Origin of the sequence: Melghiribacillus thermohalophilus (assembly GCF_004342905.1) — a bacterium.
GTDB lineage: Bacteria > Bacillota > Bacilli > Bacillales > Alkalibacillaceae > Melghiribacillus > Melghiribacillus thermohalophilus.
This window is the reverse complement of record NZ_SMAN01000005.1, coordinates 1-57,671: the sequence shown is the minus strand read 5'-3', so window position 1 is coordinate 57,671 and position 57,671 is coordinate 1. Positions and strand designations below refer to the sequence as shown.

General features: G+C 42.5%; 54 protein-coding genes, 2 tRNA genes and 1 pseudogene (1 of these 57 running past the window's edge). 38 read left to right on the top strand and 19 right to left on the bottom strand.

What is annotated here, in order from left to right:
- The 16 genes from EDD68_RS05900 to EDD68_RS05825 all read left to right on the top strand — a co-directional run.
- Positions 1 to 841 carry the end of a DHH family phosphoesterase gene (locus EDD68_RS05900; protein ID WP_132371330.1) on the top strand. 1,136 nt of this gene lie to the left of the window's left edge, so 841 of the gene's 1,977 nt are visible here — the last part of the coding sequence; its start codon lies beyond the left edge, outside the window; its stop codon occupies positions 839 to 841.
- Complete coding sequence (gene rplI, locus EDD68_RS05895) at positions 838 to 1,284, top strand: 50S ribosomal protein L9 (protein ID WP_132371329.1); 447 nt, start codon at positions 838 to 840, stop codon at positions 1,282 to 1,284. Before EDD68_RS05900 ends, rplI begins: the two co-directional genes overlap by 4 nt.
- 29 nt (positions 1,285 to 1,313) lie before the next feature.
- Entirely contained in the window at positions 1,314 to 2,675 is a 1,362-nt protein-coding gene (gene dnaB, locus EDD68_RS05890; RefSeq protein WP_132371328.1) for a replicative DNA helicase, read from the top strand.
- Between the two features lie 307 nt (positions 2,676 to 2,982).
- Complete coding sequence (locus EDD68_RS05885; RefSeq protein ID WP_132371327.1) at positions 2,983 to 4,269, top strand: adenylosuccinate synthase; 1,287 nt, start codon at positions 2,983 to 2,985, stop codon at positions 4,267 to 4,269.
- Positions 4,270 to 4,446: 177 nt separating this feature from the next.
- Positions 4,447 to 4,523, top strand: a tRNA-Asp gene (locus EDD68_RS05880).
- 559 nt (positions 4,524 to 5,082) lie between these two features.
- Positions 5,083 to 5,155, top strand: a tRNA-Phe gene (locus tag EDD68_RS05875).
- Positions 5,156 to 5,561: 406 nt separating this feature from the next.
- Positions 5,562 to 6,992 (top strand): M23 family metallopeptidase, encoded by a 1,431-nt coding sequence (locus tag EDD68_RS05870; RefSeq protein WP_132371326.1) that lies wholly within the window; start codon positions 5,562 to 5,564, stop codon positions 6,990 to 6,992.
- 188 nt (positions 6,993 to 7,180) lie between these two features.
- A complete protein-coding gene (gene yycF, locus EDD68_RS05865) occupies positions 7,181 to 7,891 on the top strand; it encodes a response regulator YycF (protein WP_132371325.1) in 711 nt (236 codons plus the stop codon).
- A 3-nt stretch (positions 7,892 to 7,894) separates the two neighbouring features.
- Entirely contained in the window at positions 7,895 to 9,727 is a 1,833-nt protein-coding gene (gene walK / locus EDD68_RS05860; protein WP_132371324.1) for a cell wall metabolism sensor histidine kinase WalK, read from the top strand.
- On the top strand, positions 9,724 to 11,043 hold the full coding sequence (locus tag EDD68_RS05855; protein WP_132371323.1) for a YycH family regulatory protein: 1,320 nt from the start codon (positions 9,724 to 9,726) through the stop codon (positions 11,041 to 11,043). The genes walK and EDD68_RS05855 overlap by 4 nt, the downstream gene beginning before the upstream one ends.
- Entirely contained in the window at positions 11,024 to 11,872 is an 849-nt protein-coding gene (locus EDD68_RS05850) for a two-component system regulatory protein YycI (protein ID WP_165902076.1), read from the top strand. Before EDD68_RS05855 ends, EDD68_RS05850 begins: the two co-directional genes overlap by 20 nt.
- Entirely contained in the window at positions 11,869 to 12,666 is a 798-nt protein-coding gene (locus EDD68_RS05845) for an MBL fold metallo-hydrolase (RefSeq protein WP_132371321.1), read from the top strand. The genes EDD68_RS05850 and EDD68_RS05845 overlap by 4 nt, the downstream gene beginning before the upstream one ends.
- 103 nt (positions 12,667 to 12,769) lie before the next feature.
- Positions 12,770 to 14,002, top strand: coding sequence for a S1C family serine protease (locus tag EDD68_RS05840; protein ID WP_132371320.1), 1,233 nt, complete (start codon positions 12,770 to 12,772; stop codon positions 14,000 to 14,002).
- A gap of 448 nt (positions 14,003 to 14,450) precedes the next feature.
- Positions 14,451 to 14,630: a CxxH/CxxC protein gene (locus EDD68_RS05835; RefSeq protein WP_341540267.1), complete on the top strand. Its 180-nt coding sequence runs from the start codon at positions 14,451 to 14,453 to the stop codon at positions 14,628 to 14,630.
- A 172-nt stretch (positions 14,631 to 14,802) separates the two neighbouring features.
- Positions 14,803 to 15,282, top strand: coding sequence for a 23S rRNA (pseudouridine(1915)-N(3))-methyltransferase RlmH (gene rlmH, locus EDD68_RS05830; protein WP_132371318.1), 480 nt, complete (start codon positions 14,803 to 14,805; stop codon positions 15,280 to 15,282).
- A 534-nt stretch (positions 15,283 to 15,816) separates the two neighbouring features.
- A complete protein-coding gene (locus EDD68_RS05825) occupies positions 15,817 to 16,992 on the top strand; it encodes a D-alanyl-D-alanine carboxypeptidase family protein (protein ID WP_132371317.1) in 1,176 nt (391 codons plus the stop codon).
- Between the two features lie 741 nt (positions 16,993 to 17,733).
- On the opposite strand, the gene EDD68_RS05820 is transcribed toward EDD68_RS05825, so the two are convergent.
- Positions 17,734 to 18,207: a hypothetical protein gene (locus tag EDD68_RS05820; protein ID WP_132371316.1), complete on the bottom strand. Its 474-nt coding sequence runs from the start codon at positions 18,205 to 18,207 to the stop codon at positions 17,734 to 17,736.
- A 460-nt stretch (positions 18,208 to 18,667) separates the two neighbouring features.
- On the opposite strand from EDD68_RS05820, the gene EDD68_RS05815 reads away from it, so the two are divergent.
- Positions 18,668 to 20,173, top strand: a complete 1,506-nt coding sequence (locus EDD68_RS05815; protein WP_132371315.1) for a malate:quinone oxidoreductase — start codon at positions 18,668 to 18,670, stop codon at positions 20,171 to 20,173.
- Positions 20,174 to 20,426: 253 nt separating this feature from the next.
- Positions 20,427 to 20,555, top strand: a complete 129-nt coding sequence (locus tag EDD68_RS15575; protein WP_279388237.1) for a hypothetical protein — start codon at positions 20,427 to 20,429, stop codon at positions 20,553 to 20,555.
- Positions 20,556 to 20,667: 112 nt separating this feature from the next.
- Here the strand turns inward: EDD68_RS15575 and EDD68_RS05805 are convergent, their stop codons facing one another.
- Positions 20,668 to 21,882: a dicarboxylate/amino acid:cation symporter gene (locus EDD68_RS05805; RefSeq protein WP_132371313.1), complete on the bottom strand. Its 1,215-nt coding sequence runs from the start codon at positions 21,880 to 21,882 to the stop codon at positions 20,668 to 20,670.
- A 196-nt stretch (positions 21,883 to 22,078) separates the two neighbouring features.
- Here EDD68_RS05805 and EDD68_RS05800 point away from each other — a divergent pair, with 196 nt between their 5' ends.
- Positions 22,079 to 22,768: an SIMPL domain-containing protein gene (locus tag EDD68_RS05800; RefSeq protein WP_132371312.1), complete on the top strand. Its 690-nt coding sequence runs from the start codon at positions 22,079 to 22,081 to the stop codon at positions 22,766 to 22,768.
- Positions 22,769 to 23,222: 454 nt separating this feature from the next.
- Here EDD68_RS05800 and speE read toward each other — a convergent pair whose 3' ends face one another.
- Entirely contained in the window at positions 23,223 to 24,074 is an 852-nt protein-coding gene (speE, locus tag EDD68_RS05795) for a polyamine aminopropyltransferase (protein WP_132371311.1), read from the bottom strand.
- A gap of 67 nt (positions 24,075 to 24,141) precedes the next feature.
- The gene (locus EDD68_RS05790; RefSeq protein ID WP_132371310.1) at positions 24,142 to 25,200 is read right to left on the bottom strand and encodes an HD-GYP domain-containing protein; all 1,059 of its coding nucleotides are present in this window, start codon (positions 25,198 to 25,200) and stop codon (positions 24,142 to 24,144) included.
- A gap of 264 nt (positions 25,201 to 25,464) precedes the next feature.
- Here EDD68_RS05790 and EDD68_RS05785 point away from each other — a divergent pair, with 264 nt between their 5' ends.
- Positions 25,465 to 25,854 carry a VOC family protein gene (locus EDD68_RS05785; protein WP_243646763.1) on the top strand — a complete coding sequence of 130 codons (390 nt, stop codon included), beginning with the start codon at positions 25,465 to 25,467 and terminating at the stop codon, positions 25,852 to 25,854.
- Between the two features lie 161 nt (positions 25,855 to 26,015).
- Here EDD68_RS05785 and EDD68_RS05780 read toward each other — a convergent pair whose 3' ends face one another.
- Both EDD68_RS05780 and EDD68_RS05775 read right to left on the bottom strand, forming a co-directional pair.
- Complete coding sequence (locus EDD68_RS05780) at positions 26,016 to 26,255, bottom strand: DUF2553 family protein (protein ID WP_132371309.1); 240 nt, start codon at positions 26,253 to 26,255, stop codon at positions 26,016 to 26,018.
- A 4-nt stretch (positions 26,256 to 26,259) separates the two neighbouring features.
- On the bottom strand, positions 26,260 to 27,015 hold the full coding sequence (locus tag EDD68_RS05775) for a DUF421 domain-containing protein (RefSeq protein WP_132371308.1): 756 nt from the start codon (positions 27,013 to 27,015) through the stop codon (positions 26,260 to 26,262).
- 407 nt (positions 27,016 to 27,422) lie between these two features.
- Here EDD68_RS05775 and EDD68_RS05770 point away from each other — a divergent pair, with 407 nt between their 5' ends.
- Positions 27,423 to 30,650, top strand: coding sequence for a DEAD/DEAH box helicase (locus EDD68_RS05770; protein ID WP_132371307.1), 3,228 nt, complete (start codon positions 27,423 to 27,425; stop codon positions 30,648 to 30,650).
- A gap of 239 nt (positions 30,651 to 30,889) precedes the next feature.
- On the opposite strand, the gene EDD68_RS05765 is transcribed toward EDD68_RS05770, so the two are convergent.
- Positions 30,890 to 32,071 carry an MDR family MFS transporter gene (locus EDD68_RS05765; protein ID WP_132371306.1) on the bottom strand — a complete coding sequence of 394 codons (1,182 nt, stop codon included), beginning with the start codon at positions 32,069 to 32,071 and terminating at the stop codon, positions 30,890 to 30,892.
- Between the two features lie 160 nt (positions 32,072 to 32,231).
- Between EDD68_RS05765 and EDD68_RS05760 the strand changes: the two genes are divergently transcribed.
- Both EDD68_RS05760 and EDD68_RS05755 read left to right on the top strand, forming a co-directional pair.
- A complete protein-coding gene (locus tag EDD68_RS05760) occupies positions 32,232 to 32,660 on the top strand; it encodes a hypothetical protein (RefSeq protein ID WP_132371305.1) in 429 nt (142 codons plus the stop codon).
- 34 nt (positions 32,661 to 32,694) lie between these two features.
- Complete coding sequence (locus tag EDD68_RS05755; protein WP_165902075.1) at positions 32,695 to 33,489, top strand: arylamine N-acetyltransferase family protein; 795 nt, start codon at positions 32,695 to 32,697, stop codon at positions 33,487 to 33,489.
- Between the two features lies 1 nt (position 33,490).
- Here the strand turns inward: EDD68_RS05755 and EDD68_RS05750 are convergent, their stop codons facing one another.
- Positions 33,491 to 34,036, bottom strand: a complete 546-nt coding sequence (locus EDD68_RS05750; RefSeq protein ID WP_132371303.1) for a hypothetical protein — start codon at positions 34,034 to 34,036, stop codon at positions 33,491 to 33,493.
- An 84-nt stretch (positions 34,037 to 34,120) separates the two neighbouring features.
- A complete protein-coding gene (gene nagZ / locus EDD68_RS05745; RefSeq protein WP_132371302.1) occupies positions 34,121 to 35,683 on the bottom strand; it encodes a beta-N-acetylhexosaminidase in 1,563 nt (520 codons plus the stop codon).
- Positions 35,684 to 36,252: 569 nt separating this feature from the next.
- Between nagZ and EDD68_RS05740 the strand changes: the two genes are divergently transcribed.
- Both EDD68_RS05740 and EDD68_RS15180 read left to right on the top strand, forming a co-directional pair.
- The gene (locus EDD68_RS05740) at positions 36,253 to 37,605 is read left to right on the top strand and encodes an MATE family efflux transporter (protein ID WP_132371301.1); all 1,353 of its coding nucleotides are present in this window, start codon (positions 36,253 to 36,255) and stop codon (positions 37,603 to 37,605) included.
- Between the two features lie 285 nt (positions 37,606 to 37,890).
- Positions 37,891 to 38,049 (top strand): hypothetical protein, encoded by a 159-nt coding sequence (locus EDD68_RS15180; protein ID WP_165902074.1) that lies wholly within the window; start codon positions 37,891 to 37,893, stop codon positions 38,047 to 38,049.
- Between the two features lie 237 nt (positions 38,050 to 38,286).
- Here EDD68_RS15180 and EDD68_RS05735 read toward each other — a convergent pair whose 3' ends face one another.
- A complete protein-coding gene (locus EDD68_RS05735; protein WP_132371300.1) occupies positions 38,287 to 38,481 on the bottom strand; it encodes a small acid-soluble spore protein H in 195 nt (64 codons plus the stop codon).
- A 142-nt stretch (positions 38,482 to 38,623) separates the two neighbouring features.
- Here EDD68_RS05735 and EDD68_RS05730 point away from each other — a divergent pair, with 142 nt between their 5' ends.
- Complete coding sequence (locus tag EDD68_RS05730) at positions 38,624 to 39,019, top strand: carboxymuconolactone decarboxylase family protein (RefSeq protein WP_132371385.1); 396 nt, start codon at positions 38,624 to 38,626, stop codon at positions 39,017 to 39,019.
- Between the two features lie 643 nt (positions 39,020 to 39,662).
- Positions 39,663 to 41,249: a sensor domain-containing diguanylate cyclase gene (locus tag EDD68_RS05725; protein WP_165902073.1), complete on the top strand. Its 1,587-nt coding sequence runs from the start codon at positions 39,663 to 39,665 to the stop codon at positions 41,247 to 41,249.
- 82 nt (positions 41,250 to 41,331) lie between these two features.
- Here EDD68_RS05725 and EDD68_RS05720 read toward each other — a convergent pair whose 3' ends face one another.
- The 3 genes and pseudogenes from EDD68_RS05720 to EDD68_RS05710 form a co-directional block, all read right to left on the bottom strand.
- Positions 41,332 to 41,892: a flavodoxin family protein gene (locus EDD68_RS05720; protein WP_132371298.1), complete on the bottom strand. Its 561-nt coding sequence runs from the start codon at positions 41,890 to 41,892 to the stop codon at positions 41,332 to 41,334.
- An 86-nt stretch (positions 41,893 to 41,978) separates the two neighbouring features.
- Positions 41,979 to 42,316 (bottom strand): annotated as a pseudogene (locus EDD68_RS05715) (DUF3147 family protein).
- A complete protein-coding gene (locus EDD68_RS05710) occupies positions 42,301 to 42,723 on the bottom strand; it encodes a MarR family winged helix-turn-helix transcriptional regulator (protein WP_132371297.1) in 423 nt (140 codons plus the stop codon). Before EDD68_RS05710 ends, EDD68_RS05715 begins: the two are co-directional and overlap by 16 nt.
- A gap of 146 nt (positions 42,724 to 42,869) precedes the next feature.
- On the opposite strand from EDD68_RS05710, the gene EDD68_RS05705 reads away from it, so the two are divergent.
- Positions 42,870 to 43,217 (top strand): YrdB family protein, encoded by a 348-nt coding sequence (locus EDD68_RS05705; RefSeq protein ID WP_132371296.1) that lies wholly within the window; start codon positions 42,870 to 42,872, stop codon positions 43,215 to 43,217.
- Between the two features lie 104 nt (positions 43,218 to 43,321).
- On the opposite strand, the gene EDD68_RS05700 is transcribed toward EDD68_RS05705, so the two are convergent.
- On the bottom strand, positions 43,322 to 43,798 hold the full coding sequence (locus EDD68_RS05700; protein ID WP_132371295.1) for a YndM family protein: 477 nt from the start codon (positions 43,796 to 43,798) through the stop codon (positions 43,322 to 43,324).
- A gap of 322 nt (positions 43,799 to 44,120) precedes the next feature.
- Here EDD68_RS05700 and ltaE point away from each other — a divergent pair, with 322 nt between their 5' ends.
- On the top strand, positions 44,121 to 45,146 hold the full coding sequence (ltaE, locus tag EDD68_RS05695) for a low-specificity L-threonine aldolase (protein ID WP_132371294.1): 1,026 nt from the start codon (positions 44,121 to 44,123) through the stop codon (positions 45,144 to 45,146).
- A gap of 94 nt (positions 45,147 to 45,240) precedes the next feature.
- Here the strand turns inward: ltaE and EDD68_RS05690 are convergent, their stop codons facing one another.
- From EDD68_RS05690 to EDD68_RS05680, 3 genes are all read right to left on the bottom strand, one after another.
- Positions 45,241 to 45,465: a hypothetical protein gene (locus tag EDD68_RS05690; protein WP_132371293.1), complete on the bottom strand. Its 225-nt coding sequence runs from the start codon at positions 45,463 to 45,465 to the stop codon at positions 45,241 to 45,243.
- Positions 45,462 to 46,760, bottom strand: a complete 1,299-nt coding sequence (locus EDD68_RS05685; RefSeq protein ID WP_132371292.1) for a helix-turn-helix domain-containing protein — start codon at positions 46,758 to 46,760, stop codon at positions 45,462 to 45,464. The genes EDD68_RS05690 and EDD68_RS05685 overlap by 4 nt, the downstream gene beginning before the upstream one ends.
- A gap of 282 nt (positions 46,761 to 47,042) precedes the next feature.
- Complete coding sequence (locus EDD68_RS05680; RefSeq protein ID WP_132371291.1) at positions 47,043 to 48,236, bottom strand: MFS transporter; 1,194 nt, start codon at positions 48,234 to 48,236, stop codon at positions 47,043 to 47,045.
- 379 nt (positions 48,237 to 48,615) lie between these two features.
- Between EDD68_RS05680 and EDD68_RS15510 the strand changes: the two genes are divergently transcribed.
- The 9 genes from EDD68_RS15510 (at position 48,616) to cydS (ending at position 55,900) form a co-directional block, all read left to right on the top strand.
- Positions 48,616 to 48,747, top strand: coding sequence for an FAD/NAD(P)-binding protein (locus EDD68_RS15510; protein WP_341540266.1), 132 nt, complete (start codon positions 48,616 to 48,618; stop codon positions 48,745 to 48,747).
- Positions 48,713 to 49,102: a helical membrane plugin domain-containing protein gene (locus EDD68_RS15650; protein WP_132371290.1), complete on the top strand. Its 390-nt coding sequence runs from the start codon at positions 48,713 to 48,715 to the stop codon at positions 49,100 to 49,102. Before EDD68_RS15510 ends, EDD68_RS15650 begins: the two co-directional genes overlap by 35 nt.
- Positions 49,103 to 49,196: 94 nt before the next feature.
- Positions 49,197 to 50,606, top strand: a complete 1,410-nt coding sequence (locus EDD68_RS05670) for an MBL fold metallo-hydrolase (protein ID WP_132371289.1) — start codon at positions 49,197 to 49,199, stop codon at positions 50,604 to 50,606.
- Between the two features lie 116 nt (positions 50,607 to 50,722).
- Positions 50,723 to 51,763, top strand: coding sequence for a sensor histidine kinase (locus tag EDD68_RS05665; protein WP_243646762.1), 1,041 nt, complete (start codon positions 50,723 to 50,725; stop codon positions 51,761 to 51,763).
- Positions 51,756 to 52,391 carry a response regulator gene (locus tag EDD68_RS05660; protein WP_165902071.1) on the top strand — a complete coding sequence of 212 codons (636 nt, stop codon included), beginning with the start codon at positions 51,756 to 51,758 and terminating at the stop codon, positions 52,389 to 52,391. The genes EDD68_RS05665 and EDD68_RS05660 overlap by 8 nt, the downstream gene beginning before the upstream one ends.
- Positions 52,392 to 52,679: 288 nt before the next feature.
- Positions 52,680 to 53,105, top strand: a complete 426-nt coding sequence (locus EDD68_RS05655) for a hypothetical protein (RefSeq protein WP_132371288.1) — start codon at positions 52,680 to 52,682, stop codon at positions 53,103 to 53,105.
- Positions 53,106 to 53,436: 331 nt separating this feature from the next.
- Positions 53,437 to 54,789 carry a cytochrome ubiquinol oxidase subunit I gene (locus EDD68_RS05650; RefSeq protein ID WP_132371287.1) on the top strand — a complete coding sequence of 451 codons (1,353 nt, stop codon included), beginning with the start codon at positions 53,437 to 53,439 and terminating at the stop codon, positions 54,787 to 54,789.
- Positions 54,779 to 55,792 (top strand): cytochrome d ubiquinol oxidase subunit II, encoded by a 1,014-nt coding sequence (locus EDD68_RS05645; protein ID WP_132371286.1) that lies wholly within the window; start codon positions 54,779 to 54,781, stop codon positions 55,790 to 55,792. The genes EDD68_RS05650 and EDD68_RS05645 overlap by 11 nt, the downstream gene beginning before the upstream one ends.
- A gap of 12 nt (positions 55,793 to 55,804) precedes the next feature.
- Positions 55,805 to 55,900, top strand: a complete 96-nt coding sequence (gene cydS, locus EDD68_RS15705) for a cytochrome bd oxidase small subunit CydS family protein (RefSeq protein WP_424399153.1) — start codon at positions 55,805 to 55,807, stop codon at positions 55,898 to 55,900.
- Between the two features lie 42 nt (positions 55,901 to 55,942).
- Here cydS and EDD68_RS05640 read toward each other — a convergent pair whose 3' ends face one another.
- A complete protein-coding gene (locus tag EDD68_RS05640; protein ID WP_132371285.1) occupies positions 55,943 to 56,476 on the bottom strand; it encodes a hypothetical protein in 534 nt (177 codons plus the stop codon).
- A gap of 198 nt (positions 56,477 to 56,674) precedes the next feature.
- The gene (locus EDD68_RS05635) at positions 56,675 to 57,490 is read right to left on the bottom strand and encodes a gamma-glutamylcyclotransferase family protein (protein ID WP_132371284.1); all 816 of its coding nucleotides are present in this window, start codon (positions 57,488 to 57,490) and stop codon (positions 56,675 to 56,677) included.
- Between the last annotated feature and the right edge of the window lie 181 nt (positions 57,491 to 57,671).

The window sequence follows — 57,671 nt, the reverse complement described above, 5'->3', positions numbered from 1 at the left end:
GAATGCAGGCGTAGAAAAGCTGATCAATGAGGTCAGGAAAGATGAACATCTCATACAGTGGTTTATTTCTCCTGATGAGGCAATGGAAATTGTCACAAAACATACGCTGCTGGCGGTGGTCGATACCCATAAGCCGCAAATGGTGATGGAAGAGCGTCTTCTGTCAAAGACAGAACATGTAGTGGTCATTGACCATCACCGGCGAGCAGAGGAATTCATTCATGATCCAACTCTTGTATATATGGAACCCTATGCGTCATCTACAGCTGAACTGGTAACGGAATTATTGGAGTATCAGCCGTCGTCTATAAAGCTCAATATGCTGGAATCTTCGGCTTTACTCGCAGGCATTATTGTAGATACCAAGTCATTCACGCTAAGAACAGGATCCCGCACGTTTGATGCTGCATCTTATTTGCGTTCGAAAGGTGCTGATACAGTTCTTGTTCAAAAGCTGATGCAGGAAGATCTCGAAACATATATAAAGAAAAATAAACTCATAGAGAGAACCAGTATTTATCGGGATTGTATTGCGATTTCAAAAGCAGGCGAAGGAGAAATATACGGCTCTGTAACCATTGCCCGGGCTGCGGATACCCTTTTGTCCATGAATCGAATTAAAGCTTCGTTTGTGATCGCTGAACGGGATGACGGAAGAATTGGTGTAAGTGCCCGTTCCCTGGGGGATGTCAATGTGCAAGTCATTATGGAAAAAATGAACGGCGGCGGTCATCTGACCAATGCCGCAACTCAGCTTGAAGATACAACGATTGAGCAGGTGGAAGAACAGTTAAAAGAGATTATAGATGAATATTTTGAAGGGGGAGATGATGAAAAATGAAAGTAATCTTTACCAGAGATGTAAAAGGAAAAGGGAAAAAAGGCGAAGTGAAAGAAGTATCGGAAGGCTATGCACGCAATTATCTGCTGAAAAACAATCTGGCTGTTGAGGCAACCAAAGGGAACTTAAAAGCCCTTGAAGCCCAGAAGAAAAAACAAAAAGAACAGGAAATGGAAGAATTAAATGAGGCAAAAAAATTAAAGGAAAAAATCGGGAGCTTAACAGTGGAGATTTCAGCAAAAGCAGGTGATGGTGGCCGTCTTTTTGGTTCTGTCACCAGCAAACAAATCGCAGATGAATTGAAGAAGAAACATAACATCAACATTGATAAGCGAAAAATCGAACTCGACCAGCCGATCCGTGCTCTAGGATATACCAATGTACCGGTTAAGCTTCACCCGGAGGTTACAGGCACCATCAAAGTACACATAAAGGAACAATAATCCTCTCATAGAAGAAGGAGGAAACCTGATTGAATGAATTAGTATTAAATGACCGGACGCCTCCTCATAATATCGAGGCTGAACAGGCAGTTCTAGGTGCCATTTTTTTAGAGCCGGAAGCTATTGTTACGGCATCTGAAACTCTTTTGCCCGAGGACTTCTACCGCACGAGTCACCAGCGCATTTATGAAGCCATGCTCAATCTATCAAATAAAGGCGAACCGATTGATCTTGTAACCGTAACGACGGCCTTGTCTGATGCAAAGATGCTAGATGAAGTGGGCGGGGTATCCTATTTAAGCGACCTGGCCAATTCCGTACCTACCGCTGCCAATATTGAGTATTATGCGAAAATCGTAGAAGAAAAGTCTACGTTACGGCGATTGATTTCCGCAGCAACGAATATTGTGAAAGCAGCCTATGATGAAGAAGATATTGAACAGGTTCTGGACGATGCGGAGCGTTCGGTTTTAGAAGTTTCCAACCGTAAAAATACAGGGAATTTCAAGAATATTAAAGACGTCCTTATTGACGTTTATGACAATATAGAAAAACTGCACCATCATGATAATGAAATCACCGGGGTACCTACTGGTTTTAAAGATTTAGACCAGATCACATCCGGTTTTCAGAAAAATGACCTGATCATTATTGCTGCCCGCCCATCTGTTGGGAAAACGGCTTTTGCTTTGAACATTGCCCAGAACGTTGCCATCCATGCTCAAGAAAATGTAGCGATTTTCAGCCTCGAGATGGGAGCGGAACAGCTTGTGATGCGTATGCTGTGCGCTGAAGGAAATATTGATGCACAAAGACTGCGTACGGGACGGCTTGAATCAGAAGACTGGGGCAAGCTCACGATGGCCATGGGGAGTCTTTCCAATGCAGGAATATTTATCGATGACACCCCCGGCATAAAAGTGAGTGAAATACGTTCGAAGTGCCGGCGTCTGAAACAGGAACACGGCCTTGGATTAATCTTAATTGACTATTTACAGCTGATTCAGGGAAGTGGACGTAGTCGCGAAAACCGGCAGCAGGAAGTTTCTGAAATATCTCGTTCCCTTAAGGCTCTTGCCAGAGAATTAAATGTGCCATTAATTGCGTTGTCCCAGCTTTCCCGCGGAGTAGAGCAGCGTCAGGATAAGCGGCCGATTATGTCAGATATCCGTGAATCCGGAAGTATCGAGCAGGATGCCGATATTGTAGGATTCCTTTACCGTGATGATTATTACAATAAAGAATCTGAAAAGGAAAACATCATCGAAATTATTATTGCCAAGCAGCGGAATGGCCCTGTTGGGACAGTGGAGCTGGCATTTGTGAAAGAATATAATAAATTTGTAAACCTGGATAGGCGGTACAGTGAAGAAGAAATCCCGCCGGCTTAACGCAATCAACCAACCAGGCCTGCTGAACAGGTCTGGTTGGTTTTTACGTGAAAAACGAAGATTTGTGCAGGTGCCAATATGTGAAGAAAAAATAGAGGATATACAAAACTTGAATAGTGCATGAGTGGTTATAAATTCATGAAAAACCGTTTTAAAATACCAATTATTTGCCCAACACAGCTGTTTTTCGAACATTTATTCAAATTTGTTATTAAACGTTCGGGTATTTTATTGACTTTTAACGGTTTACATTGATAAAATATTCATGTTGTATGTCGTTAAGCAAATGTTTCGGAGGTGTCCCGTTATGACAACGGCCGTAGTTGTAGGAACCCAATGGGGAGATGAAGGAAAAGGAAAAATTACCGATTTCCTCTCTCAGCAGGCTGATGTTGTTGCAAGATATCAAGGAGGCAACAACGCCGGTCATACCATTCAATTTGATGGAGAAACGTATAAATTGCATTTAATTCCTTCAGGGATTTTTGATCATAAAAAAGTATGTATTTTAGGAAACGGTATGGTCATTCATCCTAAGGCATTACTGGAAGAACTTCAGTATTTGCACGAACGGAATATTTCGACCGATCACCTCAGGATCAGCAACCGGGCTCATGTGATTCTGCCGTACCATATCAAGTTGGATGAACTGCAGGAAGAAAAAAAAGGTGACAACAAAATCGGGACAACGAAAAAAGGTATTGGTCCCGCATATACGGACAAAGCAGCTCGTATGGGGATCCGAATGGCTGATCTTCTGGATAAGGAAACTTTCCGGAAAAAGCTTGAAGAAAATCTGGCAGAGAAAAATGCATGGTTTGAAAAGGTGTATCATTCCGAAACATTAGATGTAGATGTCATTTTTGAGGAGTATTTTGAATATGGTCAAAAGCTTGCTCCGTATGTCTGTGACACATCTGTTTTATTAAATGATGCCATTGACGAAGGAAAACATATTCTTTTTGAAGGTGCCCAGGGTGTCATGCTCGATGTTGATCAGGGAACGTACCCATTTGTGACGTCCTCCAACCCGACGGCAGGTGGAGTTACAGTCGGTACAGGGGTCGGCCCTACAAAGATTCACCGGATTGTGGGTGTTTCGAAAGCGTACACTACACGTGTTGGGGATGGCCCATTTCCAACTGAATTGAACGATGAAATTGGGGATCAAATCAGAGAAGTTGGCAGAGAGTACGGAACCACGACCGGGCGTCCCCGCCGGGTAGGCTGGTTTGATGCGGTGGTTCTCCGTCATTCTAAACGGGTTAGCGGCATAACAGACCTGTCACTAAATTCCCTTGATGTTTTAACCGGACTGGAAACCTTAAAAATATGTGTGGCGTATGAATACGATGGAAAAGTAATGGAAGAGTATCCGGCCAATTTAAATGTGTTGGCTCATTGCAAGCCCATATATGAAGAAATGCCTGGCTGGAATGAAGATATTACAGGAGTACAGTCTATCGATGAACTCCCGGAAGAAGCACGCCACTATTTGAAACGTGTTTCGGAACTGACGGGTATCCCGATTTCCATTTTTTCCGTGGGTCCTGACCGCAAGCAAACAATTGTACTCAATAATATTTATGAATGATAATTGAAACGGCCGATCTTCTGAAAAAAGGAGGTTCGGCCGTTCATTCTGTTATTGGTACCCGTTTATCTCACAGGATTTTTTGTCGATATATATAAAAAATATATTGCAATCCTTTTCATGGCGTGGTACTATAGGTCTCGTCCGAATCATTCATACAACTTGATAAATAACCGTGGTCCGGTAGTTCAGTTGGTTAGAATGCCTGCCTGTCACGCAGGAGGTCGCGGGTTCGAGTCCCGTCCGGACCGCCATTTTTTGTGTTTTGAAATAAGAACAGGCAAATAGGTGCCAGAAGCGGCAAACTTAGCGTGAATTATATTTTATAAAGTGAAAATATGGCTCGGTAGCTAACCGTAAACATCCGTGAGGATCATCATCGTAGGTTCTGCGAGAAGCGGAATACTTCTTTGAAAAGCTTACCCGCTTTGAGCACAGTCGGTAGAGCACGTCCGAGTAAGCTTCCAGGGAAAGGCATCAGCGCACCACGCGAGCTGCTGCTTGACATGACTTACTGAGCGTGGGGTGAAGGACTGAAAATCGTGCGAGTTGCAATTCAATAATTTTTTTTATTATGGCTCGGTAGCTAACCGTAAACATCCGTGAGGATCATCATCGTAGGTTCTGCGAGAAGCGGAATACTTCTTTGAAAAGCTTACCCGCTTTGAGCACAGTCGGTAGAGCACGTCCGAGTAAGCTTCCAGGGAAAGGCATCAGCGCACCACGCGAGCTGCTGCTTGACATGACTTACTGAGCGTGGGGTGAAGGACTGAAAATCGTGCGAGTTGCAAATTCAATAATTTTTTTTATTATGGCTCGGTAGCTCAGTCGGTAGAGCAAAGGACTGAAAATCCTTGTGTCGGCGGTTCGATTCCGTCCCGAGCCATCTATTCAGCAGGGCTGGAATCCAGTTCCTGCCTTGTTTTTAATGGAGTCCCTTCTGATTGGACAAGTATCTTACACGGTGAAATATGTCGTGAATACAATAATGATAGAAAATGACGCAGTTTGTAATCATTTTGTTACAAAGCACATGGTAGATATTGTTAAAAGAGAGATATTAGTGTTATTTTACACTAATAAAATAGTTTTTCATCCAGGACCTGCATAAAAATGGAATTTATTATACAAGTATGTTACATATCCCCTGATTCTGTTTCTTTCACACTTGCAGTTATGGTAGATTAATAGAGTGAAGAAATATCGCTTATAACATATCGGAATCTATAAATGAAATGGTTTAGTTGCCGGGAGGTCTGGTCGTGGGTATCAAAAATAAGGATAGGTCATTCATGGAAAAGTCAACTGAGAGCTCGAAGTCCAATTTTTTGAAAAAGACAGTGATTACTTCCTGTCTGGTCGTTGGTGTTACCGTCGGTTCTGCCTATGCGGACACCCTGGAGGACCAATTTCCCCGCATATACCATGTATATGTTGATGGGGAATTTGTCGGAACGGTAGATGATCAAAAAAAGGTGAAAGATTTCATTTCTCAGCAAATAAATGAAGCAGAAGAATCACACTTTACCGATCTTGAACTAACAATAGCAGAAGAAGTTTCATTTGTCCCTGAAATGGTATTTCGTCCATCATACAATAATCAGGAAGTCATTCAAAAACTAGAAAGCGAACTTTCATTTCAGGCAAACGCTGTAAAACTGGAAGTGGATGGAGAACTGGTCGGATATCTCAAAAACGAAAGTGCTGTGGAAAAAGCGCTCAGAAAAATAAAAGAAAAATACGTTCCAGAAAATGTTTTAGAAATCATTGAAGATCCAGCATACAATCTAAAAGAAAATCAGGTTGAATCAGATTCATCTAAAATACTAGACGTGTCTATTGACCAAAAGGTTTCAGTATCAAAGGAAAAAGTAGATCCAAATGAATTGCTGACCGTAGAACAAGCCGTAAAGATGCTAGAAAGAGGAACACTTACAGATAAAGTACATACGATCCAGAAAGGTGAAGTACTCGGGCAAATCGCAAATAAATACAACCTCAGCATAGACGAAATTTTGGAATTAAATCCAGAATTAGATGAAGATAGCATTCTCCATATCGGGGACAAAGTAAATGTTACCGCACATGAACCTTATATTGACGTAGTAGTCGTGGAAGAAAAAATAGTGGAAGAAACCATTGACTATGAAGTAGTTTATGAAGAATCTGATAAGCTCTACAAAGGAGAAACCCGGATTAAGCAGCAGGGTCAAGAAGGAGCCAAAAAGGTTCACTACAAAATCACTGAGAAAAACGGAGAAATTGTAAAAAAAGAAGTGCTTGACGAAAAAGTGATTTCTGAACCCGTTAAAAAGATTATTGTAAAAGGTACAAAAGTTGCCCCTTCCCGCGGTGACGGACAGTTCAGATGGCCGACTGCAGGAGGCACTGTGACCAGTCATTTAGGCTGGCGCTGGGGATCATATCACAAAGGAATTGATATTGCCGGTGTCAGCAATCGTTCTATCTATGCTGCTGATAATGGTGTTGTTACCTTTGCAGGCTGGGACGGAGGATATGGAAAGAAAATTGTTATTAACCATAACAATGGTTTTAAAACCATATATGCCCATCTATCTTCCATAAATGTTAGAGTTGGTCAGACAGTAACAAAGGGTTCCGTTATTGGTACGATGGGATCAACCGGCAACTCAACGGGCGTGCATCTGCACTTCGAAATTTACAAAAACGGCCAGCTACAAAACCCTCTTAACTATTATTAATATATTCGTCTTTTCATAAAATATGTTACGGATGTTAACCCTTGCTATCAAACATAGCAAGGGTTTTTTTAAAGAGATGAAAGGTATGATCAATTTATGCAGATATGTCCCCCTATGAACGGGATAAGACAATTTAAAAAAAATACGATAAAATAAGGACAGGTTTAACCCTGAAAGGATGAATCATGATGAGTGTGAAAATTTTAGTGGTGGACGATGAAAAGCCAATTGCAGATATACTAGAATTTAATTTGAAAAAAGAAGGATATCAAGTCGTGTGTGCATACGACGGAACCACAGCCCTTCAGCTGACAGAACAGGAAAACCCTGATTTAATCCTGCTTGATATCATGCTTCCGGAAAAAGACGGACTGGAAGTATGCCGGGAAATTCGAAAAAAATATAATATGCCGATCATTATGCTTACGGCAAAAGATTCAGAGATTGATAAAGTACTGGGTCTGGAGCTCGGGGCTGACGATTATGTGACGAAACCGTTCAGCAATCGGGAGTTAATTGCAAGGGTTAAAGCAAACCTCCGGCGTCACCAGCAACAGGATATGGATACCAATGGCAGAGAAGTTCAGGATATAAGAGTAGGGAGACTGGTCATTCATCCAGATGCCTACACAGTAACAAGGGATGGAACAGAAATAGAACTAACCCAGCGGGAATTTGAGCTTTTATATTATTTGGCCCGCCATATCGGACAGGTGATGACGAGGGAGCATCTGCTGGAGACCGTCTGGGGATATGATTATTATGGTGATGTGCGTACAGTTGATGTAACGATTCGCCGTTTGCGGGAAAAAATTGAGGAAAACCCTAGCAATCCCCTCTGGATCGTCACGCGACGTGGTGTTGGCTATTATTTGCGAAATCCGGATGTGGAGCAATGATGTATGAAAAAAAAGATGAAATTTTTCCAGTCGATCCAGTTTAAATTTATCCTGATTTATATCCTGCTGCTTTTGATTGCCATTCAAGTCATAGGCGCATATTTTGCCCGGCAAATGGAAAATCAATTGCTGGAAAATTTTTATGAGAAAATGAATGGTCATATTCAACTGATGGCTTATAATCTGGAACAATCATTTGCAGAAGGGCAAAAGGAAGAAGATACCTTGCAGCAGGAAGTGTACGACATTTTAACGGATTTCGACTCCAATGAAATATCCGAAATTCAAGTGATCAACAATAATAGAAAAGTTCTGGCTACGACCAACCAATTTGATCAGAGTATAGTCGGCAAGAGGACAACGAACTCTAATGTCAAATTTACACTGCTCGTGGGGGCAAAAGACAGGGAAATACTTCTGAATCCACAGACCGGCTATCGGACACTTGTGATGACCTATCCCATATATACCAATCAGCCTAATGAAATAGCAGGAGCGATTTATTTAGAAGCTAATCTAGAAGGGGTTTATGAACAGCTGGAAGACATTAATCGAATATTTGTAAACGGTACTGTTCTGGCTATATCTATTTCAGCATTAATCGGAATTATTGTGGCCAGAACGATTACGAAACCAATAGCCGAGATGCGCCGGCAGGCTCAAGTCATGGCTAAAGGGGATTTTTCGAAAAGAGTGAACGTTTACAGTACCGATGAAATCGGACAGCTGGCCATCACGTTTAATCATTTAAATAGCCGTCTAAAACAGGCTCATGCAAACACAGAAGGGGAACGAAAAAAATTGAGCTCTGTTTTGTCGAATATGTCCGACGGAGTTGTAGCTACTGATTCGGCCGGCCATATTATTTTGATGAATGCTCCCGCTGAAGCGCTCATCGGGAAATCCTTCCAGGAAGTTCAGGGAAGATCACTGCTGGAAGTTCTTAACCTGGAAAGTGAACTTTCCAATATCCAGAGCATTCAAGAGACTGGTTCCATCATTGTTGATTTCAGCAAGGGTGACCACCATTTAATCTTAAAGGCAAATTTCTCGGTTATTCAGGGTGAAAACGAGGACATCAAAGGATTCATTACCGTCTTAAGTGACGTAACAGAACAGGAAAAAATAGAACGGGAGCGAAAGGAATTTGTTGCAAATGTATCCCATGAACTGCGTACTCCGCTAACGACAATCCGCAGTTACCTCGAAGCGTTGACGGAAGGGGAAACCTGGAAAGATGAAACGATCGCCCCGAAATTTTTAAATGTAACCCAAAATGAAACGGAACGCATGATCCGTCTGGTCAATGACCTTTTACAGCTGTCTAAAATGGATAATAAAGATTACCAGCTGAATCGGGAAAAAGTAGAGTTTGTTCAGTTTGCTCATCACATTGTCGACCGTTTTGAGATGAATAAAAAAGAAGGCATACAGTTTAAAAGGGTTTTCCCTAACAAAAAAATCTATGCTTGGATGGATAAAGATAAAATGACACAAGTCATGGACAACATTATTTCAAACGCCCTGAAATATTCTCCTGAGGGCGGTACAATTACGTTTCGGATAATCCAGCAACGAAATATGTTGCGTTTTCATGTTTCTGATGAAGGAATGGGAATACCGAAAGATCAGGTGGATAAAATTTTTGAACGCTTTTACCGGGTGGATAAAGCAAGATCCAGACAAATGGGCGGAACTGGACTGGGTCTGGCTATTGCCCGGGAAATGATTGAAGCACACAGAGGAAAAATCTGGGCCGAGAGTGAAGAAGGGAAAGGGACGACAATCACGTTTTCCCTTCCGCTCTCAGAGCCGCTCAGGGGTGATGCTTCGTGAATGTGGAGCGGATGAAGACAATCGTTCTGACTTTTTTAGTTGCCTTAAGTTTAGTGTTAACCGTTGCTCTCTGGAACTATCAGCCGAAATATTATGATGAAATAGAAAATACGGATTATTTGTACGAAACAAAACTGAATGGACAGACAAAAAAAATAGAAGAACTGATTACGCCATACCGGGTTTTGTTTCGCGAAAGTGACGGGCTATATGGCCTGAAAGATCACAGTGATTTAAGCATCATCTTTTCAGAAATACAAAAGTGGCAAATTGATGAGGTTGATTACTATACGATATCCGGGCGCGAAGTAAAAAAGCCGAATGTAGAAATTGCCTTTCCAACCGAGCTTCCTTTAACCGTTCTCCAGACTATGTTTACGCTTGAGGAAAAGGAAACGTTTCCTGACTGGGAATTTGACAGAATCATTTTCCGGTTAGTCAATCAGCAGCAGGCGCTTGAGGTCATTTTTGCTTCGTCCCACCATGATCAAACGTTAAATGCAAAGATCCAGAACAGTGAAGCTTACGCCTATCTGGAGAGGTATTTTATAAATAAAGATTTATTGATGGAAATGATTTCATTTACCGTTAATGGTCAGGATCCTTTTTACTTGCCCGCGGCAGAAATAGAACTGCCTAAACGAACGTTTACGGTCAATAAACTTCAGACAAAACCAATGATCAATATTCTTTTTTCTGATCCTAGTCTTGTGGAGACATCCATCACGAGTTTTGGGGAGCGAAATTATACAGACGGAAACAAACAGCTAAGTGTCTATAATGACTATATGTATTTTGTTAACCCCCTCACATCTGATGATCACGACGTGGACAAACAAAATATGATTAGAAGAAGCATCAATTTTGTCAATGATCATCAGGGATGGACCAATGAATTTCGCCTCACATCGATGGATGAAGTGGAAAATACCATTGAATATCAAATGACAGTCGATTACTATCCTGTGTTTCATCCATCTGACTTTAGTGTGATCGAGATTGAATGGAAGAACCAGCAGATTCACGCCTATAATCGGCCTTTAATGAAACTGGCAACCCTTTTTCACAGTGACGGTCAAAAGGAGACCCTGAGTTCGGGTTATGCTGTTATGGACTATCTGGAAAATCATCAAGATCAATATGATCCGTTTTTAATAGAAGATATTCAAATTGGCTATACCATGAAAGCAAGAGAAGGCATAAGCCATATCATGTCATTAGAACCAGAATGGTATATTAAATATAATGGGAGATGGCAGCTGCTCTTCTCTCATGAGGAACAGGGGGAGGAGACTGATGCAGTGGGGACAAATTAAAACGGTATTTATTATCTCATTCCTCGTTCTGGATATTTTTTTGCTGCAGCAGTTTCTTGACAAACGAAATACAGATATGGCCTTTATTTCGGAACCGACGCTAGAAGAATCTCTACAGGCAGAGGAAATTGATTACAGCCAGATCCCAAAAGAAAGTACAGAGGTTTCATATATTACAGCCAGACGCCATCAATTTACAAAAGAAGAATTAGAAAGCCTGGGAAATCAGTCCATTGTGATTGCGAATGGGGAAACCATTTTTTCAGAATTGGACGAACCACTCCCTATTAAAGAGGGCGAGGGAATGAAAGAATCCCTGGAAAGAATGAAGGCAAATATGGCTTATGGCGATCAATATGTTTTCTGGTCCTGGAATAAAAACGAGGACCGCAATGTCATGATACTTTTTCAGCAATATGATGACAAACCTGTATATTATAATGGCGGAGGGCTGATTCTCCTTTTATTGAACGAAGATAATGAGGTACTCTATTACGTTCAGACGATGCTGGATGACATTCAGACGGAAAATAAAGAGCAGGAAGTTCAACCCCTGAAGGCAATCGAATCCCTGTATCACAATAATATGCTTAATTCAGGTGATCAAATAACCAAAATGGAGCTTGGATATTTTACCCTTATACCGCTGGATAACGGTATACAAGTGTTTTCCCCCACCTGGAAAGTCAATATCAATGATCAGAAAAGCTTTTATGTGAATGCCATAGAAGGACAAATCATCGAAACGGATGAGACTACATTTATTGATGAGATGTTAGAAAAATACTTGATCAAAATCGATTCAACAAGCTGGAGTGAAGAGGAATGACATTACATTTTAGTGTGCTGGCATCGGGGAGTACGGGAAATGCATTTTATATCGGAACAGAAAAACAAAAATTGCTGGTCGATGCCGGTTTAAGCGGAAAACAGATGGAACGCCTTCTGAATGAAATTGATGTAAACCCCTGTGATCTGAATGGGATCCTGGTAACTCATGAACATAGTGATCATATTAAAGGTCTGGGGATTCTTGCTCGCCGCTACGAGCTGCCGATTTATGCGAATGAAAATACATGGAAGGCAATGGAAGACCAGATAGGAGAAGTGTCAGTTGATCAAAAGTTTATTTTTGAACGGGGCAAAACGAAAACGTTTGGTGATATAGACATTGAGTCTTTCGGTGTTTCCCATGATGCGGCAGAGCCGATGTTTTTTGTTTTTCATCACAACCGAAGAAAAGTCGCCCTGGTGACAGACCTCGGCTATGTATCGGAACGGATTAAAAAAACCGTAGAAAACGCAGATGCCTATATCTTTGAAGCAAACCATGATGTAGAAATGCTCAGAATGGGAAAATATCCATGGAATGTTAAGCGCAGAATATTAAGTGATAAAGGACATGTATCCAACGATGATTGTGGATTGGCCCTTACCGAAATCATCGGCAATCAAACGAAACGAATTTACCTGGCTCATTTAAGTCAGGATAATAATATGAAAGATCTGGCGAGAATGTCTGTCTCCCAGATCTTAAAACAACACGGATTTCAGGTGGAGCAGGATTTAGAACTTCATGATACAGATCCTAAGACACCTACGCCAATCTATAATGTAAGTTAAGTTCTATAAAAAATGGGCATAAATGATAGTAAAAATAAATCCAATCTCTTTCCCTGTTCGTATTTAAGGGTAGGGAAAGAAACGAAAGGCAGGGTTGAAATTCATGGGATATTATGATGATCATGTCCAAAAATCAGAGGATCGAGATCGAAAAAGATGGGTCATGCCTGCTGTAGTTGGCATTATTCTTGGTGCAGTGCTTGTACTGTTAGCTCTGCCGGCTCTGGTAGAGTCTAACCTATTACCATATGATCTTACGAAAAAGGATCCGGAAAGTCATTTCACGCAGAGTGATGAAAACGATGAACCAGGAGAAGCAGAGGTTATCAATGTAGATATTTCTACCCAGGTTACAGAGGTTGTCCAGGAAATTCAGGATACCGTTGTCGGGGTGAATAATATCAGAAGCCAGGACTTCTGGATTCAGCAGCCGACTCAGGCAGGTACGGGTTCCGGAGTAGTTTATAAGAAAGAGGATGGAAATGCATATATTGTGACTAATCATCATGTCATCGCCGGTGCTGACAGGGTTGAAGTCGTTCTGGCAGACGAAACAAAGGTGGATGCTGAAATCATTGGCAGCGATGATTATACAGATTTAGCCGTATTGCGAATTGATGGAGAAAATGTGGACCATGTCATTGAAATGGGAAGTTCGGAAAATATAAAAGTCGGTGAACCTGTACTGGCAATCGGAAATCCGTTAGGTTTGCAGTTTGCCGGATCAGTCACCCAGGGAATCATCAGCGGAGTTGAACGAATTGTGCCTCAAGATATTGATCAGGACGGTCAGGCAGAATGGCATATGGAAGTCCTGCAAACCGATGCAGCCATTAACCCTGGTAATTCAGGGGGCGCTCTTGTGAATATGAAGGGACAGCTGATTGGCATTAATTCGATGAAAATTGCCCAGTCAGCAGTGGAAGGGATCGGTTTTTCCATTCCGATTGATATGGTGAAAGAGATCATCAAAGATCTAGAAGAAGATGGAACGGTCACCCGTCCATACATGGGTGTTTCGCTTGGATCATTAAGCCAGGTTCCAAAGTATCACTGGGCGTATTCCTTGAAATTGCCCGAATCTGTAGAAGGAGGAGTCATTTTAGATGAAGTTGCTCCGGCGTCTCCGGCCTCTGCTGCTGGAATGAAGCGATTTGACGTCATTGTTCAAATGGATGATCAGGAAATCCTGGATATCGCTGATCTGCTGAACTATCTCTATAAAGAAAAAGACCCCGGAGAAGAAGTGAGCATCACGTATTATCGTGAAGGAGAGCGCTATCAGACACAGATGACACTGTCAGCTCAGCAATACTCACCTCAGAATCGAGAATGACATGTACCACTCCCTCTGCTGCTCTTAATGGCATCAGAGGGAGTTTTGCGTAAGGATCATGGATCTGCCGGGTGTAAGTTCTGAAAATCAGCATGTGAATTCTGATTTTTCGGGCACATACCTTGATATTTCCGGAGCAAGGCCTGATATTTTATGAATGAGTCCTGAATCCCAGGCCATGAATCCTGATTTCTCGAGTATGAAATCCAAACTCCCTTAACCATAATAGACAGCTTTTTTCTTTGCTGCATCTGAAAGAATAGAATAGATAGATGTAAAGGGTGCTGGTTGTGGATAAACTCGTGGATAAACAGGCAGGATGTGAGAGGATACGTAAAAAGAAAATGAACATAGCAGCATTCACGTGAGACCGGTGAAAAAACGAAGAAAACGCGCGCATACTTGAGAAAGCACGAGGAAAAAGAATGATCAATAAGGAGGGATTGCCTTGAGGATCTATACGTGCGAAAAACATGTGGAATTGGCGATGGAAAAGATTATGGATGAGTATGAAGTCGCTCCAGTGTTAGAAGAATTCACAGCTCAGCATCCATTATCCACAACCTGTGAATATTGCGAGGATAAACCGGCATATCTTGTGGCGAACACCTATTCCTCTACTAAATAAAGTACAAACATATGTGCATATGTGGATAACCCTGGGGATAACCCCTTGAAAAGTGGATAAAATCTGTGAATAATCAGGAATTCCACAGGAAATGTGGACAAAATTGTGGATAATGGGAATAACCTGAGGAAAAAGTGGCAGTTTTTTACCTGAATCAGGAAGGAGATAGGTTATGAAAATCTCGATTGTGGCTGTAGGCAAGCTGAAGGAAAAGTATTTAAAGCAGGGGATACAGGAATATGTAAAACGTCTGACCCCCTATGCTAACGTAGAAATGGTTGAAGTACCTGATGAAAAAGCCCCGGAACATTTCAGTGAAGCAGAAATGGAGGAAGTGAAACAAAAAGAAGGGGAACGCATCCTTGCCAAACTTTCCCCGGATACATACGTCATCACCCTTGAAATTGAAGGCAAATCCATTTCATCGGAACAGCTCGCCAACAAACTGGATGAGCTGAGCACGTATGGCCGGAGCAAAATCGCCTTCATCATAGGCGGCTCCCTGGGCTTAAGCAAAGCTGTGACTCAGCGGAGCGACTTTTCCTTATCCTTTTCGAAAATGACCTTTCCCCATCAGCTTATGCGGCTGATTTTACTGGAGCAGGTGTACCGGGCTATGAAGATTAATCGGGGAGAACCGTATCATAAATAGGTAAAATATTGCGGATATATCTGACAAGCTTACGTTTAAGTCAACCTCGCAGGTAGAAGCTGAAGATTTGGAGCAAATCGATGATCTGTTCTATTATGGCCAACAGAAAGAAGTGCTTCCAGATACGTTTGTGGATATAAAGGTCTCAGGGTGTTTCATCTGGACATCGACAAAGGAGCCGCAAGAGTTCCTTAACTAACACAACAAAGCGGTCAGGATGAAAAGTGATCGGGTGATTTGCAGCTTTCTAAGAGTATGTTACTTTATGGCTATTAGCACAGCCATGATGAAGGGAAAACGGAATATTATTTTATAGTTCCATATTGATCATTCTATTTTTTTGCTATCGTTTTGAAAGTTTGCCAAAAATTGAATGAATCTTTTCAAACGGGGAAAGAAGTATTAAATTTTCATTACATTTATATGAAAATGCATTAAAATTCGATCCATTCCCTTTATGATAGGAGAGTGAACCGATCATCCAGCAATCAAGTAGTTTCATTGGACCCCATCCAGTAAGAAGGTGAGTACAGCATGAAGAATGTTAAGTTAATTTCAATCTTAATCCTACTATTCAATCTATGGATCACCAATAGCGTTTTCGCTCATCCAGACACTTCCATCCCTGAGGTATCTAGTAAGGCAGCTATTGTCATGGATTCCGTAACAGGGGAAATCCTTTACGAAAAAAATAGTCGTACACAACTGTATCCAGCGAGTTTAACAAAAATAGCAACGGCGATTTATGCGATTGAACATGGAAACCTGGATGATGTTGTAACCGTCAGTGAAAGTGTTGAAAAGGTAGAGGGGACAAAGGTGTATTTAGTAGAAGGGGAACAGGTCACATTACAAAAACTGATCCAGGGTTTGCTGATCAATTCCGGAAATGATGCAGGAGTGGTCATCGCTGAGCACCTAAATGGGAGTGTGGAGCAGTTTTCCGAAGCACTGAACGATTATTTAACAAATCAAATCGGGGTAAAGCATACCCATTTTGAAAATCCACATGGTCTGTTTAATGCCAATCATGTGACAACAGCAGAGGATCTGGCGATTATTACCCGATATGCGATTCAAAATGATACATTCCGTGATATATTCGGGACAAAAGAATTAGAGTGGGACGGGGAATCGTGGGATACCACATTATATACTCATCATAAGTTAATGCGGGAAAATCCTTATGAAGGCATCACAGGGGGAAAGACAGGGTTTATCAATGAATCCGGCCATACCCTGGCTACCACGGCAGAACGGAATCATTTACGTTTAATTGTGATTACATTGGGCAACGACATTCAACAAGAGGCGTATCAAGATCATATCAACCTGTTAGATTATGGTTTTGATCATTTTGAGACGTCTACCATTCCAGCCGGGACAAGCTTTGAAAAAAATAACAAGGAGTTTAGCGTGGAGGAAAACCTATATTATACTCACCGCAAAGAGGATCAAATTACCCATCATGTAACGGAAGATGGCATCTTACAGGTGATGAATCAAGAAGACTCCGTTTTAGCCCGTTTTACATTAGAAGAAGCAGATCATGGTGATGGACAGGCCAGCAGCGACGACGAACAGAAAACAAACGGAATGTTTTCGGGGTATTTCTTCCTGATTTCATTAAGTATGTTCACCAGTATCCTGGTCATTTCCCGTTTTATCCGCCGAAGAAAAGCCAAAAACGATCCATCCATATTCAGGTGAGAATGTTTGTTCCAGGGCAAAAGGCAAAGGAACATAATGATCCCGTTTTTTTCTTCGGCACTCATACAGGATTCATGTACAATGACTTGATTTCTGTCGGAAGGGCGCGTTACTCTACTATGCCAGAATCATAGCGCAACTGTTGGGGAGATGGACCGGATAGAGTTTCTTTCATCTGGCCGGTGAAGACAAAACGGAAATGTATAAAAATGTCCATGATGCTATTTGTGAAGGACATTTACAGAGGCGGGAGCTAATCCAATGTCTGTCAAAGAGCCTATCACGGACAAATGATAGACGGCACAGCAGAAAAAAGTCCGTCATAGGCTCTATGAAGGACAAAACTGTAGCAAACTTCTCCAAAACTGTCCCTCATCATCCTCATGAAGGACATAAAGTTTCAAAAAAGCATAGGAATTGTCCCTCATAACTTTTTTCTCGGACAAAACATAAACCTTCATGCAATGAATTGTCCTTCATCAACCCACATAAAGAACACACCAAAAAAAATCTTTCCCCATCCATATAACAGACAAACCATTGATCAATCAATCCTATGTCCTTCATCTCAACCAATAAAGGATAAAAGGCAATCAAACGTTATTCTTAATATGTCCATTGATGCATGTATGCCAGTATGTTTTAGGAAGGGTTTTGAAATTCACTTTGTACCTGCTCACATTAAGTGAAGGAAAACGCAGAAAGGTACAAAATAGACCGTTTCTGCGCTTACCATTGATTTTATTGGGTTGTTTTCTTATCAAAAAATAAATTTAAATCAGTTTTGTCGGTATCTTCTGCCAGTGCATCATGTATCATATCGTTAAGTGTCTGCATTTTTTGTCTTTCAAAAAAGGGTACATTTATATAAGAAGTAGTTCCGGACTTTTCAATATGTAAAATAGTTTGTATTCCACTGCCGGCAGTACCTAAACCTAAAATTAACAGGATCAAACCAAGAAGGAAACTTCTTCCCAGAGTATCCAGACCAATAAAAAATAAAATTAATCCGATAATAATCGGTTTGATTAGGTATTTGGTAGATAACATGGCTCCAGAAATATTTTTAAGAGGGATGCTTTGCTGGTCTGTACCAGCAGGGATGAATCCTAATATAGTATTAGATATCTTCGTTTTAACGAATCTGTTGTCAACTTCAACATTCCCCTTAATCCAGAAGAATAATAGGCTGATCGAGAACTCTACCTTCTTCATTTTTTCACCTCCTTCTAAAGAAATCAAAACTAGTAGTATTTTACCATAATGAGGTACGTTTTAGTAGTGGCATGTCTAACTTTCCCGAAACGGTTTAATTTACCACTTTCCTGAAAGTAAGAACTATGTCCTGAGAAACTCAGAGCAAAAGAAGCAGATCGACTAAATAACCAGGCAAAAGAGAAAACGAAATGGTGTTTAATTCATAAAGGCACATTTTTTTACATAATTTTCTGCCGGGGGCAACAACTGTTTATTGCATATATATAAACCGATTGGACGGACTTCATACTTTATTAACATCCCGAAATAGTTTATAATAATTAATTGGAAAGTAGATATATGAATCTATAAGTGGACGGAAAATGTTTTGATCTGAGAGGATCCTTGAATATTTATAAACAAATAGGCAGGAGCGCCTAATTTTTTTGTGAAAAAATAGGGGATAAGGAAGGGTATTATGAGTAGCATGCAGAGTAAAACAGACGTGATTTTAATTGGTGCGGGAATCATGAGTGCAACTCTGGGGTCATTGCTGAAGGAGCTGGCGCCTGACTGGACAATCAGGGTGTTTGAAAAACTTGATAAACCAGGTGAAGAAAGCTCGAACGAATGGAATAATGCGGGAACAGGACATTCGGCTCTTTGTGAGTTGAACTATACACCAGAAAAACCGGATGGGTCGATTGATATTGCCAAAGCGATTCGAGTGAATGAACAATTTCAGGTTTCAAGACAGTTCTGGTCTTATTTAGTAGAAAAAAGTCTGATTCGCAACCCGCAGGACTTTATTATGCCTCTACCCCATATCAGTCTAGTTCAGGGTAAAGATAATGTCGATTTTTTAAAAAAACGTTTCGAAGCGCTTTCAAACAATCCCCTCTTTAAAGGGATGGAATTTTCCGATGAGCCTGAACAACTGAAGGAATGGATGCCGTTGATCATGAAAGACCGGACATCAGATGAACCGATTGCGGCAACGAAAATCGATTCTGGAACGGACGTGAATTTTGGTGCGTTGACGCGCCTGTTATTTGAACACCTGCAAAATCAAGACGTCGAAGTCAACTACTTGCATCGTGTGATGGACCTAAAACGTACTGCTGACGGTCTGTGGGAAGTAAAAGTGAAAAATCTCGAAAGCGACAGCATGGAACGGCACACAGCCAGGTTCGTTTTTATCGGTGGCGGTGGAGGAAGTCTGCCATTGCTGCAAAAATCGGGCATACCAGAAGGAAAAGGTATTGGGGGCTTCCCGGTCAGCGGGCTGTTTATGGTATGCAACAATCCAGAAGTTGTCGAACAGCATTATGCAAAAGTGTACGGTAAAGCCAAAGTCGGTGCCCCGCCAATGTCGGTTCCGCATCTTGACACGAGATTCATTGATGGAAAAAGAACGTTGCTGTTTGGACCGTTTGCCGGCTTCTCGCCTAAATTCTTGAAAACGGGATCCAATCTAGATTTGATCAATTCTATTAAACTTCATAATATCCTGACCATGCTGGCGGCTGGTGTAAAAAACCTGTCATTGACAAAATATCTGATCCAGCAGGTCATGTTGTCCAAAGAACAGCGCATGGAAGAATTGCGTGAGTTTATCCCGAACGCTAAGAGTGAAGACTGGGACATTGTGGTAGCGGGACAGCGTGTTCAGGTGATCAAAGATACGGAAGCTGGTGGAAAAGGAACCCTTCAATTTGGTACGGAAGTGGTCAGCTCTGATGACGGTTCAATCGCTGCTTTGCTCGGTGCTTCTCCAGGTGCATCAACTGCGGTATATGTGATGCTTGAGGTGATTGAAAAATGCTTCCCGGACCGTTTGCCTGAGTGGGAACCTAAAATCAAAGAAATGATTCCATCCTATGGTGTATCCCTGTCAGAAAATCCGGCACTTTTCGAGGAACTCCATGCTTCAACCGCCCAGACCCTCGGTTTAAGTGAAAAGGAAACGGTTTATAACTCATAAAGGAATAGTATTCAAAATGTGGTAGAACCTTCAGTCCAGGCATGGACTGAAGGTTCTATTATTTTCGTGATATGTTGATCCGCTAAAACTGGAAAAATAACCCGTCATATCGTAAGATTTATAATTAAGCAGAAGGTTTGGATGAATTAGATCTGCATTAGATCCGTTCAAAGCTGGAGGAAATTTGATCGGGCTCGTAGTGAGCCTAAAAATCTTAAGAGCAACAATCGAGAGAATGAGGAGGGAGGGGTTCATGTTGGATACGTTTGCGCTCATTGGGTTTGTCTTTGGAATAGCGGCGTTAACGATTGCCGGTCATTTGCAAAAAAAAGTAAACGAGCTCGAACGCAGGATCCGTTCTTTAGAAAGGAAAGAAGACTAGTTGATTAGCGATATAGAGGTTATATAAAAAAGAAGCGAATGAAATGTCACTCGCTTCTTTTTTGGATTCCAATTTTAAACCTTAAAGGTAGTGGATGAACCCCTTTCAGCATTCAGGTTCTTTTTTCCCCTTTATTGATAATCGAAGTTCCTACTAAGTCTCCTGTTACGTTCAGGGAAGTGCAACCCATCCCTACCAGCACATCGACGGCGGCCAGTAAAGCCACAGCTTCCATTGGCAGGCCAATCTGTGCAAACACAGTAGCAATCATAATCATCCCCGCCCCTGGAACTCCGGCGGTTCCGACAGATGCCAGGGTACCAATCAGCACGATTTGCAGGATGGAAGTGAAACCAAGGGGCTCCCCGATCAGGTTGGCGGCAAAGACAGCGGAAACGGCAATCCGTATAGCTGCTCCATCCATATTAATAGTGGCACCAAGAGGCAGGCTGAAGCCGTATAAGCTCCTGGCTAGTCCCAGGTTCCGGGCTGCATTTAGCGTCAGTGGCAGGGTGCCGGAACTGCTCTGGGTGACAAACGCAGTAATCATCGGGGTACGAGCCTCACGGAAAAATTCCCCCGGATGAATTCTGGCTGCCACCATCAACATGATGTACAACCCGAGTTGAACCAGAAGTGCGACGTAAAGAACCAGAATGAACCCGCCCAGGGAAAGAAGGGTGTCCATACCCTGGCTGCCTGCCACTTCGGCGACAATGGCAAAGATACCAATGGGCACATATTGCAGAATCCCTTTCATGACCGTAAGGGTGACCTCATTGAACCCTTCAAAGATTTGATACAGGCGCTCCCCCAGTTCCTGATGTTTTGCCGATTCTCTCAGCATCGAAATCGCTATGCCAAAAACGATAGATGTAAAAATAATGCCAAGCAGATTCATTTCGGTGAATGCTGTCACAATATTATCCGGAACCATATTTAATAGTACCTGAATGACGCCAGGATTTTCAGGTACGGACACTTCTTCATTGCCTGACAGGGACATGCCTGTTCCTGGATTGAACAATTTTGCCACAGTAATTCCCACAAGTATAGCCAGTGCGGACGTCACGATATAGTAAATCAATACTTTAAATCCCATTCGTCCCAGACGGCCTGGTTTTGTCTGGTTCACGCCAACAATCAGTGTGAAAAAGATCAGCGGCAGAATAATAAACGTTAAAAGCCGCATCAAGAGATTCCCAAGCGGTGAAAGAACCGAAGCTTCTTCACCAAAAACGAATCCAATCAGTATACCCAGAATGAAAGCGAAAGTAATTTTTTTAATCAACGATATATGTTTGTACGCATTCCATATAGATATCATTGGTAACCTCCCTAAAACGTCTAATTCCTATAAATCCTATAAAAATACTATACAATCATGTCATAGAATATAAGATCTTTGACGTTTTGTCAAAACATATGCAGGACAGCTTGAAAACATACCTGGTCAGGAACACATCGTCTAATCAGGCCATAACATAAAAACAACCGATCCTGATTGAAAGGAAGTGGTGGATATGAACATAACGGGCACAGGGTCTGTTCCTTATGGATCCGGATTTCGTTCACAAAAACAGCCGTATACACTGGAAGTTACGGGAAAAGGAGAAGTGACGGCCGAAGCGGATCAGGCCAGTATCATACTGGGTGTCGTGACAGAAGAAAAAGAAGCCGAAAAAGCCCAGAGACAAAACGCAATTCTTTCCAATCAGGTGATTGAAGCCCTGATAGGTGCCGGCATTCAAAAGGATGATATCCAAACCATAATGTATTCGATTGATCAGATGTATGATTATCCCGATCACCAAAAAGTGTTCAGAGGGTATGAAGTCACTCATTTATTCAAAGTGCTGGTGAGCGATTTATCACAGGCAGGTGAAATCATCGATCGTGCGACAAAAAGCGGCGCAAATCGGGTTCAGGAAGTTCGGTTTGAAGTGTCACAGCCTGATGTTCACAAACAGCAAGCATTGAAGCGGGCTGTCATCAATGCCAGAAAACACGCAGAGACCATTGCTGCAGCAAACCAGTTGACCATTCATCCGGTACCTTTATGGATTAAAGAAGAGAGCATCGAGACGGTGCGTCCCGGCTATGAGCATTCACCATTTGGTGTTGTAGCGTCAGATGTCACCACTCCGATACAGATCCGAGAAATAAAAATTACCGCAAGGGTCAGAGTCCAGTTTACTTATTATGGTTACTAAATGGCTAAAGCATTCTGGTTTCGTACGTTTAGCTTAGAAACTTGCAATCATGGAGCTACTAGAAAACATGAAGCAGAAACTCGGGTATGTTCCAGGCATTTTCTCCTGAACAGGAAATTCATCTAAATATTCATGTTCCTATATGAAGCGTGGGAGATATTACGGGCAGGTGCCGGAGCTTGAGGATGAGATATCAGGTTTTACGCGTGGGAAATCAGGGCTTGCACCCGAAATATCAGGACTCGCACCCGAAGTATCAGGACTCATATGAGAGAAATCAGGACTCGCACCCGAAATATCAGGACTCGTACAGGGGAAATCAGGGATCGCACATGAAATATCAGGACTCATACGGGAGAAATCAGGACTTACACGGAAACGCGATAAAAAAAGCTGTCTCGAAACTCGAGACAGCTTTTTTTTGACAAAATCGGGCGGGTGACAGGCACCGTTGCTATTTGCGCATGAATGCTGGAAGTGAAAAACAGCTGAGAAGGATGCTGTCGTTCACATATTTCGTGTCTTTTCTTTGTACTTTTTCGGGGTCAGGTTCCGTATATTGTTTGGTCCCGATGGTAAAGCTCCACAGTCCGCCGGGATAAGTAGGCACGACGGCTGTGTACATGCTCGCTGTTCCAAACACTTCCTGAATCCGCTTATAAGTCTGTTCCATGACATCACGATGAAAAATAGGTGACTGGCTCTGACAAACCATCAGTCCGTCATCTTTTAATGCGCGGTGCAGACTTTGATAAAAGCTTTTTTCAAACAGCACTTCTGCCGGGCCGATCGGATCAGAGGAATCCACGATAATGACATCGTATTCCTTTTCTTTGTTACGGGCAAATTTTACTCCATCATCAAAAATAACATTCACCCGTGGATCAGATAATCTTCCGGAAACTTCGGGCAGATATTCCTTACAGGCCTTTACTACCAGCTCATCGATTTCCACCATATCAATTTGTTCCACTTGTCTATATTTTGCGACTTCCCGGGCAGCTCCGCAATCACCGCCGCCGATGATGAGAACCCGTTTTGGATCCGGATGGATGCTGAGGGGGACATGGGTAATCATCTCATTATAAATATGCCCGTCTTTTGAAGTCGTCTGTACAATCCCGTCCAGAACGAGCATCCGGCCAAAAGCGTGGGAGTCCAGGATCATGACATGCTGAAAATTAGATTTTTGGTCAAAAACCACTTCTTTAATTCGGTAACTAATTTTTAAATCTCCGTGTTCATCTTCCGTAAGCCATAAATTTCCGTCTTTCTCCAAAAGGTATGCTGGTGTGTTCTGTGTCATAACTTTGTTCCTCCCTCCACTCTCGATCATTGATTTCAGGACAATCTTATATAAGAGAACGCATACGTTATCCTTCTAAAACTTCTTCAATAAAAATCGTTGTTTCTTTTGCCAGGTCGATTTCCCGGATGTTCACCTGTTCCATATTATCATCAGGTGTGTCAAATATCCTGACTATTGGCCGCTGCGGGAGTCCTTTGTTCTGCTCCACCACAATGGCGTAATCACCGTTTGATAGCCGGACGGTCATGCCGTTTGGGTAGGCTGCTATAGTTCGTAAAAATTGCCAGACCAGGTCATGGTCGAAACAGGAATTGGCAAGTCCCATCACTTCCTCACATGCTTCATGGGGAAGCATGCCTTTTCCCTCTCCCACATTGGATATTAAGTTATCATAGTAATTCGTTATGGCTACAATTTTTGCATTTGGATGGATGTCAGATTCCGTCAGTCCCCGGGGAGAGCCGCTGCCGTCGAGATACTCATGATGCTGCAGGGCAATGTGAGCCGATACGGCACCGATTTCTGGTTTTTTCCTTAAATAATGGTAGCCTCTCCACGTGTGCTCTTTTAAATCCTCTTTATATTTTTGTAGCGTTAATTTATCCAGCATTTCTGGTGTTACAACTTTTCCCACATCATGAAACATCGCACCGATGGCGAGCTTTAACATTTCTTCATTGGAATAGCCGAGGTTAACCGCCATTAAGACGGACATAATCGTGACGTTCAAACTATGTACGAATAACTCATTATTTTTCGTTCGTATGTCTGTCAGATTAAGGATAGCATGCTTATTCGCCAGCAACTCTTCTATGATTTTGTTCGCAGTGGTATTGACGGAACTTATGTCAAAATCTTTATTTGTCTGGACGCACTGAATCGATTCATTCAGGACAGAAAGGGTATTGCGCTTGGTTTCATCGGATACTACGTCTTCTACATTGACATCTGAAAATCGCTCATCCTCAATGTAAATCGCGCTGATTCCCAGATCTTTCAGCTTATTAATAATCCGGCTGGTAAGAGAAGCCCCTTTTTTCAGAAGCACTCTCCCTTCCCCGGTATAAATATTTTTTCCTAATGTCTGACCGTCTGATACTTGATCCAAAATGGTATACCTCATATTTATAAAACCTCTTTTAACATGTTAGGTTATATTTTTAAAAATTATATGATGAGAGTCGAATTTGCAACTAATTTGACCTATATCAACTATACCCCTTTATAACGATTTGCTCAAATTTTGTCGAAAAATTGTCGAATGGCAATTTTACTATAACAAAAAATTGAAAAATGGGGGAATCAAATCAAAAATTCATACGAAAGTTTGAGGTAATTTTTGTTTGAGTAGTATAGACTGTATGATAAAAAATCGAGGAGGATACGAATGGGAGATTTGAAATTTAGACTGGAGCTCTTTGTCAATGACCTGGAGAAATCGGTGCATTTTTACCAAAACATTTTACGACTTCCTCAGGGAGCCAAATCGGACACATCAGTAAGGTTTGATGCTGAAGACTTTTCTCTTCTGCTTAGTGATCAGTCCATTTTGCCAGAAACCCATTACTTTAGTTCTGAAAAATGGAAGCAGCCGAAAGGAACAGGGGTGGAACTGGTTATTGTTGTTCCGAATATTCATCAGGTGTATCAGCATATCCAGAATGAGAAATATCCGATCTATGAAAACATCAAAAAACAACCGTGGGGAATGACGGATTTTCGGCTAGTGGATCCGGACGGCTACTATGTGAGAGTGACATCTAAAAAAGAGGGCTGAGATGAACTGAAAAAATCCCTTTAAGCGGCCACTTAAAGGGTTTTCTGGAAAAATGCTATATGCCGGCGGTAACAGTCCAGTCCATCCCTTGCAGGAGGAAATCAAAATAAGCTGCCTGCTCCTTTGTCCTGGTCATACAATTCTCGAGTTGTGGAGTTTCATTAACACCAGCCAAGATCACAGTCAGCCACATATTGTGAAACAGGACTCGAATCATCTTCGCAGCGGAAAAAGCGGTTTTCTCTGTATACGTAACCTTCTTTAAGATCGATTTCTTTGCCGTGGTCCGTTAAAATTAACCGACCTATCTTTTCTTTTCCTACAAATAGGATCATCGTCACACCATCTTCAAACGTTCCATAGACCCGCTGAGTGACATCCTGAATACTCTGGTCAGACATCGCATCACACCCCTTTTCGTAGAATATAGTATACCCATAATAAGAAAAATTTAGACATATTTTTTATTGAATATTTAGAAAATTTAATATTTTTAACATTGTAAAACAGGATGAGTAAGAATGCAAGGGGTTGACGCCAAAAAGATGGATCAGGCAAGGGCACTGATTCAAGCCATTTGGCAGTCACATTAAATGTTTCCAGCACCGGGGTATGTATTTTACCTTCAATCATGACGGGATAAGCAATATTCGGGCTGGCCGGGATGGATCCGGTATCTTCTTTTGTGGCGTTCTGGTAGCGAGGTTTCTTATAAACACTGATGGAGCCATTTTCTTCAAGGATGGCGACTTCCACTTCATCCAGGTTAAAAACATCTTTTTCCCTGAGCATCTGGAGGATATCATCTACAGAATAGCGTATTTTCTTCAGGTTTTTGTAAATCAGTTTGCCATTTTGCACCACGACTACAGGCTCATAGGTAATCAGCTTGCCGAATTTGCGATTAGCAATTTTCCACTGAGCGACAAGACGCTGCAGGATCCCAATGACTATAATCGATATGGCTGTATATAAATGATTAATATTTGGATCTGCAATATCTGCACCTACTACAGCTCCAAGGGTGATAATAATTAAAAAGTCAAAAACAGGAAGTTCACCGATAGCCCGTCTTCCCATGAAAAGGGTGATGATGAGCAACAGAGGCAAAATGGTGATAATTCTCCCAAGGATCATCGCGATTTCCTTCAATGTTTCCATCAACTTTCTTACTCCTTACTGTTTAAATAGTGATTTTATCCATAATTTCTTTCAAAAATAGCTTTTTATTCAGTCAGCGGAAAAAAATGTTTTTGCTCTATTATGAATGGAGGAGTTTCATTGAAAAGCGGAGATTCGATGTTGCGGGCATCACCCGGGGATCGGTGCTGATGTCCCAGGCAAGGGGTGCCACGGCCCGGGGATAGGCCCTAATGGCCCAAGCAGAGGCTGAACTACCCAAAGAAGAAAGTTGAATGCCCGGGTGGCAGATGAAAATCCATCATCATCCTCTTTACCTCATTTTTTAATCAAAAATGGATGTTCATCTTTGAATGTGAGTTTTAGACACTGGACACGTTCTTATGTAAAATAGATTTATGTAAAAAAGTAGAAGGAATGAAAGCTTGATGACCATAAATCGCGAGGATATCCAGGCTATGTTCACGAGGACCATTTATAACAGGGGACGGCAGTATTATCAACAGGCTCGAGTAGTAGAGATTTATCAGGAAGGTGAGAATCACTGGCACGGGGAAGTTTATGGCTCATCGATGTACCATGTAGAAGCCAGGTTTGATCATCATTCGCTGGATCTTTACTGTGATTGCCCTGCCTTTGAAACTTATGGAGAGTGCAAACATTTAGTTGCGTTTTTACTGGAAGTGGCCGATCAAATGAAACGGAACGAGAAGCTGACCAATCAATGGTCTGTATACGATGAAATTTTACACCCGCGTACTCCGCAGTATAGAGAAAACGAAACGGCTAACCAGATGATTCAACTGTTTTCAGTTTTGCAATCCATGCCGAATCAGAGCAGCAACATGAAGCGGGAACAGTTAAAGACCGAATATATCATTAAATGGACAGGTCCCTATTTGACTGTGGAGATGAAAGTAGGAACAGGGCGACTGTATGTGGTCAAAGACTTAAAGATGTTTATCGAACGGATCAACCGTCAGGAAGAAATGGAGTTTACCAAAAATTTCACCTATAGTCCTGCAGAACATGAATTTTCTAGAGAAGATTTAGAAGTTCTGCAGGTTTTGTATGACATTACGAAAAGTGATCGGTTTTATCAATCCCACCATCTGGCCTATCACCGTTCATCCAGTGACAGGGGGATTACGGTTCCGCCATTTTTTGCTGATCAATTGCTTGATCTCCTCCAGGACCGGAATTGTGTGGTGGAAGAGCGCCGTTATCGGCTCGGGCAGCTGGAAATCGTTGAAGGAGAACCCCCTTTTTCTTTTCATTTAAACCGGGAACGTCCAGACACGTATGTTCTGGAGTGTAATCGGCTGAAGGAAGCGGAATATCTGAGCATGTACAAATATCTTCGCAGCCGGAACAGGCTGTTTAAATTGACACATAGCCAGAGTGTCATCGTCAGCGAATTATTCCGGATTATGGATCGGAATGAGGATGGAAAAATTACAGTAGACCGGGGACAGATTGAACCCTTTGTCTCCCACGTTCTGCCTGAATTGAAAAAGGTAGGGGATCTGAAAATGGCTGAAGCCGTTTCTGAGGAAATCATTGACCACCCCCTGCATCCACGTCTATACCTGGACTATGTTGATGGCCGGCTGAAGGCGGATCTGGAATTTCATTACGGCGATATCGTCATACATCCTTATCATCATGATTCAAATCATGGACAGGCAGCAGACGGAATCTTAATGAGGGAAGTGGAAAAGGAAAATGAAGTCATCCACTTTCTGGAGCAGGCTGAGTTCCAAATCAATGAAAAAGAGCTGTATCTGGAAGCGGAAGAGGATATTTTTATTTTTTTGTTTGATATGCTGCCTGATTTGAAGGAGCAAGCTGAGATTTTTCTGTCAGATCAGGCCATGAAGCTAATCCGGGATGAACGGCATCAGCCGAGGATCGAAGTGGATGTTGATGATGGAGAAGATTTCCTTGAAGTGAACTTTGATATGGACGGAATCAGTGAAGAGGAGATCCGGGATGTGATTCAGTCCGTGGTTGAAAGAAAGACCTATCACAGACTATCGGACGGATCTTTTCTCCCTCTGGAAAAGGACGGTTTCGTGCCCATCTCCCGTCTGTTCAGCGAACTGGATTTGTCAGAACATGATGTGAAAAATGGTACGGTAAAATTGCCTGTATATCGGGGGATCCAGGTTGAAGAGGCGATGGCAGCTGGCCCGAAGACGAAGTTCAAAAAGGAATTTCGGGAACTCATTCATGCGATTAAGCATCCGGACGAAAGTGACTACCCCCTTCCGTCTGGATTACAGGCGAAATTAAGAGACTATCAGTACGTCGGTTTTCAATGGTTAAAAGGATTGAGCCGCCATGGTCTGGGAGGCATCCTCGCCGATGATATGGGGCTCGGGAAGACCTTACAGAGTATTGCCTACTTGCTCTCAGAGAAGGAGGAAAAGGAGCATCGTTTCCAGGCACTGGTAGTGTGCCCTTCCTCTCTTGTTTACAACTGGAAAAATGAATTTGAAACGTTTGCACCAGGGATGAATGTTCGGGTGATCAGCGGCACAAAACAGGAGCGGGAGAACCTCTTGAAGGACACTTCTGGCTTTGATGTCCTGGTCACGTCTTATCAACTTCTCCGTCAGGATCTTGAATACTATCACGGTCAAACCTTTTCCGTCATGATTTTAGATGAGGCCCAGGCGATCAAAAATGATGCCACCAAAACAGCAAGGGCTGTTAAATCGGTTTCAGCCGGCAAACGTTTTGCTCTGAGCGGCACACCAATCGAAAATTCCCTTGACGAACTCTGGTCGATTTTTGATGCCGTACTTCCGGGATTATTTCCTGCTAAGCGGTTCTTTAAACAATGGCCACAGGAAAAGGTTTCACGGATCTGCAGACCGTTTATTTTACGAAGGGTTAAACAAGATGTGCTTCACGAACTTCCGGAAAAAATTGAGCACGTTCACACCTGTGAACTGACGGATGACCAGAAGAAGCTCTACCTTGGTTATCTCGAAAGAATTCAGGGGGAAACGAAACAGGTGCTGGAAGAAGAAGGGCTGCAGAAAGGCCGAATGAAAATCCTGGCCGGACTAACGAGGCTGCGCCAGCTCTGCTGTCATCCTTCCCTGTTCTTAGAAAATTATGAAGGCGGCTCAGGAAAATTAACTGAACTGCTGGAGCTCGTTCAGCACTCCCTTGAAAACAGGCAGCGGATATTAATCTTTTCCCAGTTTTCATCTATGCTGAAGAAGATTCGAAAGCAGCTGGAAGCCCGGGGGAAAGATGTGTTTTATCTCGACGGACAGACACCATCAAAGGATCGGGTTTACATGACTGAACGGTTTAACCGGGGAGAAAAGGATATTTTTCTCATTTCCTTGAAAGCCGGGGGGACCGGACTGAACTTGACTGGTGCTGATACGGTTATTTTATATGATTTATGGTGGAATCCGGCGGTTGAAGATCAGGCGGCAGGCCGAGCCCATCGGATGGGTCAGAAAAACGTGGTTCAGGTATTCCGGATGATTACCAGGGGTACCATCGAAGAAAAAATTCACAAACTCCAGCAGAAAAAGAAAGCATTAATTGAAAACGTCATCCAGCCAGGCGAAACGATGCTATCCAGCTTAAGTGAAGAGGAGATCAAGGAACTTCTGGAGATGGAGAATTAATCGTCATGGATGAAACGGTCATTTTTGTGGTAGACGATTCATGATGGGAAATGGAAAAAACCCGGAGTAAAGCCGGGTTTTTCCTATTTCCAGGAAGATCCTTATATTTCTTTTGGCGAACAGTGCTTAACTCTGGGAGATCGGGACTCATCTTTGGGCGCACAGCACTCGTTTTTGTGAGGTCAAAGCTTAACGCTGGACAATCAGCGTTCAATTGTGAGCAATCAGGACCACCGGTTTTACGCTGCTGTGTTTTCGTTTGTTTGTACGTTTTTATCATATAGATGGGTTGTGAAAAAGGGAATAACCAGCATGATGATTAATCCATAGAACAACACATCTATACTATAAAGGTCAACCACGAGCCCTCCAAGAACGGGACCCATCATCCGCCCTGCAGTTGCCACGCTGTTGGTGATGCCCTGATAAAACCCTGTTTGCCCTTTCGGTGCCAGTTCATTGGCCAGAGTAGGTACCGCCGGCCAGACCAGCATTTCTCCCAGGGTGATAATCACCATTGCCGCAGCAAAATGGGCAAAGGATTCAGCAAAAAGCAAATATATAAAAGAAATCAGGAAAATCACATTCCCGATCACAATATGTTTTTTGGGAGAAGGGACATAATGGGCCAGCAGTCTAACAAGCGGCTGTGCCAGGACGATTAAAAATCCATTTATCGTCCAGAGCAGACTGTACTGGTCTACCGGAATGCCCAGATCCTGTGTATAGGAAGCAATGGTTGACTGCCATTGAACATAGGCGACCCAGCAGATGAAAAACCCGAAACTCAAAATCATCAAGCCGGTAAATGCGGATTTGTTGACAATTTTAATTCCCTGACCCAGGACACTCGTATAGGCATTGGCATCATATTTCTTTTCCATTGGTTTATAGGTCAGCAAAACAAATAAAAAGAAAATGACGTAAATAGCCGCATTCGCCATAAAAATATAGGAAAAGGAATAGGCTGCAACGAGCCCGCCCAGGGAAGCTCCAATGGCTACTCCTAAATTCTGGGCTACATAAATGGCGTTGAAAGCACGTCTTCCCCCTTCCGGCCAGATAGAGCTGGCCATGGCGAACATTGCAGGGTGTAAGATCCCTGCGCCAAAACCGATCATAATCAAAAACACGGCGTATGGGAGTATGGTATGGTAAACCGTCAGTCCAATGGCTGCTACGAGAGCAATAGTTGTTCCTGAAACGATGGTTTTATATCCGCCAAGCCGGTCAAACAATGTACCACCGATTAAATTGTCGGCAATTGCGGCTCCCTGATTCAGCATTAAAATCATCCCTGCAAATGCAAGGGATTTCCCTAATTCATTATGCATATAAATCGTGTTTAACGGCCAGATAAATGAAGCTCCAGTCACTTGAATAGCAGTGCCGATGATCAACAGCCATATATGTTTGGGCATCGTCTGTATCTCCTTAAGATGTTTTTAACGATTACGGAGAAATCGTATTACGAAAACGAAAAAAATGCAATGGATTTATTTCGAAAACAAAAATATTTTTTTCATCTTTCATTGATACAGAATATCTGTTAATCTAGTAGGAACGAAAGAGGTGTTTTCGATGCTGATTCAGAGAATGATCTTGATCATGGTTGCGGTGGCAGGATTTCTGGTTGCTGCAGGCTGTCAGCAAGATACGCAAGCAGCCGAAAACAGGGGCCAGGAGAAGATCATCCGTCTGGAATATTTAGATCCAGATCAGACTTATTCCGATCAAATCCAGGAATGGCTGAACCAGGCCATTCAAGATTCAAATGATCGAGTCCATCAATATAGCAGCGAAGGATATGAATATATTTATGCAAAGGGATATACAAAAGCAAAGGCTGCCTACACATACACCGATATAGGCGGGGCCACCTCCAGCACGTTAACAATTACGCTGCTTAGAGGCAAACAGGGGGATGAAGTATTTGCCCGAATTGCCTATGATCCAGAGGGGTGCTGTACGGGGATGGAGATTGATATAACCGAAGATGAACCGTTTTAAACGTGGACTTTAAACGATGAAAGGGGTGGGAAGATTGGACATTCAACCTTATTTGCATCATATTGGCATAAATCCGGAACGTGTTTCAGACCGAAAAGCTTTGTTTCGGGATATTCAGCGCCGGCACCTGTTAACCGTGCCTTTTGAAAATCTGGATATCCATTTGAAGCACCCGCTGTCCATGGATCCTGTTAAAGTCCAGGAAAAAGTAGCGGTTCACAAACGGGGCGGGTTATGTTTTGAACTGAACAGTCTGCTGGGGGCCGTTTATCGGGAATTAGGCTATCAGGTGCATTATGTCTCCGCAGCATTCTGGAATGAAGATAAACATGACTGGAATCCTCCCTATTCCCATTTAGCCTTAAATGTAAATGTGGAAGGGAAAACTTATCTCGCAGATGTAGGTGTTGGCGGAGGTTTTATGGAGCCTATCGAGATCAGGCATGGAATGGTCTATGAGGATCATCTGGCCACATATCGGCTGGAACAAACAGGTGATACCTCCTATATCTTACAGAAGTCTGCGAATGATCAGTGGGAAAAGTTGTTTCAATTTTCAACCCAACCGGAGGAGCTGGCTGCTTTTCAGCCAATGTGTCGTTACTATGAAACAAGCAAGGACACCCTTTTTGGTCAAGAGAGACTTTGCAGCATCGCAACAGCGGATGGGAGGATATCCCTTTCCGAGGAATCATTGACGATAACCAGAAACAAAGTAAAAGAAAAATCCCCGGTCACATCCGAAAAGGAGTGGCGGAGACTGCTGAAAAAATATTTCGGGATTGACTATGATCTTCTTGAAGGAAAGGTTAAATTGAACCATAAATAAACTACTTATAATCGGATAAATCAAATCGGGCTATTTCTTCATCTTTATAAAGAATGACAAGCTCAGCATCCAGAGCATGTTCTTTTAAATCTTCTAATTGCTGATCATCTGGGAATACAGGGACAGCGGAATCACCTACATATTTTCCTAAATGATAGTATACGGATGCATTCTTTTCTTCACCAGGTTTAAACGGCATTGGAACCAGACTATACCCATGATCATGTTCAAAAATATTTTTATCCAGAAGTTCAAATGATTCGCCGGATAATGACTCAAAGGGTTTAACTTCTATGGAAAATTGATCGTCCAGATCGATGGTGTGATTTCCGGTATGTTTAAAGGTAAATTCATAATAGAGGGATGTAGGAGTTATGGAATACCTTTCATCCTCTGTTTTAATCACCAGTTCACCAACCTTGCTCTTATCGGAGACAATGTCAGCTTTCGCTGATACAAGTTCCACTTCAACCAGTTGACCACCGGAACAAGATGTAAGAATGAAAACGGTAACTATGGCTGATAGGGATTGAATCCAGGCTTTCATCGGGACACCTCCTGTTAGCTTCATATTATATCATAAACAGGTGTCTTTACGATAATTTCCATTCTGTATGTTGTTCAATCACACTCAGCTTTTCGTGTGCAAACTTACGGGAAGATGGCCCCCAGCCTGAATTTCTCCTGTCAGTACCCTGGCTAAAGATTGAATAGACCCAGACGTGGCTTCATATGTGGTTACATACGTGCGTATTTGCGGAAAAAGTGTCATGTCATAAGGATTCCTCAACGCACAAATCATGGCCTTTCCATCGGTTTTTTTCATCATCTCTTCCACAAGGTCTTTTTGCGCAGGGTCTTTTGCGGCGTTATAGGTGCAGATCATTACCTGTTCTGCATTTAAAACAGACTCCAAAATGACCCGGCGGGGTGTGTCCTTGATTTTTATTTCGGTTAATTCAGACACATGATGTTTCAGAAAATCGCCCAGCGTTTCCTTTTGATCATATCCCTCATCAATGTCTGAAGTGACCACTATTTCTGGCCAGATAATGGTAGTTTTTTTGCCGGGGTCGACAGGAATAAGATGGTCGTCATCTTTGACAATGGTGATGCTTTCATCCCTTATTCGTTGGGCAAGATTCAGGCCTGGTTTTTTGGCTAATTCCTTCTTCTCAAAATCTGGGTGAATACATTTGATCCGCCTTCGCTTCAGGGACAGAATGCGTTCTACGGATATATCAATTCGTTTCTCCGAGATTTCACCGTTTTGAACAGCCTGTTTGAGAGCCTGCAGAGCCCGTTTTTGTTTTTCATAAGAGTGGCTGAATAATAGGATGTCTGCCCCCGCCTGTATCGCTTTGATTACGGCTTCTTCTACATTGTAATGATGTTCGATGGCTCTCATTTCCATGCAATCTGTAATCACAACTCCCTCATACTTGTACTGATTTCTTAACACCCCATTGATCATGTTTTTGGACAGGGTTGCAGGCACCCCGTCTTCGATGGCAGGAAAACAGACGTGGGACACCATCAAGCTGTCTACATTTTCTTCAATCGCCTTGCGAAAAGGGAAAAGTTCCACCCTTTCGAGTCGGGAAATGGGATGGTGCACAACCGGCATGCCCAGGTGCGAATCCATTTCCGTATCCCCGTGCCCCGGGAAATGTTTGGCGGAAGCAGCAACCCCCCCATCCTGGTAACCCCGGATTGCCTGCCTGCCAAATTCCGCAACCATTTTGGGGTCCTCTCCATACGAACGAACACCGATCACCGGATTATGAGGGTTATTATTAACGTCGATGCAGGGAGCAAAGTTCATGTTAATCCCCATGATTCTTAATTCTTCACTTACAATTCGGGCAAGTTCATAGGCATACGTCGGATTTCCTGTGGCACCGACAGCCATATTGCCGGGACTGAGGGTGACCCCTTTATGAATGCGGTGGACCATTCCCCCTTCCTGATCAATGGAGATCAACAAGGGAATCCCGTGGGGAACGTGATCCTGTAGCATTACGGACAACTCGTGTATTTGTTCAGGGTTTTCAAGATTGCGGCCAAAATAACAGATTCCTCCAATAAAAAAGTTTTTAATCAAGTCAACAACTTCATGGGATGGTTCTGTTCCAAAAAATCCGCACATGAGTAATTGTCCGATTTTCTGCTCAAGGGTGAGATGATCCAGCATACGTATCACTCCTTACCAGGACGGATTAGGTTCCACATCTCTGTTTTGAATTGGGACAGATGGCTTACTGGCCGATCCAACAGTGCCAATATGTTAACGTCAGAACCCATGCGATGCATTATACGCAAAGTCGCAACTTCACTTCACCGCTGGCTTCATCCTGTCCGATTGGTCAATGCCAGGTTTGATCATGGTGGACAACAATCACTAAAAAATAAAAGAAATATCCGTCACTGAGTTGATGAAGGACATCATTTCTCTAACAAGTGACAGAAAAGTCCGTCATCACGTTTATGAAGGAAACCATTTCATCAATAGGAGATAGATATGTCCGTCATCTCATTTTTGACGGACAACATACAACGTAGTGGGTCAACAAATGGCCTTCATGAAGGGGGTTTTGGCGATTGCCTGATTCAATCCATAATGCGGGCAGGCTTCCGTGATCACGGCTAATCAAGCTTATTTTATATTATGCTATTATGGTTTGTTTTAAGCATGTGAATCTTAAAGCGGGGGGTCATATGGTAAGATATTGGAGAACATGTTTGGAAGCAGGGAGATATAACATGAAATCAAAAAAACATGATTTTACAGAGGGGAATATTCTCAAACAACTATTCCTTTTCTCAGGACCGATTATTTTTGCCAATTTGCTTCAGGTATCTTATCAGTTTATTGACAGTTTGTGGGTCGGCAATTTAATCGGAGCCAACGCCCTTGGTTCTGTCGCTGTTTCTGGTACCGTTATTTTTACGATGCTTTCATTTATCATAGGAATCAACAACGCCACCCTTACCATTTTGTCCCAGCAAAAAGGAAAAGGTGATGGAGAGGGGTTAAAGCGTTACGTAAATGCCTTTGTTATCATGTTATTTCTAATGTCCGCGGTTCTTGGTTCTGTCGCCTTTTTCTTTGCTGAACCGATTCTCGTCCTGTTGGGGACACCAGAAACCTTGATGGATGAGGCCAGAACTTACCTGCAGATCAATGCTGTCGGGGTTTTCTTTTTAACCGGGTATAACTTTATCGGGGCGGTACTCCGTGCCCTCGGGGACAGCCAGACACCTCTTCGATTTGTTGCCATTGCTGTATTGCTGAATACCGTTCTGGATCCTCTTTTTATTTCGGTATTTGGCCTGGGCGTACAGGGTGCAGCCGTGTCCACCATTCTTTCCCAGGGGCTTTCTTTTCTGTTTGGGGTCGTTTACGTATTAAAACGAAAACTTGTACCTTTTTCAGTGCCAGTTATACCTGCAAAAGAGGAAGTGTTCGTGATTCTGAAACTGGGAATTCCGTCGGGCCTTCAGATGTCTGTTATTTCTGCAGGATCTGCCGCGATCATGAGTGTAGTCACTTCCTTTGGGGAAGATGTGGTGGCGGGATTTAGTGCAGCCCAGCGTCTTGACAGTCTTCTCATGTTGCCAGCCCATGCCCTCGGGATTGCGGTAACCAGCATGGCTGGACAAAATATAGGTAAAGGAAAATGGGAGCGGGTAGGGCGCATTGCGAAATATGGCCTGTTGTATAACTTGTCTGTCATGTTTTTGATCGCGATTTTGCTCGTTCTGTTCGGCGAGTATGGCGTCCGCCTGTTTATTCAGGAGGAAGCAGCAGTCCAATTCGGCTCCACCTACCTGAAAACGGTCGGTTTATTCTATCCGTTTTTAGGGATTAACTTTATTTTAAATGGAGTGGTACGGGCATCCGGCGCCATGTATCAGGTACTTGTGCTTAACCTTATCTCCTTCTGGGTGCTCAGATATCCGCTGAGTGATCTCGTTTCTTCCTGGATGGGGGAGGAAGGGATTGCGTATGGTATCGGAATCAGTTTTATCCTCAGCAGTTTCGTCGCTATGGGCTACTACCGGTTTGGCAAATGGCGGGACATTCAACTTTTTAAAGAGAAAAAAGATGAATAGATTCCAATTCCAAACAAACAAATCATACATATAAAACTATAACCCCTTATCTTGAAGGAGGGTCAAGGCCTGGAAGAATATGTAGGAACGTGTGAAAACTGTGGGAAGGATATTTATTGCCGAAATGGATTTCTGGACGGTGTCAGTGAAAATGGGCAGCTGAAATGTTTTGCCTGTTCCGATTCTCAGACCGCTGACAGGGTAAGAAAGGACTGACTATGGCTCGATAACCTCCGCATATTTCGCCGCCTCCCTGAATACATTGTGTAAAAAAGGAGGTGGCGAATGCATGTGAGCAATCAGAACAAAAGCTGGTCAAAAGGTGATTTATTCCTTCTGGCTTTGCTTTTTTATTTGCTTGGAATATTAACGGCGATCATTGTGTTTGTATTACTCACCAATACGGACAGAGTTTCCCAGCAGGGGTTTTCTATTTTTTGCTGATCAGGGTCTGATTGATAAGACAAATAATGATACGGGGCTGAAATAGCGGAATACATACAGTAACGGCTGAGTTGGACAACCAGTTCAAAGGATAAAAAAATTCGGAAACTGGTTAAAACGGGGGATGTCCAGCTTCGGCACCCAGCCCCTTGAACTGTCTCGGTCCCCGGAAGACGGGCATTTTCCTCGCGCTACCACCAGCAGTCCTCGGGACTAAGCGGGCGCCTGATGCTGTTCTTAAAAATGCTCCTTGTTTTCCTCTTTTAATTGACGGACAGGTACCTCCTGTTCATGTTCCGGGTTATCTAACGGATAAATTCTTGCCATATCCTGTTCTTCATCCACATGCTGGATAAATATGGGCATTCCATTATAGGTAACATGAATCATGCGCGGAGATTCTGCTATTTCTTTAGCGCGCTGAGTGTTCATTTCAAACAGCTCCTTTTTGCATATAGTTTCTTGCTAAGATCAATGATTTATGCAGGTTGTTAAATTCCACATAATTCCATGTATGTCATCATCCCTATGATAAAACTTAAGAATGACTAAATTGATGGATGAGGTGGAGTTTATGGATACACGGGATACGCTATATGACAACCAAAACGGTGCGGTCAATTATTTTGATCAGTCCATTATGGATTACAAACAGGGAAGTGCACGTTTAAGAGAACGGCTTCCAGAAATGACACAGGGTTATTTCGATTTTACGGATGCCTGCTTTAAACCGGGAGCCATAAAAGAGAAGGAAAAACAATTAATGGCTCTGGCCATCAGCATTTATGCCCAGGACGAATATTGTATTATTTACCATACCAAAGGCGCAGTGGAACATGGAGCCACAGAACAGGAGATTATGGAAACACTGGCTATCAGCGCCGCACTTGGCGGGGGAGCAGCATTTTCGCAGGGTGCTACACTCGCAATGGATACCTTTGATCATTATCAAAACCAAAATACCCATTAAGTTCTTGAGGATGGGACAAAAATGAAAGAACGGTAGAAAAGACGAACAAAACATTTATGTAGTCAACATGCGTGGGCTCCAGATCGACTAAAACCGGCTACGTCCTGTGGCCAACGTCTGACACGAGCACGTCCTGTGCCTAGCGAGAATAGCAAAAGTCGAAAATTCCTAAAGACAGAAAAGATGAGCTGCCTTAGGAAGCCTCAGGCCGTGCCGCGGCAAGCGAAGCATTTTGACGAAAGAAAAAATCCGAACTCATCACGATGATGGAATATAGTTCGGATTTTTCATTGTCTGATGCGGCTTTGTCCCAGCCCCTTTTTACGTTTTATACCATGCACTCTATAGAGTCATGCACACAGCCTGGATTTCACCAGGCTTTTTCCTGTTATCAGCTTGTCAGGCAATCACAGCTGCTATGACATACATCCGAACATCGTTTTAGCTATCAAAAAACTATTTCCTTCCTGTGTGTAGTCCATTAGACTTAAAAAACCATCATCTCTTCCTCAGGGAATAATCTTTTAGACCTACTAAATTGGCAAAGTATTTTTAAAAATATGTCTATTTTTGTAGAATCGTCTGTCAAATCATGATAATCTTAAAGTACAGAATGATTTTATAATAGAAAGTAGGGATAATGTTGCATGTTCAACAAGTGATCATCCCTTTTCTTGCTTACATGATTCCCGCCTTTTATCTATTTTATATGGCTCTGGATATTATCTCCCGCAATCCGCGCAAGACCGAACACCGCCTGGTCAGCTTAATGATATTCAGTTACTTTCTTTTACTGGTTGAAGAATATTTGCGGCATTTGCTGCCTCTGGAATACAGTCCGGTTCTGGTAAATGGGTGGTTTGGAAACGTTGGTGTGATCATTCCGGCCCTGGGTTTTCATTTCATTGCAGCCATCACAGATCTTCACAAAAAAATGCCCCGCCATCTTTATCCATACATTTTTTATCTCCCGCTCGTCTTCATTCTGTTAAATGCTGCGACTGAAACTACGATGTTCACAAGTCGAGAATTTGTTCAAATGGGGATCTGGAAAGTACCTGAGTATAATACAGCTTATTATACAACCGTGACATTTGGAAATATCATCATTATGGTTTACATGATGATATTGGCCTTTTACTTACAAAAAGAATTGAACAGGGAGAGGAAAAGACTTTATAAAACATTGCTTTTGACAATGGGATTGATGTTGGTTTGGACTAGTGTGTTTGGCTATATTCCATTTGGCTCAGGTCTTCCGCCTCATCCATTTATATATGCAGGAATTATATGGGGTTTTGCTCTGAGGCTTGCGATGAACCGCCATAACTTTTTAACCACTTTCAAATCCAGATATGAAACCCTTTTTAACTTGAATCCTCTCGCGATTCTCCTCGTGAATCGAACGGGGCTCATTATTGATTCGAACCCCGGGGCCAAAAAGATGTTATATCTGGAAGAAAACCATGATACAAACATCAGTGAGTTTATCCATCCTGGCGTCATGAAAAAATGGGAACAGGCCTTTGAGTCAGGATTGAATGATCAACTAAAAATAAAAGGCCTGGAGACCAGGTTTATGATCAACGATGAAAAGAAAGATGTCGTCATCGAAGGGGATTATCTTCTGGTGGATGAACATCCCCATTATATACTAATTTTAAGGGATGTAACCGGAGATATGGAAAAATCCAGGCGAATTTCTTTTCTTGCTTACCATGACTATTTGACGGGCTTATCGAATAGAAGGTATTTCTATAAACGTTTTGAGGAAAGGGTAAAAGAATGGAAAGAAAACCACGAGCAATCCCTCCTGGCCCTGGTTTTAATCGATCTGGATCATTTTAAACATGTCAATGACCAGTATGGCCATACGGTAGGCGATCAATTTCTTAAACATGTAGCGTATTTGTTAAAGGAATCCATGCTTGACCAGGGAGTCGCTGCAAGACTTGGAGGCGATGAATTTGTCTTGTTTCTGGAAAACGTATCTTCAATGGATGCCATAAAGGAGTATATGTCTGAACTCTATCAGACGATCAATAAGAATCCCTTTGTTTCCGGAAACATTCATATCCCAGTAAACATGAGCATTGGGGTAAGCATCTGTCCTTCGCATGGAGAAACCTGTGATGAACTGCTTCGCTATGCAGACCAATCCATGTACAATATCAAAAAATCGTCCGGAAACGATTTTGAAATTTTTCCTGGAAAACAGGATACTACTTAAAAAGGCCATCCTGGTGGATCAGTATATCAGGCAAAAAGCTCTGCGTCTCTGCCTCCCCTGCCAGTTACCACTCACTAGGTGTTTACGGTTGAGTATGGATCTTTTCTTTAATCACATCATTTAATGCCTGTGCGGCACTTAAAGCATAGGTATCATTCCATATTTCTCCGGGTTTTCCGGCATGGCCAATGATATAATCCTGAAAAGATATCCCGACAAAATGAAACGTATGCTGGAACTGTTGAATCAGCGGCAGTCCTTTGATCCGGGGCTGGTCACCCCCGCAAATCACAACATATGCTTCTTTTCTTTTCATCTCTTCTTTCATCTGAAAACGTTCATCCCGGGCAGTTTGTGACCAGCGATCCACAAAGTTTTTCATGATGCCTGACATGCTGTACCAGTAAATCGGTGTAGAGAAAACGAGAATATCATGGGAAAAGACTGCCTTCATCAGAGCATCATGATCATCATTGACAATGGAAAACCCATCTTCATCATGCCGTTTGTCGACGATAGGAAGAATATTTTTTTCCCGCAAGAAAATCGTCGTTCGTTCAATTCCGTTCATTAATACGTTTGTAAGTGCTTCCGTATTCCCGTTGGGCCGGGAGCTGCCTTCTAACACCAGTACTTTTTTCATAGAGACTCAACCTTTCTGAATTCAGTTTCAAGGTTAATTCTATTATATGCGATAACGTTAGAGAAACCGTAACTTTCCATAAAAAATTATGAATGATGCTGCATTTGAGTAATCATCCATTTCTGGATGGCCAACCATACATACCAGCCGCCGATTCCGAGCAGGATGGATATGTAAAAAGACTGGGAATATTTAAGGGAAAAAGCAACGATCAGCAATAGAATAGCTGTTGCAGGAAATCCCCATAAAACCCCCATGGCAAATTTGCTTAGTTGTGTCGGTTGTACATAAAGCCAGAATAAACTGAGCAGGCTGACAAGAGGGAGGGAGCCATGATTCCTCCATAAACAGGAAATTTGCGGGCCATTTCCGTCACGATACCAATAATTAACGCAGAAACGGTTATTTTTAAAACGAAGAACATTTTTTTGCCTCCTCTGCAAGGGTTGCAAAGGCTTCGAGAATCCGTTTTTGTTTTGATTCGGACAAGCGATCTAAAATGGCTGCCAGCTTATCCTGATCCAGAGCAGTGTTATAGTGGAGCACATCTTTTCCTTCTTGGGTCAAAGAAAGAAATACCTTTCGTTCATCCATCTGTTTGCGGATTTTTTCTATGTACCCTTTTTGAATGAGACGTTTAATATGTTCAGAAGCAGTATTGTGTGAGACGGATAATTTTTTTGCGATAAATCCGACAGTTGCATGCTGATTTTTTTCAATATGCTGCATAATGCGAATAGCCTGATGGGTGATTTTTTCCTGGTGTGTGTAGTGAAGGTGATAATAAATATTTGTCCAGTGGCGATTCAATTGATCTGTGATTTCGTTCATCGTACATGCTCCTTTTATATCGTATTATACGATATAATCATACTAAACGATATAAAAAAGGGCAAGGTTTTCAAGGATATGGCTTGATGATTTGATGAATTCCGTAATATGATTAGCTATAATCGTTCATATGAGGTGAAAACACATTGATTGTTTATAACCTAAACCTGGGGATTCGTTTCATGCTGGAAATCGCACTTCTGGTTGTTTATGGTTATGCGGGATTTATGTACGGGGATTCGACTGTCTGGCAGTGGGTCCTGGGAATATGTCTTCCTCTGGTCATAGCGGCTGTCTGGGGATTGGTGATTTCTCCGAAGGCTCCGATTAATACCCCCTATATTCTTCAGTTATTGCTGGAAATCGTTTTATTCGGAACAGCTGTGTTTCTCCTGTACATATATCATCATGCTGGATTAGCCTGGTCTCTTGCAGTCATTTACATTTTCAATCGTTCCATTTTGTTAGTTTTAGAAAAAAGGATGGAAAAATGAAGGGAAAAGTGGAATGTTTCGTTGCTCATAACCGAGGTTTCTCTACAGCGGAAAGGGCGGTAAACAAAATCCCTTCAGACAAGGTCTGAAGGGATGAACGATGTTTACTCTTCTTCTGTCTGCTTCTCTTGGAACCGTTTTTTCTTCACATCTTCCGGGAAGATGTCACTTGAAAATTCGGTGTCGGGATGAGGTCCGGTATATGATGTCCGATCATTATACTCCTCGTTTACCGTTTCTAAAACGCGCCGCTGAATAAATAAATGGATAAACGGTTCTGCAAAAGTGATAAAAAGTGCTGTAAAAAAGGATGCAGTTAATACATCAAACGGGTCAGGGCTGATCATTAAACCTGTCAGCCACAGCACAAGAAAAAACAGTCCAAAATCAGCAATAGATGCCACAAGGTTACCATATCTTTTCAATAAAAACAAATCGCCAATGGCGTAACTGGCTCCTGTTAAAAGGATGGAAAGCAATAGTAAATGCCAGAACCCTGCTTCATCAAACAGTGGATAAATCGAATAAACAGCCGTTGCGATGACTGCAAATTTAATTCCGAGTGCCTGCCAGTGTTTCATCTTTTAACCTCCAATACGTTTGTCCTGTTAGTTATATTATGGATTTTTTATCGTTATGATTCCCCGAATACAGGAATCATATCCGACAACATTTTCATTTGACTGGACTGCCTGGAGCTTTTCAACAAAAAAGGCTATTTTCAGGAGCACCTTATGGATTCTGTGTTCTCTTCAGAAGAATCCTCAGCAGGAAATTTTTAGACGGGAACCAGCTGATGGATATAAGGATATGTCATTAAAACACGGATATTTGCCATATATTTTTTGTTCATCTCCTAGTAAAATGAATAGATATAGCATTCATGGGGAGGGGAGAGTTTACATGATTGATTTTAGAAGTGATACAGTTACCAAACCAACAGAAGCGATGCGGAAGGCCAGTTATGAGGCGGAAGTAGGGGATGATGTCTACGGAGAAGATCCTACCGTAAATAAACTGGAAGATAAGGCTGCTGACACTCTTGGCAAAGAGGCTGCCCTGTTTGTGACAAGCGGTACCCAGGGAAATCAAATAGCCGTACTGACCCACTGTCAGCCGGGCAATGAGATCATATTGGAGGAGAATGCCCATATCTTTTTATACGAGGGCGCGGCTATTTCAGCGTTTGCAGGGGTTCAGCCCCGGACAATTGCAGGAGAAAAAGGAGCGATGAATCCTGGAGACATTAAAGCTGCCATTCGTGCAGAAGATGTCCATTTTCCCGAAACGGGCCTGATCTGTCTTGAAAATACCCATAACAAAGCAGGCGGAGCCGTTCTCTCACTGGAATATATGAAAGAAATATATAGTATTGCCCAGTCTTCCCAGGTTCCGGTTCATCTTGACGGAGCCCGATTATTTAATGCAGCAGCGGCTTCAGGTGTTCCTGTCAGTGAGTTTGCCGCTTATACGGACACCGTGCAAATTTGCCTCTCAAAGGGTCTTGGTGCTCCGGTGGGCTCCATTATCGCAGGTTCCAGAGAGTTTATTGAACAGGCAAGAAAATGGAGAAAAAGGTTAGGCGGAGGATTGCGTCAGGCAGGTATAGTTGCAGCACCGGGTCTGGTGGCACTGGAAGAAATGACCGAACGTCTTGTGGAGGATCATGAACATGCCAAACTGCTGGCAGAGAGACTTGCCAATATTGAGGGGATGACCATTGAAAATGAAGTGGAGACCAATATCGTTCTGGTCAATATAAAGGGGACAAACGCCAATGTTGAAACCTTTCTTGATTCCATGAAGAGTGCTGGGATTCTTGCTGGCTCCTTTGGCCCTTACACGATCCGGTTTGTTACGCATTATGGTGTGACAAAGAAAGATATTGAAACAGCGACAGAAAAGATTCAAAAGTTGGTTCAATCATGAATAGCACTTCATAATAAAAGAAGGACATGTGGCGAATACTGCCACATGCCCCTCCCAATAGTGAAGTCATCTATTTCTTTACCAGATAGCTGTACTAGCCAATTTTGTTATCTGGATAGTCAGAGTCGTCTCCTGCCAGCAAAATTTCTGCGCTGCCAATTTTGTTATCTGGATAGTCGGAGTCATCTCCCGCCAGCCAAATATCTGCACTGCCAATTTTGTTATCCGGATAGTCAGAGTCGTCTCCTGCTACAATAAATGTACCGCTTACCAAAAGGAAACCTGCGCATACAAGAAGAGTAGCAATGAGCTTTTTCACTTGATTTCACCTCCTTTATCGATGGTTTTTAAGGTTTCAAAAGCTAATTTAAAGTAATCTGACGCCTTTTTATAATGGCGCAGCTGATAACAAACCTCACCTGCGAGTTCAAGAAAATCCAGATACTCTGCGTATTCCCCCCTCGCCTTAAACAGGGGCAGAATGAAGCTTTCTAGCTGCTCTAAAAATTCCTTTTCATACATGGTTCCTTTCAGCTTTTGTTCGAGTACATAAAATTTATAATAGTATTTTTTGTCCCTGGATTGTCTGGCGCACTGAATTCCTGTTTGAATGGTAGCCAGTGCTTTCTCCTTATGATGGAGAGAAACGAGAATAGATGCTTTCAGAAAAAGGGAATTCAGCTTTTCCTCACCATGTTTCAGTTCAATAGCCTGATTGATCAATTCTAAAGCTTTTTGATGATCGGTATGTTTTAACGTATAGGCTAAGTTATGATATGCCATGGCCCGCTCTTTATCGGTAATCTGATCAGATTCGGCCGCCAAAATTTTTTCAAATAAATCAACAGCCTGTTTATTATCACCAGTTAAGTTATAATTGATGGCTAACAGCATTTGTGTATCGATCATTCTTGGATAGCAAAGGTCGGACTGAAATAAGTCGAGGGCTTTTTTGGCGTATTCAATGGATAGGTGGTGTTTATTGAGCCGAGCAAGAGTTAAGGCCAGATAATAATATAAATCGGCATCGTCAAGATGGAGCTCTTGTTCGGCGATGGAAAGTGCATGAATAAATTCTTGAAACGCTGTATTAAAATGAAATTGTTTATAATGGAATATTCCTGTAAATTTTTTATAGTAGTATATATATTTTAAAGGGAAAAGATCCTGATAATAGCTTAAATGCTGGACGAATTCAGAAGACTGATTGATCTGATCCCGGGAAAGAAGATACCTCAATTGTATCAGCTGGTATAACAGGTAGATTTCATGAAGTGGATGGTAATTATTTTCCTCAAAATAATGCTGAATGTTTAAATGAGCCTGGTACGCCTTACCGTCATCCTTATCTTCGATGTATTGGAGCCACTGAGTAAGTTGTTTTTTTATATATCCGTCCCCTTCATGTTTGCGTAAAATTTCATCATAATTCTGGATATTCAGGCGATGACATAACTGATCAAAGACTTCCTGGGCAGGTTGGATGGTACCATTTTCGAATTTGCTTAAATAGGAGATGGAACAGATCCCCCGTGCTAATTCTTCAAGGGTTATGCCACTTCTCTTGCGAAAATGTTTGATCAATTTCCCTTTATCCATAAATACTCCTTTCATCACCTAACTTATTCCTTATCCTACCAGATAATGAATGGGATAACAGTCGAACTTTGACGATGGGGTAAAAAACGAATCTTCTTACCTATATGTATATTCCTCAAAAAAACGATGAACAGGACCAAAGATATAGGCATAATCATAGATAAATTTAAAACATGTATAGGAAAAGGGATTCATTTTTTAAATGATTATTGCTGAGAAGAGGATATTCTGCGGATGGTTTCCCGGGAAGGAGAAAGAAAAATGGTGTGAACCCGTCAGTTCACACCATTTTATAGGTCAACTATGTCTTATGACGGATTTATCTCTGCTTGTTCTAAATGGCTTTTGCGATATTACACCGAGTACTATGCCGCCGATGAATAACAGTGTACTGGATAAAAAGAATATTGAGGAGATACCATATAAGCCTGAAAGCCACCCGCCTATAGCGGGGCCGGCAGCGTTTCCTAAAAAACGGAAGCTGGTATTGTACCCCAGCACCTCACCCTGAATATGGATCGGTGCTGCCTGGCGAATATAAGCGGTCCGAACGGGTATTATCCCGCCAAGGAAAACACCGAGCAGGAAGCGGAGAATTAAGAGCTGCCAGATGTTTGTCACAAAGGCTCCTGGAAAATACACGAGAGCGCTTGCGACAAGGAGAATGACCATGACTTTTTCGTACCCGATTTTATCGGCAATTTTACCCCAGTTTCTTGTCATTAACAGATTCCCAAGTCCTGTGATGGAAAAAGCAATGCCAGAAAAGAAAGCGAGACTTTCTAATCCGTGAATTTCTTTTACATAGAGTGCAAGAATAGGCTGTATGCTAAAATGCGCAATCTGGACAAGCAGGGAAATAACCATGACAACGATCAGTACGGGATGAAACAAAATATACTGCAACACTTCTTTCCTGGAATAGGATTTTTTGGCTTCTCCTTTTGATTCCAGCCTGAATTCCTTGATTCCGATTAAAACAACAATAGCCGCTATGGCAAGGGTGATGGAAGTCAGTTTGAAAGTTAAGGAAAAACCAAATGCATCAGCAAGAATACCTCCAAACATTGGCCCGAATAATGAGCCGGATACATTCCCGGTTTGTAATGTGCCAAGCACTCTTCCAGATAAATGTTGAGGTGTTTGAGTTGAAATCAAGGCCTGAGATGTGGAAATAAATCCGGTAAAGACACCCATAAAAAAGCGTAAAATAAACAATTGCCAGACCGAAGTGACAAAGCCCATGAAAAAAACACTGACAGCCAGCCCGGACCCGGATATCACAAGAATTTTTTTCCTTCCGTAACGATCCCCAAACCTTCCCCAGATTGGCGAAACGAGAAAGGCGGTCACAAAGGTGATTCCAAAAATCCATCCAGCCCAGGTCTGAACAAATTCATCGGAATAGTTTCCAAAGGTTTCGATATATAAAGACAAAAACGGAAGAACCATGGTCATGCTGCCGGCAATGAAAAAATTAGCAAACCACATAATGATTAAATTCCGGTTAACTGCCTGCTGTTGATTACGAATGACAAACCCCTTCTTTCAACGGACCATTTATTTCGTTTCCCTAAAGATATATCATATCGAATTTTTTCTCATAATGAAACCACTTTGGTAACGGGTGGAGATGTTCGAGTTAAAGATTGGAAGTCTTTGAAAATGTTTTGCTGAAGGGTATAAAAATGGGTTCTTTTCAAAAACTTTTCACATGGAAGCTCATGAATAGGGGAAACCCCCTATGGTACATCATGATCTGGAATCTTACAATAGATATGTACGTTATTGGAGATTTAAACACTATTTTTACAGTGGTAAAGGTATTTTGCCGTTTTTGTTCGTGACTACACGAAGGGAGGAAATATGGATGAGGGAAAATTATAAGGTTGTCATTATTGGAGGAGGAACTGGAGGCATTACTACAGCGGCACGTCTTTTGAGAGGAATGAAAGCGCTTGCCGGCGATGTGGCTATTATTGATCCAGCTGAAAAACATTAATATCAATGTGGATATCGACACCCTTGAAGCGGGAATGAAATTGCTCGAAAAACTCCCCAGGCTAGTAGAAATGGTGGAGAAGCTGGAAATAGCGGTTGAATTTATCGAAAATGTATTGCGGGATCAGGAATCGATGGACTATTTGCAGGACAGTGCGAAAGCGTATATGGAACCTGTTCGCAGACGAGTGGATGATGGTTTGAATTTCTGGAAAGAAGTACAGGCCAAAGCAGAGACAAATAAGCAGCACATTTCCATCTTTACCATTATGAAATGGATGAAGGATCCAAATGTTCAAAAGGGTTTATCCTATGTCCAGGCAATTATGGATACCATGCCGAAATCGAGGGCATGAACACCATTTTTAGAAGAGTAAACATAGGGTGAACTTTTTAAACACGAAATCCAGTTTTATCTAGATGAAAAAAATGAGGGGAGAGGTGCATATCATGTTTTTGCGTTATTTTTACGATGAGAAACTTGCCCATGCATCTTATCTTGTTGGATGTCAGAAAACCGGGGAAGCGATTGTGGTGGATCCATCTCGTGACATTGAACAATACGTAGAAGAAGCAGAAAAGGAAGGCTTGAATGTAACCGCAGCATGTGAAACCCATATTCATGCCGACTTTGTATCAGGCGCCAGGGAACTTGCGGATCGCTTTGACGCCAAACTATATTTATCGGATGAAGGCAATGAGGACTGGAAATATGAGAATCTAGACGGCATTCGTTATCAGCTGTTAAAAGACGGGGACACTTTTAAAATTGGCAATCTCACTTTTGAAGTGCTGCATACGCCAGGTCACACCCCGGAGAGTATTTCGTTCTTATTAACAGATAACGGAGGCGGAGCAGACCGTCCAATGGGAATATTCACCGGTGACTTTGTCTTTGTTGGGGATGTAGGTCGTCCGGACTTGCTTGAGAAGGCTGCCGGCCATGTGGGAACGGCTGATGAAGGTGCGAAACAAATGTTTCAGTCCCTTGAGCGCTTTAAGCAGCTTCCAGATTTCCTTCAAGTATGGCCTGCGCATGGCGCTGGTAGTGCATGCGGGAAGTCTCTGGGTGCCGTACCTTCCTCCACAGTAGGGTATGAAAAGATGTTTAACTGGGCTTTGCAGTACGACAACGAAAATGAGTTTGTAGAAGCTTTATTGGACGGGCAGCCAGAGCCACCGAAATATTTTGCCGTTATGAAACGGGTCAACAAAGTAGGCATTGAGCTTCTTAAAAACCTGGATTTGCCTGTAAAAGAGACGGACTCTGCAAAGCTTCAGAACTGGATTAAAGAGGGAATGGTCATTGATACCCGCTCCGTAGAACAGTTTGCCAAAGGGCATGTTCCAGGAACCATTAATATTCCTTTTGATCAATCATTTACAAACTGGGCTGGCTGGCTGGTGGACTATGAAGCACCTCTATATTTAATTGTAGATGAATCACAAATGAGGGATGCCATTAAGGCGCTGCGTTCGATAGGAATTGACAATACTAGAGGTTATATGGAAGTCAAAACAGCACTGGACAGTGTGGATGAATTAGAGAGATATGCTGAAGTGGAACCAAAAGAAATCAAAGAACAGATTGAAAAAGGAGAAGTTTATGTTCTGGATGTGCGCAATCTGACCGAATTTAAAGAAGGTCATATTCCTGGAGCTTCCCATATTATGCTGGGGACCCTGCCAGAACGGTTGAACGAGGTTCCGCAAGATAAGCAGATTGTTTTGAACTGCGGTACAGGAAAGCGCTCTGCCATTGGTGCAAGTGTTTTGCAGGCAAATGGGATAAAAGATATAGTCAACCTGGTCGGTGGATTTGAACGCTGGGTAGATGAAACTCAAATCGTGACAAAATAATAGTTTGCCGTATAATCGTTAAATAAATAGACCCTTGCTGCAATCCGGCAAGGGTTCACTTCTATTGTCAGGGCGTTTAGGGTAATAAAACACGGCTTTAATGAGGGGGCGCAATTGTGAAGTCATTTAACATTCCGAATAAGTATTTGAAACAAATTCTGGAAAACATTCAGGACGGGATCATAGTCATGGATCAAAACAGAAAAATACTGGCGATGAATCCCTCGGCTCACCGACTCACAGGCTGGCATCTCGGGGATTGTGTACCCTATTGCTCTTTTTGTGAAACGAGAGACACCGGTCCCGGCGAAGATAAATGCTATTTGATCGCCCATGATGAGGTTCCTTATTTTTTGTCGCAAATGCCTGTTTATCATGGTGAAAAAATTGATGTAGAGATGAGCACGGCTTTAATGTTTCAGGATTCTGAGACCAATCAAAAAGAATATTTGCTCGTCCTCCGGGACCAGACGCTGCGTCAAAAAGAAGAGGAAGTAAAGCTGTCTAAAAAAATGATCAAAAAGCTGATCGAGGCTCAGGAAAATGAGCATAAACGTCTTGCGCAGGAGCTTCATGATGGGGTCAGTCAATCCCTTTATACGATATCTGTTGCCATGGAGGCCGTTGAATCCCGGGTAAAAGATGAACAATTGCTTGCATACTTAAATGAAGTACGGGATGAATTGGAGCATGTCATGAGCGATATCAAATCTTATTCTTATCAGTTGCGTCCTCAATCACTGGACAGTCTGGGGCTTATCCCCACTGTCCAGACGGTTATACAGTCGGTTAAACGGTCAAGACCTGACATGAAAATAAAGCTGGAAAGTAATTTTAATGAACGACTGCCTGCCGTTGTGGAAATCAATTTGTATCGAGTCATTCAGGAAGGACTGCACAATATATTAAAATATGCAGATGCCCGAAAGGCTGTAGTCAGTCTCAATAAAGAAGACCACCAAATCAATCTTTTGATTAAAGATAACGGTAAGGGATTTAACCTGGATCAGGTCAAACAGGGTTTGGGGATCCAGCACATGCGTGAAAGGATTGAACAGATTGAAGGGGAATTTTTTATTCTGTCAGAACCGGGGAGAGGTACGATGATTAGAGCAAGGATTCCGCTGCCACTGAAAGAAGGGGTTCACATTGATTAACTTAATGATCGTCGATGACCATGCCCTTGTCCGAAAAGGGATTATTTTGTTGTTGGAGAACTACCAGGATGTAAAAGTGGTGGCTGAGAGCGGAGATGGGCATGAAGCAATAAAGCTGGTAATGAAACATGAACCTGATATTGTGCTTTTAGATATCTCCATGCCAAATGGCCTGGATGGTTTTTCGACTGCCAGACAGCTTATGCAGAGCCAGCCGGATATTAAAGTCATTCTTTTGACGATGCATGATGAAGAAGTATACATTCGAAAGGCGATTCAGACAGGAGCGCACGGATATATATTGAAAAAAAGCAAAGGCAGTGACCTGTACGAAGCGATTTATGAAGTGTATCACGGCAGACGCTTTTATAAGGTGCATATTAGTGACGAACAGCTGGAAAAAATGTTTCGAGAAGAAAAAGCTCCTTCTTCCGTTTTAACGATGCGGGAACAGGAAATCGTGCGCCTGACGGTTTTAGGATATACCAATAAAGAAATTGCTGAGAAACTTAATATTAGCATAAAAACAGTAGAAAACCATAAATCCAACATCATGCATAAGCTCGATCTACATTCAAAACACGAACTGATTCAGTATGGGATTAACAATCATTATATTAAAGGATAAAGGCAAACGGCTGTCCAAAATTATTGGGGAGCCGTTTTTGTCTTAACAGCATGTATGTGTCACGAAAGCAAGAAGCTCATTTGAATCAATTGGAAGGATCCATTGAGGCGTTCCCCTGGGTATGTTGGAATCATATAAGCTTGAGTGAATTATAATGTTTTATATTATTAGGCGTTAGGTCATGTTTATGTGCGAACAGGACGCAGCTTTGAGCGGTTAGGGTAATTCTTTGGGCTGTGGGAGCACCTTCATGGGCGGTCACACACCTCCCCTGGGCCATCCGCGCCCATGCTTGGGCCATTGTGCCTTTTCCTTGGGCCATCCGCGCTCATGCTTGGGCCATTGCGCCTCACGCTTGGGCCGTTGTACCTCTCGCTTGGGCCATCCGCACCCATGATTGGGCCATTGTGCCCTTCGCTTGGGCCGTCCGCGCTTATGCTTGGGCCATTGTGCCCTTCGCTTGGGCCGTCCGCACCCCAGCTTGGGCCATTCCCGCTCCCCTTTGGGCCATCCGCCCTCATGTTTGGGCCATTGCGCCTCACGCTTGGGCCATTGCCCCTTCCTCTTGGGCCGTCCGCGCTCATGCTTGGGCCGTTGCGCCTCACACTTGGGCCATTGCACCTCCCTCTTGGGCTGTCCGCACCCCAGCTTGGGCCATTGCCCCCTTCGCCTGGGCTGTCCGCGCATGACTCTGGCGATCGGGACTATGCGTAGATAATCGCACTCCATCCCCCTCGGGTTTTACACTTCATGTTTTAGGTCTTTAAAATCCACAGTGTGTCAAAAAAATCCCCTCAATTTCACTAATTTTGCCAACGTCACAATTTAGCAACAAGTTTTTCAAGAAATGTTCACGAAAACCTTTGATATAGGGGGTTGCCCCTATATTGGTAGTGGTAAAGTGAGAATATACTGATAGCAAACAATCAGGGAGTGATTTTTGCCATGAAAAAGAAAGAAACACTATATTTTTGGGCTGCATCCATTATTTCTGTTGCCGGTATGGTAAGCCTGGCGACGCTCATGTTATAGGGAGGGTTCATTTATGACGTATGATGCAACAACTTACAGCCGCATATTAACAGAGCTGACACTGTCCTTCCATATTCTGTTTGCAACCATTGGTGTGGGTGTGCCGTTAATGATCGCGCTTGCGCAATGGATCGGAATTAAACGGAATGATCATCACTATATTTTACTTGCCAGGCGCTGGACCCGGGGGTTTACCATTACCGTCGCTGTTGGGGTGGTAACGGGTACGGCGATTGGTCTGCAGTTGAGCCTGCTCTGGCCTAAATTTATGGAAACGGCTGGCCAGGTTATTGCACTGCCTTTATTTATGGAAACGTTCGCCTTTTTCTTTGAGGCTATTTTTCTGGGAATCTATATCTATACCTGGGATCGGTTTAAAAAGCCAATCTATCATTTCCTTCTGTTGATCCCGGTTGCGATCGGATCCAGTGCATCGGCCTTCTTTATTACGACGGTGAATGCCTTTATGAATACCCCTCAGGGATTTGAAATTGTCAATGGCGTCATCACAAATATTGATCCGATAGAGGCGATGTTCAGTCCTTCTGTGCCTACAAAAGTAAGTCATGTACTCGTTTCTGCTTACATGACATCTGCTTTTGTTCTGGCGGCACTGGCAGCCTACCAAATGCTGAAAGGGAAAAACCACGAATATTATAAAAAAGCGCTGAAAATCACCATGATACCAGCTCTCGTGTTCTCGATTGCCACAGCCGTTGTAGGTGATTTTTCCGGGAAATTTTTAGCGGAATATCAGCCAGAAAAACTGGCAGCAGCTGAATGGCACTTTGAGACCGAAAGTCACGCACCGCTCATTTTATACGGGTACCTGGATGAAAATGGAGAAATCAAAGGGGCTTTAGAAATTCCGTATGCATTAAGTATTCTGGCGGGGAATACACCTTCAACCGAAGTAATCGGGCTGAATGAGTTCCCCGAGGATGAACGACCGCCATTATACGTCCACTATTTCTTTGACTTAATGGTTACGCTTGGTGTGTTACTGACCATCATCGCATTGCTCTATGCAATGTGGTTGAGGTGGAAGCCCCGTCTCGCTCATCACAAATGGATGCTTCGGGCCATTGTCTGGTCGGCTCCCCTTTCCCTTCTGGCGATTGAAATTGGCTGGTTTTTTGCGGAAGTGGGAAGACAGCCCTGGATTTTAAGGGGATACATGAAAGTTCCTGAAGCTTCAACAACATCGCCGCATGTAGGGACTTTAATTATTGTGTTTGCTGTACTTTACGTGATACTGGCGGTTGGTTCGGCAATCGTCTTAAGAAAAATGTTTAAGAACAATCCGCCGGAGAAAGAACTTCAAGAATATAGCATGAAACATGGAGGTGAAATCCATGTCTCTTGAACTCCTTGGTATATCCGTATTGTGGATTTTTTTATTCGGTTATCTGATCGTAGCATCCATCGATTTTGGAGCAGGTTTTTTTGTCACCTATAGTGAATGGACCGGCCAGAAGCATGTTCTGGGAAACATCATTCAAAGATATTTATCACCGGTATGGGAAGTAACCAATGTATTTCTCGTGTTTTTCTTTGTTGGGATAGTGGGGTTTTTCCCTAAAACAGCCTATTATTATGGTTCGGCTTTGCTGATCCCTGTCAGTATATCCATCATTTTGCTTGCGATTCGGGGTTCCTATTATGCTTTTAGTACCTATGGGTCAAAGGATAATAAATGGTATACCTTCTTATATGGGGTTACAGGTGTGCTTATTCCGGCTTCGCTGACGACTGTACTAACCATTTCAGAGGGCGGTTACTTAACGATTACCGATGAGAGCGTGTCTCTGAAGCTAACAGAGCTGCTGACCAGTCCGTATTCCTGGAGCGTGGTGCTTCTTTCCATTGTGAGTGTACTGTTTATCTCTGCCAGCTTTCTCACTTATTATGCAAATAAGGCGGAAGATACCCGTGCCGAAAACCTTTTAAGGCGTTATGCTTTAGGTTGGAGTGTTCCATCGGTACTAATTGCTGTCATTGTCTTCTATATGCTGAAATCCCAGAACCTGGAGCATTTTCAACAAATGGTGGATCTGGCGTGGATGTTTATGATTTCCCTTGGATTTTTTATGATCGGGGTCTATCTGATTTATAAACGGAAGGCCTATGGCTGGGCTTTCACAGCCGTTATGATGCAGTACTTCTTTGCTTTTCTCGGTTATGGTGCTTCCCATTATCCGTATCTTCTGTACCCGGTTTTAACGATATACGATGGATTTACGAATGAAACGATGGCCATTGCCCTGGTAGTAGCTTTTATATTTGGCCTGCTCTTGCTCATACCTGCACTTTATCTCCTGCTTCGACTGTTCTTGTTTAACCGTGATTATGTCAAAGGGAACGAGTAAGGAGGGATTGGAATGCATCATTTTTTCATTATGTATGCCCCGTTTTTAGTCGTGATTTTATCCATCGTTATTGTCTTTGTATGGGGAGCAAAAAGTAAGTCGTTATAAGTAAAAGCGGCAGGAGTAGCAACCTCCTGCCGCTTTCGTATATCAGTCTAGCAAGATATGGACCATACTGAAAACGATAAACAAGAAAACAGAAACAATGTGAAACTGGCGTATTCCTTTTCTGTGCCTATTTTGCGAAAGAAATCGTCCAGTAAATAAAGAAAAAACTAAGAAGCCGATTCCCCATAGACCAATAAACTCCCTCGGACCGATCTCTCCTTCATAAATCAGCATCAGGTATCCGTGACAGATGCTGAGAAGCAAAACCAGGACTCCCGCTGTCATGTGCCCCTTGCCCACTGCTTTTATGATTCCTTTAATGGACGTGCGGATCTGGGGATTTTGTTTTATGACGGAGTGTTTAAGCAAATAAGGAGCACTCCTGCGAGCGGGAAATAATGATAAAGCAAATCCTGCTAAAAGAGCTGATGTCCAGCCTATGAATTCCCCGCTTTCTTCCAGGATTTCGGATTTTTCTTCAGATTTGTGGAGATGATCGTTTGCTTTTGCTGCAAAAGGATGAAAAACCATGATAAGACTAAACACAAAGATCAACGTAATAGATCCCCATTTCATGACATTTACCCCCCCAGGAACCATCAGCATGTAATCATAGTTTACCCATTTTTTGTGGGGGAATAGGATTGATTGGGAAATCTTTTTTATATTTTTGAAAAGTATTTTGGTTTAACAGAATGGCTTAACTTTCTCTATCAATAAATGCTTTCATTCCTTCAATTTGAAATTCGTCGATGAACTTATGTTCTAAATGTTTTAAGTACGATTGACTGACAAACCCTTTTGCCCCCCTGAAATTTCACGAGCATAGTGAAGTGGAGGAGCTTGATCTTTTTGCTTATCGGTTACTGTAAACGTAAGGACATCGTTTAACGATTTTCCTTCACAGATCAGGTCTACAAATGTAGCGCGATACACACCGCCGTGAACGCCTTCCCTTTGAAATAAATATTCATGGGCCTCAAACGGTAGCTTATATACGATTCCTTCAACATACCCTTCCCCTTCAATAATATCAGCCCGTCCACCATCAGACTTATGATAGGAAAAAGCTAAAGAATAATTGTGTAGCACACCGCAACCTATGATATCCCGGAAATAATGGTCTACTCCTGCCTGCTGAAACCGCTCATGATCCATGCAGGAACCATATGCAAAATAATAGAAATGTGGCTTTTCATTCCATAAACGATCTATTTTCCAGTCGCTAAAACTGACCGGAGTTGTAAGCATATGCTCACAATCGGGGTGAATGAAATAAACATTTGACTGATAAGCCCCCATGTCCGTATAAACAGTCTGGATTTTCCGGCTGTATAAATTATGCTCCTCTTCCTCGTTATACCCTTCCAGTTCATCCAGTCTTTTTAAAAGTGTATCGCTGACTTCATATAACTCACCATATGCGATGTTCTGTTCAGATGGCTTCAGAGCAGGAAAATAGCTCTCGGTACGGTATAATTCTCCATGTGTCCAGGACTGCCGAGCGACTAATCTGGCATGATCTAAATAATGGGCATTGGGCTCATGTTTCCTTAATGTACCATACACAAAAACCAAATGATTTTTCATCAGGGTGATTGATCCACTCCTTTTTGTGAATGTATAGTGTTTATTAAAATATTATATGAAATCATTTACATATTTAACAAAAAAGTGGTTCTCCGCAACAAAATGTGCTTGATTCTTCCTCTATCGTATGATTGCTTTCAAATGCTAGGCTGGTTGCTGACATTCCATGCGAATACGCATA

Coding starts and splice junctions, on each gene's coding strand:
- rlmH (WP_132371318.1), top strand. CDS start 14,803: ATGAAAATCTCGATTGTGGCTGTAGGCAAGCTGAAGGAAAAGTATTTA.
- cydS (WP_424399153.1), top strand. CDS start 55,805: ATGCATCATTTTTTCATTATGTATGCCCCGTTTTTAGTCGTGATTTTA.
- EDD68_RS05740 (WP_132371301.1), top strand. CDS start 36,253: ATGAAATCAAAAAAACATGATTTTACAGAGGGGAATATTCTCAAACAA.
- EDD68_RS05750 (WP_132371303.1), bottom strand. CDS start 34,036: ATGAAAGCCTGGATTCAATCCCTATCAGCCATAGTTACCGTTTTCATT.
- EDD68_RS15180 (WP_165902074.1), top strand. CDS start 37,891: ATGCATGTGAGCAATCAGAACAAAAGCTGGTCAAAAGGTGATTTATTC.
- EDD68_RS05735 (WP_132371300.1), bottom strand. CDS start 38,481: ATGAACACTCAGCGCGCTAAAGAAATAGCAGAATCTCCGCGCATGATT.
- yycF (WP_132371325.1), top strand. CDS start 7,181: ATGAGTGTGAAAATTTTAGTGGTGGACGATGAAAAGCCAATTGCAGAT.
- EDD68_RS05670 (WP_132371289.1), top strand. CDS start 49,197: ATGTTTTTGCGTTATTTTTACGATGAGAAACTTGCCCATGCATCTTAT.
- EDD68_RS05760 (WP_132371305.1), top strand. CDS start 32,232: ATGCTGATTCAGAGAATGATCTTGATCATGGTTGCGGTGGCAGGATTT.
- EDD68_RS05650 (WP_132371287.1), top strand. CDS start 53,437: ATGACGTATGATGCAACAACTTACAGCCGCATATTAACAGAGCTGACA.
- EDD68_RS05635 (WP_132371284.1), bottom strand. CDS start 57,490: ATGAAAAATCATTTGGTTTTTGTGTATGGTACATTAAGGAAACATGAG.
- EDD68_RS05640 (WP_132371285.1), bottom strand. CDS start 56,476: ATGAAATGGGGATCTATTACGTTGATCTTTGTGTTTAGTCTTATCATG.
- EDD68_RS05780 (WP_132371309.1), bottom strand. CDS start 26,255: ATGTCTGACCAGAGTATTCAGGATGTCACTCAGCGGGTCTATGGAACG.
- rplI (WP_132371329.1), top strand. CDS start 838: ATGAAAGTAATCTTTACCAGAGATGTAAAAGGAAAAGGGAAAAAAGGC.
- EDD68_RS05680 (WP_132371291.1), bottom strand. CDS start 48,236: ATGTGGTTTGCTAATTTTTTCATTGCCGGCAGCATGACCATGGTTCTT.
- EDD68_RS05775 (WP_132371308.1), bottom strand. CDS start 27,015: ATGGAAACATTGAAGGAAATCGCGATGATCCTTGGGAGAATTATCACC.
- EDD68_RS05645 (WP_132371286.1), top strand. CDS start 54,779: ATGTCTCTTGAACTCCTTGGTATATCCGTATTGTGGATTTTTTTATTC.
- EDD68_RS05655 (WP_132371288.1), top strand. CDS start 52,680: ATGCTTGGGCCATTGTGCCTTTTCCTTGGGCCATCCGCGCTCATGCTT.
- EDD68_RS05815 (WP_132371315.1), top strand. CDS start 18,668: ATGAGTAGCATGCAGAGTAAAACAGACGTGATTTTAATTGGTGCGGGA.
- EDD68_RS05845 (WP_132371321.1), top strand. CDS start 11,869: ATGACATTACATTTTAGTGTGCTGGCATCGGGGAGTACGGGAAATGCA.
- EDD68_RS05785 (WP_243646763.1), top strand. CDS start 25,465: ATGGGAGATTTGAAATTTAGACTGGAGCTCTTTGTCAATGACCTGGAG.
- EDD68_RS15575 (WP_279388237.1), top strand. CDS start 20,427: ATGTTGGATACGTTTGCGCTCATTGGGTTTGTCTTTGGAATAGCGGCG.
- EDD68_RS05820 (WP_132371316.1), bottom strand. CDS start 18,207: ATGAAGAAGGTAGAGTTCTCGATCAGCCTATTATTCTTCTGGATTAAG.
- EDD68_RS05790 (WP_132371310.1), bottom strand. CDS start 25,200: ATGAGGTATACCATTTTGGATCAAGTATCAGACGGTCAGACATTAGGA.
- EDD68_RS05825 (WP_132371317.1), top strand. CDS start 15,817: ATGAAGAATGTTAAGTTAATTTCAATCTTAATCCTACTATTCAATCTA.
- EDD68_RS05700 (WP_132371295.1), bottom strand. CDS start 43,798: ATGAAACACTGGCAGGCACTCGGAATTAAATTTGCAGTCATCGCAACG.
- EDD68_RS15650 (WP_132371290.1), top strand. CDS start 48,713: ATGTGGCTATTATTGATCCAGCTGAAAAACATTAATATCAATGTGGAT.
- EDD68_RS05720 (WP_132371298.1), bottom strand. CDS start 41,892: ATGAAAAAAGTACTGGTGTTAGAAGGCAGCTCCCGGCCCAACGGGAAT.
- EDD68_RS05840 (WP_132371320.1), top strand. CDS start 12,770: ATGGGATATTATGATGATCATGTCCAAAAATCAGAGGATCGAGATCGA.
- EDD68_RS05805 (WP_132371313.1), bottom strand. CDS start 21,882: ATGATATCTATATGGAATGCGTACAAACATATATCGTTGATTAAAAAA.
- EDD68_RS05850 (WP_165902076.1), top strand. CDS start 11,024: ATGCAGTGGGGACAAATTAAAACGGTATTTATTATCTCATTCCTCGTT.
- speE (WP_132371311.1), bottom strand. CDS start 24,074: ATGACACAGAACACACCAGCATACCTTTTGGAGAAAGACGGAAATTTA.
- EDD68_RS05800 (WP_132371312.1), top strand. CDS start 22,079: ATGAACATAACGGGCACAGGGTCTGTTCCTTATGGATCCGGATTTCGT.
- EDD68_RS05730 (WP_132371385.1), top strand. CDS start 38,624: ATGGATACACGGGATACGCTATATGACAACCAAAACGGTGCGGTCAAT.
- ltaE (WP_132371294.1), top strand. CDS start 44,121: ATGATTGATTTTAGAAGTGATACAGTTACCAAACCAACAGAAGCGATG.
- EDD68_RS05685 (WP_132371292.1), bottom strand. CDS start 46,760: ATGAAAGGAGTATTTATGGATAAAGGGAAATTGATCAAACATTTTCGC.
- EDD68_RS05710 (WP_132371297.1), bottom strand. CDS start 42,723: ATGAACGAAATCACAGATCAATTGAATCGCCACTGGACAAATATTTAT.
- EDD68_RS05885 (WP_132371327.1), top strand. CDS start 2,983: ATGACAACGGCCGTAGTTGTAGGAACCCAATGGGGAGATGAAGGAAAA.
- EDD68_RS05870 (WP_132371326.1), top strand. CDS start 5,562: ATGGAAAAGTCAACTGAGAGCTCGAAGTCCAATTTTTTGAAAAAGACA.
- EDD68_RS15510 (WP_341540266.1), top strand. CDS start 48,616: ATGAGGGAAAATTATAAGGTTGTCATTATTGGAGGAGGAACTGGAGGC.
- nagZ (WP_132371302.1), bottom strand. CDS start 35,683: ATGCTGGATCATCTCACCCTTGAGCAGAAAATCGGACAATTACTCATG.
- EDD68_RS05770 (WP_132371307.1), top strand. CDS start 27,423: ATGACCATAAATCGCGAGGATATCCAGGCTATGTTCACGAGGACCATT.
- EDD68_RS05765 (WP_132371306.1), bottom strand. CDS start 32,071: ATGCCCAAACATATATGGCTGTTGATCATCGGCACTGCTATTCAAGTG.
- walK (WP_132371324.1), top strand. CDS start 7,895: ATGAAAAAAAAGATGAAATTTTTCCAGTCGATCCAGTTTAAATTTATC.